Annotated in this window: 35 protein-coding genes, 1 tRNA gene and 6 rRNA genes (2 of these 42 only partly in view); 25 read left to right on the top strand and 17 right to left on the bottom strand. The window is 64.2% G+C overall.

Annotation, left to right across the window (positions count from 1 at the left end; genetic code table 11):
* On the top strand, window positions 1-987 hold the 3' portion of the coding sequence (gene rlmB / locus QNO10_RS02260) for a 23S rRNA (guanosine(2251)-2'-O)-methyltransferase RlmB (RefSeq protein WP_229950871.1). It extends 18 nt beyond the left edge of the window; 987 of the gene's 1,005 nt are visible here — the last part of the coding sequence; its start codon lies off the left edge, out of view; the stop codon is at window positions 985-987.
* A 34-nt stretch (window positions 988-1,021) separates the two neighbouring features.
* The gene (glgX, locus tag QNO10_RS02265) at window positions 1,022-3,151 is read left to right on the top strand and encodes a glycogen debranching protein GlgX (protein WP_229950869.1); all 2,130 of its coding nucleotides are present in this window, start codon (window positions 1,022-1,024) and stop codon (window positions 3,149-3,151) included.
* A 23-nt stretch (window positions 3,152-3,174) separates the two neighbouring features.
* Here glgX and glgP read toward each other — a convergent pair whose 3' ends face one another.
* Entirely contained in the window at window positions 3,175-5,799 is a 2,625-nt protein-coding gene (glgP, locus tag QNO10_RS02270; RefSeq protein WP_229950867.1) for an alpha-glucan family phosphorylase, read from the bottom strand.
* Window positions 5,800-5,968: 169 nt separating this feature from the next.
* Here glgP and QNO10_RS02275 point away from each other — a divergent pair, with 169 nt between their 5' ends.
* From QNO10_RS02275 to QNO10_RS02335, 13 genes are all read left to right on the top strand, one after another.
* Window positions 5,969-8,020: an alpha-1,4-glucan--maltose-1-phosphate maltosyltransferase gene (locus QNO10_RS02275; RefSeq protein ID WP_229950864.1), complete on the top strand. Its 2,052-nt coding sequence runs from the start codon at window positions 5,969-5,971 to the stop codon at window positions 8,018-8,020.
* Window positions 8,020-9,789 (top strand): maltose alpha-D-glucosyltransferase, encoded by a 1,770-nt coding sequence (gene treS / locus QNO10_RS02280; protein ID WP_229950862.1) that lies wholly within the window; start codon window positions 8,020-8,022, stop codon window positions 9,787-9,789. Before QNO10_RS02275 ends, treS begins: the two co-directional genes overlap by 1 nt.
* Window positions 9,786-13,514, top strand: a complete 3,729-nt coding sequence (gene glgB / locus QNO10_RS02285; RefSeq protein ID WP_229950860.1) for a 1,4-alpha-glucan branching protein GlgB — start codon at window positions 9,786-9,788, stop codon at window positions 13,512-13,514. Before treS ends, glgB begins: the two co-directional genes overlap by 4 nt.
* 483 nt (window positions 13,515-13,997) lie before the next feature.
* A 16S ribosomal RNA gene (locus QNO10_RS02290) occupies window positions 13,998-15,524 on the top strand.
* Between the two features lie 518 nt (window positions 15,525-16,042).
* Window positions 16,043-19,177: ribosomal RNA gene (locus QNO10_RS02295) — 23S ribosomal RNA — on the top strand.
* Between the two features lie 257 nt (window positions 19,178-19,434).
* Window positions 19,435-19,551 (top strand): 5S ribosomal RNA (rrf, locus tag QNO10_RS02300).
* The 16S, 23S and 5S rRNA genes sit together here, the layout of an rRNA operon.
* Before the next feature lie 397 nt (window positions 19,552-19,948).
* A complete protein-coding gene (locus QNO10_RS02305) occupies window positions 19,949-21,658 on the top strand; it encodes a thioester domain-containing protein (protein WP_229951376.1) in 1,710 nt (569 codons plus the stop codon).
* 307 nt (window positions 21,659-21,965) lie between these two features.
* The gene (locus QNO10_RS02310; protein WP_229951375.1) at window positions 21,966-23,447 is read left to right on the top strand and encodes a thioester domain-containing protein; all 1,482 of its coding nucleotides are present in this window, start codon (window positions 21,966-21,968) and stop codon (window positions 23,445-23,447) included.
* Between the two features lie 564 nt (window positions 23,448-24,011).
* Window positions 24,012-25,538, top strand: a 16S ribosomal RNA gene (locus QNO10_RS02315).
* A gap of 518 nt (window positions 25,539-26,056) precedes the next feature.
* Window positions 26,057-29,191, top strand: a 23S ribosomal RNA gene (locus QNO10_RS02320).
* Window positions 29,192-29,465: 274 nt separating this feature from the next.
* A 5S ribosomal RNA gene (rrf, locus tag QNO10_RS02325) occupies window positions 29,466-29,582 on the top strand.
* 189 nt (window positions 29,583-29,771) lie between these two features.
* On the top strand, window positions 29,772-30,269 hold the full coding sequence (locus tag QNO10_RS02330) for an SRPBCC family protein (protein ID WP_229949100.1): 498 nt from the start codon (window positions 29,772-29,774) through the stop codon (window positions 30,267-30,269).
* 9 nt (window positions 30,270-30,278) lie between these two features.
* Window positions 30,279-31,652, top strand: a complete 1,374-nt coding sequence (locus QNO10_RS02335) for an FAD-binding oxidoreductase (RefSeq protein WP_229949102.1) — start codon at window positions 30,279-30,281, stop codon at window positions 31,650-31,652.
* A gap of 12 nt (window positions 31,653-31,664) precedes the next feature.
* Here QNO10_RS02335 and QNO10_RS02340 read toward each other — a convergent pair whose 3' ends face one another.
* On the bottom strand, window positions 31,665-33,374 hold the full coding sequence (locus QNO10_RS02340) for a glycoside hydrolase family 13 protein (protein ID WP_229949104.1): 1,710 nt from the start codon (window positions 33,372-33,374) through the stop codon (window positions 31,665-31,667).
* 216 nt (window positions 33,375-33,590) lie between these two features.
* Between QNO10_RS02340 and QNO10_RS02345 the strand changes: the two genes are divergently transcribed.
* On the top strand, window positions 33,591-34,094 hold the full coding sequence (locus tag QNO10_RS02345) for a DUF4190 domain-containing protein (RefSeq protein ID WP_229949106.1): 504 nt from the start codon (window positions 33,591-33,593) through the stop codon (window positions 34,092-34,094).
* Window positions 34,095-34,127: 33 nt separating this feature from the next.
* Here QNO10_RS02345 and QNO10_RS02350 read toward each other — a convergent pair whose 3' ends face one another.
* From QNO10_RS02350 to QNO10_RS02365, 4 genes are all read right to left on the bottom strand, one after another.
* Entirely contained in the window at window positions 34,128-35,489 is a 1,362-nt protein-coding gene (locus QNO10_RS02350; RefSeq protein ID WP_229949109.1) for a DUF4032 domain-containing protein, read from the bottom strand.
* A 106-nt stretch (window positions 35,490-35,595) separates the two neighbouring features.
* Window positions 35,596-36,684 (bottom strand): ABC transporter ATP-binding protein, encoded by a 1,089-nt coding sequence (locus tag QNO10_RS02355; RefSeq protein WP_229949111.1) that lies wholly within the window; start codon window positions 36,682-36,684, stop codon window positions 35,596-35,598.
* 168 nt (window positions 36,685-36,852) lie between these two features.
* On the bottom strand, window positions 36,853-37,635 hold the full coding sequence (gene otsB / locus QNO10_RS02360; RefSeq protein WP_229949113.1) for a trehalose-phosphatase: 783 nt from the start codon (window positions 37,633-37,635) through the stop codon (window positions 36,853-36,855).
* Complete coding sequence (locus tag QNO10_RS02365; protein WP_229949114.1) at window positions 37,632-39,113, bottom strand: alpha,alpha-trehalose-phosphate synthase (UDP-forming); 1,482 nt, start codon at window positions 39,111-39,113, stop codon at window positions 37,632-37,634. Before QNO10_RS02365 ends, otsB begins: the two co-directional genes overlap by 4 nt.
* A gap of 168 nt (window positions 39,114-39,281) precedes the next feature.
* Here QNO10_RS02365 and QNO10_RS02370 point away from each other — a divergent pair, with 168 nt between their 5' ends.
* The 3 genes from QNO10_RS02370 to QNO10_RS02380 all read left to right on the top strand — a co-directional run bounded on the left by QNO10_RS02370 (window position 39,282) and on the right by QNO10_RS02380 (window position 41,357).
* Window positions 39,282-40,151 carry a DsbA family protein gene (locus tag QNO10_RS02370; RefSeq protein ID WP_229949115.1) on the top strand — a complete coding sequence of 290 codons (870 nt, stop codon included), beginning with the start codon at window positions 39,282-39,284 and terminating at the stop codon, window positions 40,149-40,151.
* 159 nt (window positions 40,152-40,310) lie between these two features.
* Window positions 40,311-40,387, top strand: a tRNA-Thr gene (locus QNO10_RS02375).
* A 151-nt stretch (window positions 40,388-40,538) separates the two neighbouring features.
* Window positions 40,539-41,357, top strand: coding sequence for a histidine phosphatase family protein (locus QNO10_RS02380; RefSeq protein ID WP_229949116.1), 819 nt, complete (start codon window positions 40,539-40,541; stop codon window positions 41,355-41,357).
* A 96-nt stretch (window positions 41,358-41,453) separates the two neighbouring features.
* Here the strand turns inward: QNO10_RS02380 and QNO10_RS02385 are convergent, their stop codons facing one another.
* The 7 genes from QNO10_RS02385 to QNO10_RS14600 form a co-directional block, all read right to left on the bottom strand.
* Complete coding sequence (locus tag QNO10_RS02385; RefSeq protein ID WP_229949117.1) at window positions 41,454-42,368, bottom strand: ribokinase; 915 nt, start codon at window positions 42,366-42,368, stop codon at window positions 41,454-41,456.
* Between the two features lie 30 nt (window positions 42,369-42,398).
* Entirely contained in the window at window positions 42,399-43,826 is a 1,428-nt protein-coding gene (uriT, locus tag QNO10_RS02390) for a uridine transporter UriT (protein WP_283995885.1), read from the bottom strand.
* A complete protein-coding gene (uriT, locus tag QNO10_RS02395) occupies window positions 43,823-45,286 on the bottom strand; it encodes a uridine transporter UriT (RefSeq protein WP_283995886.1) in 1,464 nt (487 codons plus the stop codon). The genes uriT (QNO10_RS02390) and uriT (QNO10_RS02395) overlap by 4 nt, the downstream gene beginning before the upstream one ends.
* A complete protein-coding gene (uriH, locus tag QNO10_RS02400) occupies window positions 45,283-46,230 on the bottom strand; it encodes a uridine-preferring nucleoside hydrolase UriH (protein ID WP_229949118.1) in 948 nt (315 codons plus the stop codon). The genes uriT (QNO10_RS02395) and uriH overlap by 4 nt, the downstream gene beginning before the upstream one ends.
* A 373-nt stretch (window positions 46,231-46,603) precedes the next feature.
* Window positions 46,604-46,831: a hypothetical protein gene (locus tag QNO10_RS02405; protein ID WP_229949119.1), complete on the bottom strand. Its 228-nt coding sequence runs from the start codon at window positions 46,829-46,831 to the stop codon at window positions 46,604-46,606.
* A 330-nt stretch (window positions 46,832-47,161) separates the two neighbouring features.
* Window positions 47,162-48,091: an NADP-dependent oxidoreductase gene (locus tag QNO10_RS02410; RefSeq protein WP_229949120.1), complete on the bottom strand. Its 930-nt coding sequence runs from the start codon at window positions 48,089-48,091 to the stop codon at window positions 47,162-47,164.
* Between the two features lie 24 nt (window positions 48,092-48,115).
* Window positions 48,116-49,216: an SDR family oxidoreductase gene (locus QNO10_RS14600; RefSeq protein ID WP_502864969.1), complete on the bottom strand. Its 1,101-nt coding sequence runs from the start codon at window positions 49,214-49,216 to the stop codon at window positions 48,116-48,118.
* Between the two features lie 187 nt (window positions 49,217-49,403).
* On the opposite strand from QNO10_RS14600, the gene cds1 reads away from it, so the two are divergent.
* On the top strand, window positions 49,404-50,495 hold the full coding sequence (gene cds1, locus QNO10_RS02420; protein WP_283995887.1) for an L-cysteine desulfhydrase Cds1: 1,092 nt from the start codon (window positions 49,404-49,406) through the stop codon (window positions 50,493-50,495).
* Here cds1 and QNO10_RS02425 read toward each other — a convergent pair.
* Window positions 50,492-51,031: a GNAT family N-acetyltransferase gene (locus tag QNO10_RS02425; RefSeq protein WP_229949124.1), complete on the bottom strand. Its 540-nt coding sequence runs from the start codon at window positions 51,029-51,031 to the stop codon at window positions 50,492-50,494. The genes cds1 and QNO10_RS02425 overlap by 4 nt on opposite strands.
* Before the next feature lie 209 nt (window positions 51,032-51,240).
* Between QNO10_RS02425 and QNO10_RS02430 the strand changes: the two genes are divergently transcribed.
* From QNO10_RS02430 to QNO10_RS02450, 5 genes are all read left to right on the top strand, one after another.
* Window positions 51,241-51,762 carry a hypothetical protein gene (locus tag QNO10_RS02430; protein WP_229949126.1) on the top strand — a complete coding sequence of 174 codons (522 nt, stop codon included), beginning with the start codon at window positions 51,241-51,243 and terminating at the stop codon, window positions 51,760-51,762.
* On the top strand, window positions 51,762-52,313 hold the full coding sequence (locus tag QNO10_RS02435) for a hypothetical protein (RefSeq protein ID WP_229949129.1): 552 nt from the start codon (window positions 51,762-51,764) through the stop codon (window positions 52,311-52,313). The genes QNO10_RS02430 and QNO10_RS02435 overlap by 1 nt, the downstream gene beginning before the upstream one ends.
* An 82-nt stretch (window positions 52,314-52,395) precedes the next feature.
* Window positions 52,396-52,815 (top strand): hypothetical protein, encoded by a 420-nt coding sequence (locus tag QNO10_RS02440; RefSeq protein WP_229949131.1) that lies wholly within the window; start codon window positions 52,396-52,398, stop codon window positions 52,813-52,815.
* A 54-nt stretch (window positions 52,816-52,869) separates the two neighbouring features.
* Window positions 52,870-53,535, top strand: a complete 666-nt coding sequence (locus tag QNO10_RS02445) for a peptidyl-tRNA hydrolase (protein ID WP_229949133.1) — start codon at window positions 52,870-52,872, stop codon at window positions 53,533-53,535.
* A gap of 42 nt (window positions 53,536-53,577) precedes the next feature.
* On the top strand, window positions 53,578-54,825 hold the full coding sequence (locus QNO10_RS02450; RefSeq protein ID WP_229949146.1) for an MFS transporter: 1,248 nt from the start codon (window positions 53,578-53,580) through the stop codon (window positions 54,823-54,825).
* 14 nt (window positions 54,826-54,839) lie between these two features.
* Here QNO10_RS02450 and QNO10_RS02455 read toward each other — a convergent pair whose 3' ends face one another.
* The 3 genes in view from QNO10_RS02455 to QNO10_RS02465 are tightly spaced (at most 39 nt apart) and all read right to left on the bottom strand, a layout consistent with a single transcriptional unit that may run on beyond the window.
* Window positions 54,840-55,595 carry an SDR family NAD(P)-dependent oxidoreductase gene (locus tag QNO10_RS02455; RefSeq protein ID WP_229949149.1) on the bottom strand — a complete coding sequence of 252 codons (756 nt, stop codon included), beginning with the start codon at window positions 55,593-55,595 and terminating at the stop codon, window positions 54,840-54,842.
* Between the two features lie 39 nt (window positions 55,596-55,634).
* The gene (gene nhaA, locus QNO10_RS02460; protein ID WP_229949153.1) at window positions 55,635-57,461 is read right to left on the bottom strand and encodes a Na+/H+ antiporter NhaA; all 1,827 of its coding nucleotides are present in this window, start codon (window positions 57,459-57,461) and stop codon (window positions 55,635-55,637) included.
* A 2-nt stretch (window positions 57,462-57,463) separates the two neighbouring features.
* On the bottom strand, window positions 57,464-57,671 hold the end of the coding sequence (locus QNO10_RS02465) for a tyrosine-protein phosphatase (RefSeq protein ID WP_229949157.1). The gene runs 560 nt beyond the window's last position; the window shows 208 of its 768 coding nt (coding positions 561-768); its start codon lies off the right edge, out of view — the gene reads right to left on this strand; its stop codon occupies window positions 57,464-57,466.

Below are 57,671 nucleotides of genomic sequence, written 5' to 3' on the forward strand. Positions count from 1 at the left end.
CCCGGCGCAATGCGCAAAGCCAAGAAGGGCCCCAGCGGCGGTACCGGAGGGCTCGGCCGCAAGGCCCTCGAGGGCAAGGGCCCCACACCCAAGGCTGAAGAGCGCCCGTACCACAAGGCGTTTAAGAACAAGCAGCTCGCCGAGCGCTCCGCGGCCAAACGCGGCGACGCCAAGCGCGGCGATGCCCGGGCCGGCGGCCGCAGCGGCACCAACGTCCGCGGCAAGGTGGCCGAGGAAGTCGTCACCGGCCGTAACTCCGTCGTGGAGGCACTGCGCGCCGGCATCCCGGCCAAGGCACTGCACGTTGCCGTCCGCATCGACATGGATGACCGGGTCCGTGAATCGCTGAAGATTGCGGCCGAGCGTGGCCTGCCGGTGATGGAAACGCACAAGCCGGAACTGGACCGCATGACCAACGAGGCCGTGCACCAGGGCCTGGTCCTGCAGATCCCGCCGTACGAGTACGCCGATCCCACGGATCTGGCCTCCGAGACCCTTGAGGCCTGGAAAAAGGGCCACATCCGCAACGCGCCGCTCTTCGTCGCCCTCGACGGGATCACCGATCCGCGCAACCTCGGCGCCATTATCCGGTCCGCCTCGGCCTTCAGCGCACACGGCGTGATTGTGCCGGAACGCCGCGCCGTAGGCGTCACCGCTTCGGCCTGGAAGACCAGCGCCGGCGCTGCTGTGCGCGTCCCGGTCGCCCGGGCAGGCAACCTGAACAACACGCTGAAAACGTTCAAGAAGATGGGCATCTTTGTCCTCGGGCTGGACGGCGACGGCGATGTCTCGCTTCCCTCGATCGTGCTGGCCAAGGAACCGATCTGCATTGTGGTCGGCTCCGAGGGCAAGGGGCTGTCCCGCCTGGTCCGTGAGAACTGCGACCAGATTGTCTCCATCCCGATCGACTCGGCCATGGAGTCCCTGAACGCCTCCATGGCCGTGGGCATCACCCTGTACGAAATCTCCCGGCAGCGCTCCTCCTAGTCCGGACCGGGGCTCCCGGCAGCAAAGGGCGTACATGGCACACGTGATCACCGGAACCACCGCGGGCAGCACCTCGAAGCGGGACTCGCGGCCCCTGCCCCTGGGCGTCCGGCGCACCGTCCCCGGTGTGCCGGAGGTCCCGGATGCGGTCAACGTGTCCGTGTACGCCCCGGGGCTGCCCGGCGTGGACGTGTATTACGAAGCCGCACCCGGCAGCTGGTCCGTGGCTCCGCTCACGGACACCGTCCTGGGCATCCACCATGCCCGGGTGTACGGGCTGCGGCACGGGTGCCGCTACGGTTTCTGGCCGCGGGGCCGGGAGCTCTCCGCGGAGCCGGGCAGCTTCCAGCTGCTGTTGGACCCGTATGGGCGCGGCATCGAACAGGCTGATGGTCCGGACGGCAGCCCGGTCTATTTTTCCGTGTACACGGGCCGGGACTTTGACTGGGGCAACGTGCGCCGCCCGCACATCCCCTGGCGGGACACCGTCATTTACGAGGCCCATGTCCGGGGTCAGACCATGCTGCACCCCGGTATCCCCGAGGAACTGCGCGGAACCTATGCGGGGATGGGCCACCCGGCCATGGTCCAGTACCTGCTGGAGCTGGGGATCACCGCCGTCGAACTGCTGCCGGTGCACTTCCACGCCGACGAAGCGCACCTGCAGGAACTGGGGCTGGCAAACTACTGGGGCTACAACACCCTCGGGTTCTTCGCACCGCAGGACACCTACGCCACCCGCGCCTCCCGCGAAGCCGGAGCCCAGGCGGTGCAGGATGAACTCAAGGGGATGGTGAAGTCCCTTCACGCGGCCGGCATCGAAGTCCTGCTGGACGTGGTGTACAACCACACGGCCGAGGGCAAGTCCGACCAGCCCGCGCTGAGCTGGCGGGGCCTGGGGGATGAGACTTACTACCGCCACGGACCGGACGGCGCCTACGAAGACACCACCGGCTGCGGCAACAGTCTCGATTTCAGCGAACCCCGGGTCATCCAGCTGGCCCTGGACTCGCTGCGCTACTGGGTGCAGGAATACCAGGTGGACGGTTTCCGCTTCGATCTGGCTCCCACGCTCTGCCGTGATGCGGACGGGCGGTTCAACCCACGGCACCCCTTCCTCGTGGCCGTGGCAGCGGACGCGGTCCTCCAGGACGTGAAACTGATCGCTGAACCCTGGGATGTGGGACCGGACGGCTGGCAGACCGGCCGCTTCCCGCAGGGCTGGGCCGACTGGAACGACCACTTCCGGGACATTGTGCGGGACTTCTGGCTCCGCGGCCAGGCCGACGCCGCGGCAGGACGGGAGGGCGGGTCGCTGGCCCGGCTCGCCGGCGCCCTGGCCGGTTCCGCCGAACTGTTCGCCGGCTCCGGCCGGACACCGCTGGCTTCAATCAACTTCATCACTGCCCATGACGGCTTCACGCTCGCCGACCTGACGATGTTCGAACGCAAGCACAACGAGGCCAACGGTGAAGAAAACCGGGACGGCACCGGAGAGAACCGCAGCTACAACCACGGTGTGGAGGGTCCCACGGAGGACGGACGGGTCGGCGCTGCACGGGCCCTGACCGCACGGAACCTGATGGCCACCCTCACCATGTCGCTGGGCGTGCCGATGCTCACGGCCGGCGACGAGATAGGCCGCACCCAGCGCGGCAACAACAACGCGTACTGCCAGGACAGCGAACTCTCCTGGCTGCACTGGGACCTAGACGACGACGCCCGGCGGATGCTCTCCACCACACGCGAACTGCTGCGCCTGCGCCGCGAATACCTGGCCAGCCAGCCCTACCGCTTCCCGGCCGACCGCCGGCATTCCTTCCTCCTCTGGTTCGATCCGGACGGAAAGCCCATGACCCCCGAGCAGTGGAGCGACCCGGGCAACCGGCTCGTGCAGGTGCTGGTCGGTTCCGGCGACGGCTCCCTGAACGGGCTGATCGTCCTGAACGGAGGCCTGTCCGACGTCGAGATCCGGCTTCCCGACGCGGCGGCAGTCCGCAGTGCTGATTATGCTAACGAGTTCACCTCCGTGCCGGGTGCATCCTCGGGTTATGAACTCGTCTTCTCCACTGCTGAGGGCATGGAGGACCACCGGGGACTGCTGCGTGCTGCGGGGGACACCGCTACCGCTCCGGCCAACTCCATCAGCCTCTACCGCGCCTGAGCGGTAACGCCCCGGCGCGGCCCTCACGCGTTGGCGATGAGCCCCAACTCCGCCTTCGACGCCAGCCCCGGGTGGTTCGGCAGTACCCGGACGGTGTAGCCGAACGGTCCGGCCTGCTCGATGCGGATGGTTCCGCGGAACAGGTGCCGTCCGGACCCCAGGTCCTCCGCGGGTGTCAGCTCCTGGATGCGGGGCTCGCTGATCCGGTCATTCTCCGTCACCATGCCGTACGCAGCCTCCACGCTCACGTCACCTGGCCGCAGGGAACCGAGGGACACATAGGCCTGGACAGTGAGGGTGTCGCCGATCTGCGGGTTCTCGCTTACGCCCACGGAGTCCACGTTTTCCACCTGCACGGTGGACCAGCCGTCCCGCACCCGTGTGATCCACAGGGCGAGCTCCCTCGCGGCTGTGTACCCGTCCGCGGACATGGCCCGGCCGGAGGAGCTGGCGGGCCGGTACAGCCGGTTCACGTAATCCTTGAGCATCCGTGAGGCGGAGACGTTCGGCCCCAGATCCGCGAGGGTGTGCTTGACCATTTCCAGCCATTCGTGCGGCAGGGCATCCGCCGGCGGTGCGGACGGTCCGGCCGCCCCGGCATCGGCCGGTGGTTCGGTGCCGTAGAACAGCGGTGCAACCGCGTTCTCCAGCAGGTCATACAGCGCCGCTGCCTCAATGTCGTCCCGCTGGTCGGCGTTGTAGACCTCGCGCGTGCGGGTGCCCTTGCTCGGATTGGCGGAGGGAATGGCCCAGCCGTTGTTGCCGTCGTACATCTCATCCCACCACCCGTCGAGGATGGAGAGGTTGAGCCCGCCGTTAATGGCGGACTTCATGCCGGAGGTACCCGAGGCTTCCAGCGGACGCAGCGGATTGTTCAGCCACACGTCGCAGCCGGGGAACAGGGTGCGCGCCATCGCAATGTCGTAGTTGGGCAGGAACACGATGCGGTGGCGGACGGCCGGGTCATCCGTGAAGCGGACCAGGTCCTGGATCATCTTCTTGCCCTGCTCATCCGCGGGGTGCGACTTTCCAGCCACCACCACCTGGATGGGCCGGGTGGGATGCAGCAGCAGCGCCTTGAGCCGGTCCGGGTCGCGCAGCATCAGGGTCAGCCGCTTATAGGTGGGCACCCGGCGGGCAAACCCGATGGTCAGGACATCCGGATCCAGCACATTCTCGGTCCAGGCCAGCTCCGCATCAGAGGCGCCGCGCCGGCGCCAGGCACGCTTCACGCGGCGCCGGACGTCCTTCACCAGATTGCTGCGCAGCCTCCGCCGCAGGTCCCACAGATCCTTGTCGTCAATCTCATAGGCCCTGCCCCAGTCGCGGTCATGCACGGTGGCCAGACCGAACTTCTCGCTGGCAAGAGCAGTGACCTCCGGGTCGATCCACGTGGGGACATGGACACCGTTGGTCACCGAGGTAATGGGTACCTCGGACACATCGAAGCCCGGCCACAGGCCGGAGAACATTTCCCGGGAGACTTCGCCGTGCAGCTTGGCCACGCCGTTGGCCCGCTGGGCAAGCCGCAGTCCCATGACGGCCATATTGAACTTGTCCGGGTCGCCGCCTTCGTAGTTCTCCGCGCCGAGGGCCAGGATCTTGTCGGTGGGGACGGACTGGGCCAGGCCGGCAGTAAAGAAATGCCGGATCTGCGTCTGCTCGAAACGGTCAATACCGGCCGGTACCGGGGTGTGCGTCGTGAACACCGTCGAGGCGCGGGAAACAGTCAGCGCTTCCTCCCAGGTCATCCCCTGGTCCATCAGTTCACGGATCCGCTCCACGCCCAGGAACCCGGCGTGCCCTTCGTTGCTGTGGAAGACCTCCGCCGCGGGCGCCCCGGTCAGCCGCTGGTGGACCCGCAGCGCCTTGACGCCGCCCATGCCCAGCAGCAGTTCCTGCTGCAGCCGGTGGTCCCCTCCTCCGCCGTACAACCGGTCCGTGATGCCGCGGGCGGCGTCGTCGTTCCCCATCACGTCCGAATCCAGCAGGAGCAACGGGACGCGCCCGACGTCGGCGCGCCAGATGTGTGCCGAGAGCTGGCGGTTGTCCGGAAGCGGCAGAGTGATTTTCGCCGGTGTGCCGTCTTCCTCACGCAGCAGGGTCAGCGGCAGCCCGTTGGGGTCCAGCACGGGGTAGGTCTCCAGCTGCCAACCATCGCGGGACAGGGCCTGCTTGAAGTAGCCGGCCTTGTAGAGCAGTCCCACCGCCACGAGGGGAATGCCCAGATCGGAAGCCGCCTTGAGGTGGTCGCCGGCGAGGATGCCCAGACCGCCGGAGTACTGCGGCAGGACGGCGCTGATGCCGTACTCGGGGGAGAAGTAGGCAATCGCTGCCGGTGCGTCCTCTCCCTGGCGCTGGTACCAGCGGGGTTCGTTGAGGTACCGGTCCAGATCGGCACCCAGGTCGGAGATCACGGAGACCAGGTGCTCATCCTGGGCTATGCGCTCGAGCTTGTCCCGGCTCACGCTGCCCAGCAGCTTTACCGGGTCTCCACCGCTGGACCGCCAGGCTGCAGGGTCGAGGCTCTCGAACAACCTGAGGGTCGGCTGGTGCCAGGACCAGCGCAGATTGGCTGCCAGGCGTCCCAGAGGGGCGATGCTGGGCGGGAGGACAGTGCGGACGGTGAACCTGCGGATTGCCTTCACCCCGGTCACGCTAGCGCACTCAGGAGCGGCGTAAACCGAAATGGCAGACAAATATGCAGGTAATCGGCGAAGAGCTTGAAAACAGGGCCAAACGGTTGCGGACCTGCGCCGATACCGTAAAAGTACGTTGCCTTAGCATTCTGTCCGAATTCTCGATAACGTCTAGTCTGTGACCATATCCAGCGCGTTGACACCAGAAGACCTGCCCTCGAAGGATCTCCGGTTTGGCCGGATCCCGATCACCAATGTGTCCCCCGTCGTGGAGTACGGGCGATTCCCTGCAAAAGCCGTCCCCGGCGAAGACGTCGTAATCGGGGCCACGGTATTCCGTGAGGGGCATGACCTGGTCGGCGCCAGTGCCGTCCTCTACGACCCCGAAGGCAACGTTGTCACCCGCAGCCGGATGCATCCGGTGGGTATGGGGCTGGACCGCTGGGAGGGCATGCTGCGTCCCGAGGCCACGGGGAACTGGAGCTTCGCCGTGGAGGGATGGGCGGACGTTTATGCCACCTGGCACCACAACGCCGAAGTGAAGATTGCCGCCGGCGTCGACGTCGAGCTGATGCTCACCGAAGGCATCGAACTGTTCGCCGCTGCTGCTGCCGCGCGCACCGGTGCTGACGCCGACGTGTTCCGCGCCGCTGCGGCAGCCCTCGCAGACGCCGGGCTGTCCGTGGATGAGCGACTGGCCGCTGCCGGAACCGAGGCCATCACCGCGGTCCTGGACCGCGATCCCATCCGCGACCTGGTGACCAGCTCGGACCGCTTCCCCCTCCTCGTGGAGCGGGAGCTCGCAGGCCGCGGCGCCTGGTACGAATTCTTCCCCCGCTCCGAGGGCGCGGAATTCAATCCCGCCACGCGGGAATGGACCTCCGGAACGTTCCGCACTGCCGCCCGCAGCCTGCAGCGCGTTGCCGACATGAAATTCGACGTCATCTACCTTCCGCCGGTGCATCCGATCGGGACCACGCACCGTAAGGGCCCGAACAACACCCTGGTCGCCGGGCCGCAGGATCCCGGCTCGCCGTGGGCCATCGGCGCCCCCGAAGGCGGCCACGACGCGATCCACCCGGATCTGGGCACCTTCGAGGACTTTGACGCGTTCGTGGACACCGCCCGGGAGCTGGGGCTGGAGGTCGCCATCGACCTTGCCCTGCAGGCCTCCCCGGACCACCCGTGGGTAACGAGCCATCCGGAATGGTTCACCACCCGTGTGGACGGTTCGATTGCCTACGCGGAGAACCCCCCGAAGAAGTACCAGGACATCTATCCCCTGAACTTCGACAACGACTACGCGGGCCTGTCACAGGAGATCCTGCGGATTGTGCGGCTGTGGATCAGCCACGGCGTCCGGATCTTCCGGGTCGACAACCCGCACACCAAGCCGCTGCGGTTCTGGGAATGGCTGATCGGCACGGTCAACGAAGAGCACCCGGACGTGATCTTCCTCGCTGAGGCGTTCACCCGGCCGCCCATGATGCACGCGTTGGCCAAGGCGGGATTCCAGCAGTCCTACAGCTACTTCACCTGGCGGAACACCCGGGAGGAGATCGAGGAATACTTCACAGAGGTATCGGGGGAGTCTTCGGCCTTCTTCCGTCCGAACTTCTTTGTGAACACCCCGGACATCCTTACGGAGTTCCTGCAGTACGGCGGCCCCGGTGCCTTCAAGATCCGTTCCGTGCTGGCAGCGACCGGCAGCCCGCTGTGGGGCGTCTACGCCGGCTTCGAACTGTTCGAGCACGTCGCCCGCCCGGGCGCCGAAGAGTACATCGACAACGAGAAGTTCGAGTACAAGCAGCGGGACTTCGCCGCTGCGGAAGCCGAAGGCCGCAGCCTCGCTCCCTACATCACGCGGCTGAATGAAATCCGCCGCATGCACCCCGCCTTGGGGGACCTGGAAAACCTCACGGTGCACTCCAGCACCGATGGGTCAACCGTGGTCTACTCCAAGCACAAACAGACCCGCCCCGGCGATCCGTCCAGCAAGGACACACTCATTATTGTGGTTAACGTGGACCCCCACAGCGCCCGCGAATCCACTGTCACTCTCGACCTCGATGCGCTTCACCTCGCCCCGCAGGATTTGAACGAAGACGGCACCTTCTGGGTGGATGACCTGATCAGCGGCCAAAGCTGGCGCTGGGGAACCCACAACTACGTCCGCCTGGACGCCCACTTTGAACCCGCGCACATCCTGTCAGTTCGGAGGAACTCCTAGTGCCCAACCCGTTTCAACTGCACGCACCCGGCTTGACCAATGATCCGCATTGGTACCGCAAAGCCGTTTTCTATGAGGTACTCGTCCGCGGCTTCGCAGACGCCAACGGAGACGGATCGGGTGACTTCAGCGGCCTGATCGAGAAGCTGGACTACCTGCAGTGGCTGGGCATTGACTGCCTGTGGCTGCCGCCGTTCTTCAAGTCGCCCCTGCGCGACGGCGGCTATGACATCTCGGACTACTACGACGTCCTGGACGAATTCGGCACCATCAGCGACTTCAAGCGCTTGGTCGCCGAAGCACACGCCCGCGGACTGCGCGTCATTATCGACCTTCCCCTGAACCACACCTCGGACAAGCACCCGTGGTTCGAGGAATCCCGCAGCGACCCGGACGGCCCCTACGGCGACTTCTACGTCTGGTCGGACACCGACCAGAAGTACGAAGACGCACGGATCATCTTCGTGGACACTGAAGAATCCAACTGGTCCTTCGACCCCGTCCGCCGGCAGTTCTTCTGGCACCGGTTCTTCAGCCACCAGCCGGACCTCAACTTTGAGAACCCCAAGGTCGTCGAGGCGATCTTCGACGTCGTCCGCTTCTGGCTGGACCAGGGCATTGACGGCTTCCGGGCCGACGCCATTCCGTACCTCTTTGAAGAGGACGGCACCAACTGCGAGAACCTGCCCGCCACGCACCGGTTCCTCAAGGACCTGCGCACCATGGTCGACGAGAACTACCCGGGCCGCGTCATCGTCGCCGAGGCGAACCAGATGCCGCACGAAGTGGTCGAGTACTTCGGTGACGAGACCGGCGACGAATGCCACATGTGCTTCCACTTCCCGATCATGCCCCGGCTGTTCTACGCACTGCGGGACCAGAAGGCCGCACCGATCATCCAGACCATGGAAGAGACTCCGGAAATTCCGCCGGGCGCGCAGTGGGGAACCTTCCTGCGCAACCATGACGAGCTGACGCTGGAAATGGTCACCAACGAGGAACGCCAGGCCATGCTCGGCTGGTACGCCCCGGATTCGCGCATGCGCGCCAACGTCGGTATCCGCCGCCGGCTGGCTCCGCTGCTGGATAACTCCCGGTCCGAAATCGAACTGATCCACGCCATGCTGCTGGCCCTGCCGGGCAGCCCGTTCCTCTATTACGGGGACGAGCTGGGCATGGGTGACAACATCTGGCTGGAGGACCGGGATTCCTCCCGTACGCCCATGCAGTGGAACCCGGACCGCAACGCCGGGTTCTCCACCGCTGATCCGGGCAAGCTGTACCTGCCCGTGGTGCAGTCGCTGGTTTACCACTACAACCACGTCAACGTGGAAGCGCAGCTGGCCAGCTCCAGCTCGCTGCTGCACTGGATCCGGCAGATGATCATGGTCCGCCGTGCCCACCCGGCCTTCGGCCTGGGTTCCTACCGCAATGTGCCCACCGACGCCGAGGCCGCACTGGCCTTCGTGCGGGAACTGCCGGACAACAACCCGGAGGGTGAGGTGGGTGAGACGGTGCTGTGTATCTTCAACCTCTCGCAGCACCCGATCTCCGCGTCCATGAAACTGCCGGAGTTCGCTAACCGCGGGCTGCGGGACGCCTTCGGCGGCACGCTCTTCCCCACCATCGGAGAAGACGGCTCCCTGACGCTGACCCTGGGCAGCCACGACTTCTACTGGCTGCGCCTGCGGTCCGCGAAGTCGGATACCTCATCACCGCAGACCGAGGCCATCCCGATGATCCCGATCTCGGAAGCCGTGCGGAAATGAGCCAGCTGACTCCGTCGCTGCCGGACATCCTCACCGCCTGGCTTCCCGGCCAGCGCTGGTTCCCGGCGAAGGGCCGTGAAGTCGTGCTGGAAAGGGTCGGCGGGATCCGGCTCGAGGACCCGGCCGGCGAGGTTGGGCTGGAGGTCCACCTCATTGCCGTCGTCTCGGGGGAGCGCCGGGACGTCATCAGCGTTCCGGTCAGTTACCGCACCGAACCGGCACCCGAACTGGAGGCCGCTTTGCTGGGCCGCGCGCAGGACGGCGACCTGGGGGAGAGGTGGCTCTATGACGCCACCGCCGACCCGGTGTTCGTCACTGCCTGGCTGGAACTGATGCGGTCACAGGCTTCGTCCCTGGACGGGCATACGCACGGCTTCGCGCTGGACGGCTTCGCCGACTGGAAGCCGTTCCTCGCGCCGCTGCCCACCAAGGTACTCAAGGGTGAGCAGTCCAACACTTCAGTGATTGTGCAGGCACCGGAAGCACCGCTGATCGTGAAGTTCTACCGGGTGGTTGCCGCCGGCGAGAGCCCCGACGTCGAGGTCAGCGCACGGCTGACCGAAGTGGGGTCGGTTGACGTTCCCGCCACGTACGGCTGGGTCACCGGCAGCTGGACGGACCCCGCGTCCGGGGGGCAGCTGCTGACCGGACACCTGTCAGTGCTGCGCGAATTCTTCCCCGGCAGTGAAGACGCCTGGCGGACCGCGTCCGCGGCCGCACTGGAAGGCCGGGACTTCACGGCGGAGGCCGAGGAACTCGGTGCCGCCACCGGCCGCATCCACCAGCAGCTGGCGGCCGCGTTCGGCAGCAGGGCTCCCAGCCCGGCGGAACGCACCGAATTCCTGGACTCGCTCACCTCGAGGATCCGGTGGGCGTGGTCCGAAGCGCGGGACACCGTCGGCGGGTCCGACGACGCCGTGGAGTACCTGCTCGAGCAGGTCAACAACCTCCAGACCCTTCCCAACCTGCAGCGCATCCATGCCGACTACCACCTCGGCCAGGTGCTGCGCGTACCGGACCGGGGCTGGATCGTCCTCGACTTCGAGGGTGAGCCGCTGCGCCCCGCCGCGGAACGAAGCGTTCCGGATGCGCCGCTGCGCGACGTCGTCGGCATGCTCCGCTCAATCGACTACGCCGCCGGCGTCGCGCTGATCGACGGCGCCGACGCTGCGGAGGACTCAGAGGACGACTCGGAGGAGGCACGCGGGCAGCGGAACGAAGCGGCCTACAAGTGGGCCGCGTCCGCTGCGGACGCCTTTCTCCGTGGCTACGAAAAGGAAACCGGTACTGCGATTAACCGCAGCGACCCCCTGTTCCTGGCCCTGTGGCTGGACAAGGCGCTGTATGAAGTTGTCTACGAGATTCGAAACCGTCCGCGCTGGATCAGCGTGCCAGCTGCTGCCGCCCGCCACATCCTGGCCAAGGCAGAGCAGGCACGCCGCGCGGACGACAGCCAGGAAGAGAGCACAGTGAATAAGCACCGCAAGTCGCCGGCAGTATCCGCCGCCGCAGAGCCCAAGGTGCCCGTCGAACGCGTCTCCACCGATCCGGTCCCGGTTCCCCAGGATGTGCTGCAGGCCGTGTCGGAAGGCACGTACTACCAGCCCCACTCCGTCCTCGGCGCCCACCTGGATGATGCCGGAACGGTCACCATCCGCACGCTGCGCCCGCTGGCACGCGAAGTTGTGGCAGTAACGCCCGCAGGCCGGGTGCCGCTGCGGCACGAGTACAACGGCATCTGGGTGGGCACCCTGCCGGCCCAGACCCCCGGCGCGGTTCCGGATTACCGGGTGGAGGTAACCTACGACGGCGGGGAGCCCCAGCTGTTCGATGATCCGTACCGGTTCCTGCCCTCACTGGGCGAGATCGATCTGTACCTGATCGGTGAAGGCAGGCACGAAAACCTGTGGACCGTCCTCGGCGCCAATCTGCACCACTACGACTCGGTGCTGGGGAACATCTCCGGCGTCAGCTTTGCCGTGTGGGCCCCCAACGCCCAGGCCGTCCGCGTGATGGGTGACTTCAACGCCTGGAACGGCACCATCAACGCGATGCGTTCCCTCGGCGGGTCAGGCGTCTGGGAACTGTTCATTCCCGGCGTGGAGCCCGGTGCCCGCTACAAGTTCGAAATCCTCGGCAGCGACGGCGTGTGGCGCGAGAAGGCCGACCCCATGGCCAAGGGCACCGAGGTGCCCCCGCTGACCGGCTCACGCGTGGTCGAGTCGACCTACGAATTCGGCGACAGCGAGTGGATGGAAGCCCGGGCCGCCCGGGATCCGCACAACGCTCCGATGAGCGTGTACGAGGTACACCTGGGTTCCTGGCGGCTGGGACTGAACTACCGCGAGATGGCTGACCAGCTGGCCGAGTACGTCCAGTGGCAGGGATTCACCCACGTGGAACTGATGCCCGTGGCCGAGCATCCCTTCGGCGGGTCCTGGGGCTATCAGGTCACCTCCTACTTCGCGCCCACCGCCCGGTTCGGACATCCGGACGAATTCCGTTACCTCGTGGACCGGCTGCACCAGGCCGGCATCGGCGTGATTCTGGACTGGGTTCCGGCCCACTTCCCCAAGGACCCCTGGGCCCTGGCGGAGTTCGACGGCCAGACGCTCTACGAGCACGGCGACCCGCTCCGCGGAGAGCAGCTTGACTGGGGAACGCTGGTCTTCGATTTTGGCCGCCGTGAAGTACGCAACTTCCTCGTCGCCAACGCCGTCTACTGGCTGGAGGAGTTCCACGTTGACGGGCTCCGGGTGGACGCCGTGGCGTCCATGCTTTACCTCGACTACTCGCGGCCCGAAGGCCAGTGGCGCCCCAATATCTACGGGGGCCGCGAAAACCTGGAAGCCATCTCCTTCCTGCAGGAAGTCAACGCGACCGCCTACAAGCGGGTCCCCGGCATCGTGATGATCGCCGAGGAATCCACCGCTTTCCCGGGCGTCACGCGTCCGACCAGCTCGGGTGGGCTGGGGTTCGGGCTCAAATGGAACATGGGCTGGATGCACGACACCCTCCAGTACATGTCCGAAGACCCGATCAACCGCGTCTACCACCACGCCCAGCTGACCTTCTCCCTGGTCTACGCGTACACGGAGAACTTCCTGCTGCCCATCAGCCACGACGAAGTAGTGCACGGCAAGGGCTCCCTGCTGCGCAAGATGCCGGGCGACCGGTGGCAGCAGCTGGCGAACCTGCGTGCCTACCTTGCGTTCCAGTGGGCGCACCCGGGCAAGCAGCTGATCTTCATGGGCACCGAGTTCGGCCAGGAAGCGGAATGGTCCGAGCAGTACGGACTGGACTGGTACCTGACGGACACCCCGCAGCATAAGGGTGTCCAGCTGATGGTGAAGCAGCTCAACGAGATCTACCGCAGCACTCCGGCACTGTCCGCCCGGGACAACGAGCCGGCGGGCTTCCAGTGGATCAATGAGAACGACGGCGCCCGCAACATCCTCTCGTTCATCCGGTGGGACCACCAGGGCAACCCGGTCGTGTGTGTCGCAAACTTCGCGGGAGCGCCGCACCAGGACTTCCGGCTCGGAATGCCGTGGGCCGGTGAATGGGTGGAAGCCCTGAACACCGATGCTGCCGAGTTCGGCGGTTCCGGGGTAGGGAACCTGGGTGGAGTGCAGGCGGTCGAAGGTGCCTGCAACGGCCAGCCGGCGTCTGCAACCCTCACCGTTCCTCCGCTTGGCGTGCTGTACCTGGTCCCCAAGCCGTAACGTGTCCGGCCCGGGCTCCTTGGAGCCCGGGCCGCGCAGGGTGCACACCTCCGGCAAAACCGTGCTAGAGTTAATACCCGCGCTGATCGAGGGAATCGAGCTTCTGGACATTGGACCAGGAGACCGGATCCCCGGGTTTCAACCTTCAGCCGTGAGTCCGGGAACCACGTTCCCGCCGGTCCGCCGGAAGGGCAAACGGCCAAATTGACACCCACCGGCCAGCGTGGCTAAGATAGAAAAGTTGCTCCGGAGCGACGCAGAGCTTGATCCCCTGAGGATCGCCTGCTGGTGCCGGAAGCAGTCTGTTGTTTGAGAACTCAATAGTGTGCCAAGTTTATTGATACCAATTTATTTATATTGATTGGTTGAACAGGCCGTTTCCGCCCACCCCGTGGGTATGGGACGGTTTTTTTAGCCGGTTTCGAATTTAGTGCAGGACGGACGACCAATTTTCCTTGGTCCCCGGCCTGTGTCTGTAACACATTTACGGAGAGTTTGATCCTGGCTCAGGATGAACGCTGGCGGCGTGCTTAACACATGCAAGTCGAACGATGACTTCTGTGCTTGCACAGAATGATTAGTGGCGAACGGGTGAGTAACACGTGAGTAACCTGCCCCTGACTTCGGGATAAGCCTGGGAAACCGGGTCTAATACCGGATACAACGGACCACCGCATGGCGGTCCGTGGAAAGCTTTATGCGGTTTTGGATGGACTCGCGGCCTATCAGCTTGTTGGTTGGGGTAATGGCCCACCAAGGCGACGACGGGTAGCCGGCCTGAGAGGGTGACCGGCCACACTGGGACTGAGACACGGCCCAGACTCCTACGGGAGGCAGCAGTGGGGAATATTGCACAATGGGCGGAAGCCTGATGCAGCGACGCCGCGTGAGGGACGAATGCCTTCGGGTTGTAAACCTCTTTCAGCAGGGAAGAAGCGAAAGTGACGGTACCTGCAGAAGAAGCGCCGGCTAACTACGTGCCAGCAGCCGCGGTAATACGTAGGGCGCAAGCGTTATCCGGAATTATTGGGCGTAAAGAGCTCGTAGGCGGTTTGTCGCGTCTGCTGTGAAAGCCCGGGGCTCAACCCCGGGTCTGCAGTGGGTACGGGCAGACTAGAGTGATGTAGGGGAGACTGGAATTCCTGGTGTAGCGGTGAAATGCGCAGATATCAGGAGGAACACCGATGGCGAAGGCAGGTCTCTGGGCATTAACTGACGCTGAGGAGCGAAAGCATGGGGAGCGAACAGGATTAGATACCCTGGTAGTCCATGCCGTAAACGTTGGGCACTAGGTGTGGGGGACATTCCACGTTTTCCGCGCCGTAGCTAACGCATTAAGTGCCCCGCCTGGGGAGTACGGCCGCAAGGCTAAAACTCAAAGGAATTGACGGGGGCCCGCACAAGCGGCGGAGCATGCGGATTAATTCGATGCAACGCGAAGAACCTTACCAAGGCTTGACATGAACCGGAAAGGCCTGGAAACAGGTCCCCCACTTGTGGCCGGTTTACAGGTGGTGCATGGTTGTCGTCAGCTCGTGTCGTGAGATGTTGGGTTAAGTCCCGCAACGAGCGCAACCCTCGTTCTATGTTGCCAGCGCGTTATGGCGGGGACTCATAGGAGACTGCCGGGGTCAACTCGGAGGAAGGTGGGGACGACGTCAAATCATCATGCCCCTTATGTCTTGGGCTTCACGCATGCTACAATGGCCGGTACAAAGGGTTGCGATACTGTGAGGTGGAGCTAATCCCAAAAAGCCGGTCTCAGTTCGGATTGAGGTCTGCAACTCGACCTCATGAAGTTGGAGTCGCTAGTAATCGCAGATCAGCAACGCTGCGGTGAATACGTTCCCGGGCCTTGTACACACCGCCCGTCAAGTCACGAAAGTTGGTAACACCCGAAGCCGGTGGCCTAACCCCTTGGGGAGGGAGCCGTCGAAGGTGGGACCGGCGATTGGGACTAAGTCGTAACAAGGTAGCCGTACCGGAAGGTGCGGCTGGATCACCTCCTTTCTAAGGAGCACCTCAGGGTGGCATTGCCTTCCACAGTGTGGGTGGTGTGCCCTGCAGGAGATGCCCATATCGGAGACATATGTTCTCCGGTGGGTGCTCAAGGGTGGAATATCAATGGATAGGCGCCGGCATGCCGGTTTCAGAGGCCAGTACGTTCCCTTCGGGGTTCCTGGAAAACCTCCTGTTACCGTGTGGGTCCGGTTAGTCGTTTGGCACACTGTTGGGTCCTGAAGCAACAGGCACCCGCATGTCCTTCCCTTCGGGGCGGGGGTTGCGGGTAACCTGGTTTGTTTCTGTTTGTTCCTGCGCAGGCCGGAACCGTATCACTGACACCCTTTGCGGGGTTGTCCGGTGCGGGGACGGGTGTGACGGGGTTGTTGTTTGAGAACTACATAGTGGACGCGAGCATCTTAAAATATTAAGTGCAATTTCAGAAAAACCTGGTAGATCCGGGTGCCCTTCGCGGGTGCCTGGTGAGACCGTGGTTTTCTCGATAGCGATAATAAATTGATCTTAGTGGTCAAGTTTTTAAGGGCACACGGTGGATGCCTTGGCATCAGGAGCCGAAGAAGGACGTAGGAATCTGCGATAAGCCTGGGGGAGTTGATAACCGAACTTTGATCCCAGGATGTCCGAATGGGGAAACCCCGCCCGGCGCGCGAGTGACCGGGTGACCCGCATCTGAACACATAGGGTGCGTGGAGGGAACGTGGGGAAGTGAAACATCTCAGTACCCACAGGAAGAGAAAACAACAGTGATTCCGTTAGTAGTGGCGAGCGAACGCGGAAGAGGCTAAACCAGTGGTGTGTGATAGCCGGCGGGCGTTGCATCACTGGGGTTGCGGGACTTTCCGTACCGATTCTGCCGGATCGGTGAAGTGAGTGCAGGTGCATAGGTGAACTGGTTTGAAAGCCAGGCCGTAGAGGGTGTTAGCCCCGTAACCGGAATGTATGCTGCCGCTTGGAGAGGATCCCAAGTAGCACGGGGCCCGAGAAATCCCGTGCGAATCTGCCAGGACCACCTGGTAAGCCTAAATACTCCCTGATGACCGATAGCGGACAAGTACCGTGAGGGAAAGGTGAAAAGTACCCCGGGAGGGGAGTGAAATAGTACCTGAAACCGTGTGCCTACAAACCGTTGGAGCAGCCTTGTAGCTGTGACAGCGTGCCTTTTGAAGAATGAGCCTGCGAGTTAGTGTTACGTCGCGAGGTTAACCCGTGAGGGGAAGCCGTAGCGAAAGCGAGTCTGAATAGGGCGATGCAGTGGCGTGATCTAGACCCGAAGCGGAGTGATCTACCCATGGCCAGGTTGAAGCGACGGTAAGACGTCGTGGAGGACCGAACCCACTTCAGTTGAAAATGGAGGGGATGAGCTGTGGGTAGGGGTGAAAGGCCAATCAAACTCCGTGATAGCTGGTTCTCCCCGAAATGCATTTAGGTGCAGCGTTGCGTGTTTCTTACCGGAGGTAGAGCTACTGGATGGCTAATGGGCCCTACAAGGTTACTGACGTCAGCCAAACTCCGAATGCCGGTAAGTGAGAGCGCAGCAGTGAGACTGTGGGGGATAAGCTTCATAGTCGAGAGGGAAACAGCCCAGACCACCAACTAAGGCCCCTAAGCGTGTGCTAAGTGGGAAAGGATGTGGAGTTGCCCAGACAACCAGGAGGTTGGCTTAGAAGCAGCCACCCTTGAAAGAGTGCGTAATAGCTCACTGGTCAAGTGATTCCGCGCCGACAATGTAGCGGGGCTCAAGTACACCGCCGAAGTTGTGGATTTCAGATATTAGATAAGCCTTCGTGGTTCAGTCGTCTGGAGTGGTAGGGGAGCGTCGTGTGGGCAGTGAAGCCGCGGTGGAAACCAGCGGTGGAGCCTACACGAGTGAGAATGCAGGCATGAGTAGCGAAAGACGGGTGAGAAACCCGTCCGCCGAATGATCAAGGGTTCCAGGGTCAAGCTAATCTGCCCTGGGTAAGTCGGGACCTAAGGCGAGGCCGACAGGCGTAGTCGATGGACAACGGGTTGATATTCCCGTACCGGCGAAGAACCGCCCATACCAAGCAGGGGACACTAACCGTCCGGAGCCTGCCCGATCACCCTTGTGGTGTGAGGGTTTTGGCCGAGCACGGGACCTGATCCTGGGAGGTAAGCGTATTAACAGGTGTGACGCAGGAAGGTAGCCGGGCCAGGCGATGGTAGACCTGGTCTAAGGACGTAGGGTCCGTGATAGGTAAATCCGTCACGGTGTCTTGGATGACGAACCTGAGATCCGACGGGACCCCCTCACGGGGGGATCCGGTGATCCTATGCTGCCTAGAAAAGCATCGGCGCGAGGTTCCAGCCGCCCGTACCCCAAACCGACACAGGTGATCAGGTAGAGAATACTAAGGCGATCGAGAGAATTATGGTTAAGGAACTCGGCAAAATGCCCCCGTAACTTCGGGAGAAGGGGGGCCCCAACCTTGATGGACACTTGCTGTCCGGAGGGGATCGGGGCCGCAGAGACCAGGGGGAAGCGACTGTTTACTAAAAACACAGGTCCGTGCGAAGTCGCAAGACGATGTATACGGACTGACTCCTGCCCGGTGCTGGAAGGTTAAGAGGACCGGTTAGCCCTTACGGGCGAAGCTGGGAATTTAAGCCCCAGTAAACGGCGGTGGTAACTATAACCATCCTAAGGTAGCGAAATTCCTTGTCGGGTAAGTTCCGACCTGCACGAATGGAGTAACGACTTCCCCGCTGTCTCAACCATAAACTCGGCGAAATTGCAGTACGAGTAAAGATGCTCGTTACGCGCAGCAGGACGGAAAGACCCCGAGACCTTTACTATAGTTTGGTATTGGTGTTCGGTGTGGCTTGTGTAGGATAGGTGGGAGACTGTGAGACCCGGACGCCAGTTCGGGTGGAGTCATCGTTGAAATACCACTCTGGTCATACTGGATATCTAACTTCGGCCCGTAATCCGGGTCAGGGACAGTGCCTGATGGGTAGTTTAACTGGGGCGGTTGCCTCCTAAAGAGTAACGGAGGCGCCCAAAGGTTCCCTCAGCCTGGTTGGCAATCAGGTGTCGAGTGTAAGTGCACAAGGGAGCTTGACTGTGAGAGAGACATCTCGAGCAGGGACGAAAGTCGGGACTAGTGATCCGGCGGTACATTGTGGAATGGCCGTCGCTCAACGGATAAAAGGTACCTCGGGGATAACAGGCTGATCTTGCCCAAGAGTCCATATCGACGGCATGGTTTGGCACCTCGATGTCGGCTCGTCGCATCCTGGGGCTGGAGTAGGTCCCAAGGGTTGGGCTGTTCGCCCATTAAAGCGGTACGCGAGCTGGGTTTAGAACGTCGTGAGACAGTTCGGTCCCTATCCGCTGCGCGCGCAGGAAATTTGAGAAGGGCTGTCCTTAGTACGAGAGGACCGGGACGGACGAACCTCTGGTGTGTCAGTTGTACTGCCAAGTGCACCGCTGATTAGCTACGTTCGGATGGGATAACCGCTGAAAGCATCTAAGCGGGAAGCCCGCTTCGAGATGAGATTTCCATACACCTTGTGTGTGAGAGGCCCCCAGCCAGACCACTGGGTTGATAGGCCGGATGTGGAAGCGGGGACTAAAGACCCGTGAAGCTGACCGGTACTAATAGGCCGATAACTTACACCACAACAACACCTGGACGGACACGACTTCAAACGGTCCGTCAAAGTATAAAGGGTGTTGAAGATCATGCTGCTTGCGTCCACTATGTGGTTCCCGGACAACAACCCGTGTTGTTGCCGTAGGAACCGAACCCACCCTCTTGTCCGGGGGTTGGTTCACCTTTTTTACCGCACTGCCGGCACCCTTTTTACGGGGGGTTCCGGGACGTGCTGTAACCAGAGATTTCCCCACCCCGCTTTGCGGGGGTGCGGGTAGCAGGGTTACGGCGGTCATAGCGTGGGGGAAACGCCCGGTCCCATTCCGAACCCGGAAGCTAAGACCCACAGCGCCGATGGTACTGCATCCGGGAGGATGTGGGAGAGTAGGTCACCGCCGGACAATATTTGAATAACAGGATGAGCCCGTACCAGTGCTGGTACGGGCTCTTCCTCTTTAACCCGCCAGGACCTGCGCTGGACCGCCTGAGGACCAGGCGGCGCATCCCGTTAGGCGTGCAGCCGGTCTGTCCACCCCAAGACTCCTACATCACTCTTTTGGGCGCTAACCGCTCTGGATCCACACACTTACCCTTACAAGTGTGTACGCCTGCATATACCGTCGCGACTTCGGGGCGAGCGGTTGCCGGCTTTGAGCTGGTCTCTACTGCAGCTGCCCCTCTCAGTAAGCCAGCGAGAGAAGGCAGGACCTTATGGGTCGGAGTGGAGCACTTGCACAGTCTGGGGGGAACCGCGGGAGGGGCAGAAAGCAGCGCGGGTATCTGAGGTCATTGTTTGGTTTGGTCGGTGTACTGCTGGCCGCGTTGTTGGTGCTGGCGTTGCCTGCGCAGGCCGTTTTTTCGGGGACGCCGCCGGGCACCACTAATCCGGCTGCCGACGTTGAAGTCACCATGACGGGCACGGCGGAAGGAACCTCGGTCGCCGGGGGGCTCCCGCCCGCAGGGGCAGGTTTTGATATTTCCGCGTACCCTGCCGAAGTCCCGCCGGGATATGAGGACAGCGACGCTTCCTTCGCTGGAATCATCACCACCACCGATGCCGATGGGAGTACCGAGTCCATGTATTGCATCGACATCCGGACCTCTACCTATTCGGGGCTCGGATACGAGGGGGGTACGTGGAGCGAATCGGAGGTCCCGAATGTCGGCTATGTGAACCGCATTCTTAATAACTATTACCCCTCCGTGCCTACCGCACCTCCTGCGCCGACGGCGGACGAGCAGGCCGCCGCAGTCCAGGCAGCCATCTGGTTCTTCAGCGACGGTTTTGTACTGGATGCGGGGGATCCCATCCGCGATTACACCGTCCCCATCATCGAGGAAGCCATCGCGGCCGGCCCATTACCGGAGCCCCCCGCCCCCGCCGTGGCCATCGACCCGCCCCTTGCTGCAGGACCCGTTGACGGTGTCACCGGACCCTTCACAGTGACGACCGGAGACGGCGAGCTGCTGACCGTCGAGGTCGCCACAGGGTTTACTCTCTACACCGATCCAGCTGGAACGGTCCCCTTGATTGGACCGGTACCGTCAGGAACCCAGGTCTGGGTGCGTAGCACCGCGCAGACTACCGCCCCCGCGGTAGTTACAGCCCGGGCGGTGGTGCCTGTGCAAACGGGGAACGTCTACCTTTACGTAGGCAACAATCCCGACGTGAGCGACGCACAACGGCTCATCTTGGCGGTCAGCACCGAAATCGAGTCCGTTGCCGAGGCGACTGCGGAGTTCTTTGTACCGGGTGATCTCGTGGTGAACAAAACGTTTGCGGGGGAAGCGGTAGGCAGCCAAGGCGCGATTGCGCTGACTGTCGATTGTGGTGCGGCGGGGCTGTTTAGCTTTGAGATCCCCGCAGGAACCGCTGCACCGGTCAGCGAAACGATCGTGGATCTTCCGGTGGGTACGGTGTGCTCCCTCACCGAACCGGTTACGGGATCCACTACCGAGGTGACGGTGACGCCGACAGTGTCGGATCCGGTGACGATCACCGAGGGGGAGAATGTCCTCGCCGTGACGAATACGGTGGAGTTCAACCCGGGCAGCCTTGTGGTCGCCAAGACCATCAGCGGCTCCGGCGCCGGCCTGCAGGATGACATTGTGCTCCACGTGCAGTGCGGGGACGGGCTCGTAGATGAGATTTTCGTTATCCCTGAGGGGACCACCGCGGACACCTTCACGCAGCTGTACCAGGGAATCCCGGCGGGTGTGCTGTGCCGGGTTTCAGAGCCGGCATCCGGGGCTAACGAAGATGTCACTGTGGAATCGACCGGCACAGCTGAAGTAACCATCCTGCCGGGACAGTCCCAAACCGTCGAGGTGGTCAATGTGTATGCGCCTGTGCCGGTTACCGAGCGGCTCCCGCGCACCGGGGCCGACGGCCCCACGTACGGCGTCGCTATTGCCGGCGGTGGGGCACTGCTCGCCGGATCATTGTTGGTCCTGGGATCAACGCGCCGGCGCCACAACAGCTTCACTCGCGAGTCATCCCAGGGATAGAAGCAGGAGACCCCCAATGAGCCATTATTACTTTCCATCCGGCCCGCGGCGTCGGCCGGGGCCCGAGCGCGGGTTACGCAGGTCTCTTTTCGGCATGGCGGCCGCTGCAGTGCTGCTGCTGGCACCGTTCGCGGCACCCGCGAATGCTTCGTGGGCAGAGCCTGACCCGAATGAACCGGCGCCTATAGCCGGCACCAATGCGGAAGTCGTGACTACCGACCTCGGGCCCGCTCAAAGGGTACAAGCGTTCGTGGCTGACAATCCCACCCCGCCAGACCCCTTGGCACCGTATCCGGAGGAGAACCCAGTGGGAGTGCCTGTGACCGGCCGGTTCGCGGGCATCATTCTGACGGAGGACGCCGATGGCGGGATTGGGCAGATGTACTGCATCGACACAGCGGTGGAGACCATGGTCGGCATCGGCTACGTTCAGGGGGCCTGGGACGAATCCAACGTAGCCAACATCGGCTACGTAAATTACATCCTGAACAACTACTATCCTGCGAATCCCGCAGCCCCTGCGGGCTTAAGCGCCGATCAGCAGGCTGCGGCGGTGCAGGGTGCGATCTGGTACTTCACCGACGGATACCTGGTCAATACCACGGAGACGGTCATCAGACCCGTGGTTGAGGCGATCGTCGCCGACGCACAGGCCAACGGGCCCCTCGTGGAACCGCCCCCACCGAATGTCACCGTCACCCCACCGGTTGCTGCGGGTCCGGCGGGAGGCGTGGCGGGCCCGTTCACGGTCGCGTCGGAAGGAGCCGCGGAGGTTACGGTTTCCGTGCCAACCGGATACACCATGTACTCCGACGCTGCGGGGACCGTCCCCATCCCGACCGGAAGCACAGTCCCTTCGGGGACCCAGATCTGGGTGGCCGGCCCGCCGGCATCAACCGACCCGGGAGTCATTAGCGCACGCGCTTCCGTCACGGTCCAGACCGGCAACGTCTACCTCTACGACCAGGGCGATCCACTATTGGACAACGCGCAGCCCCTCATCCTCGCCGCGACCACGGTGTTGGAAGCCACGGCCGAGGCAACGGCGGAGTTCTTCGTGCCGGGTGATCTCGTGGTGAACAAAACCTTTGCGGGAGAAGCGGTAGGCAGCCAAGGCGCGATTGCGCTGACTGTCGACTGTGGTGCAGCGGGCCTGTTTAGCTTTGAAATCCCCGCAGGAACAGCAGCGGCGGTCAGCGAAACGATCGTTGATCTTCCGGTGGGAACGGTGTGCTCTGTCACCGAACCGGACACGGGATCCACTACCGAGGTGACGGTGACGCCGACCGTCACGGAGCCGGTGACGATCACCGAGGGCGAGAATGTCCTCGCCGTGACCAACACGGTGGAGTTCAACCCCGGCAGCCTTGTGGTCGCCAAGACCGTCAGCGGCTCCGGCGCCGGCCTGCAGGATGACATTGTGCTCCACGTGCAGTGCGGGGACGGGCTCGTAGACGAGATTTTCGTTATCCCTGAGGGGACCACCGCGGACACCTTCACGCAGCTGTACCAGGGAATCCCGGCGGGTGTGCTGTGCCGGGTTTCGGAGCCGGCATCCGGGGCTAACGAAGATGTCACTGTGGAATCGACCGGCACAGTTGAAGTAACCATCCTGCCGGGACAGTCCCAAACCGTCGAGGTGGTCAATGTGTATGCGCCTGTGCCGGTTACCGAGCGGCTCCCGCGCACCGGGGCCGACGGCGCTACGGTGCTGGGCGCTGTGGCCGGCGCTGCAGTACTCGCCGGATCGGTCCTGGTTCTGGGGACCTCACGACGGCGGCGCAGCTAGTTAGCGCTGGCAATTGCCGCTGAAGTTCGGCTGAAGCCGGCCCTGGCGAGGGGGTCGGCTCCAGCGCTTCGGTGGCGATTTGCAGGTGGGTGGATTCGTGTGTAAAGTTTTAGAAGTCGCCGCGGCCGGGACGCTGGAAAAGCGCCCGAGCATGGCGGCCAAACCCCATCACAAAACAGAGTCCAACCAGTGCGCCCTTCACGGGGACGGTGGAAAAGACTCCGGTAAGTGCTGGGTCCGGAACGGCGGAAACGCTTTTCACGGTGGTCCGGATCACGGATACCGCGAATTGCGGAAAACGCCGGAATGGAATAAGATATATAAACATTGCAGCGAAGAAGAAAAGGAAAACATTTGTTTTCCCGAGTATTTTCGGATTGCGTCTGTTGTTTGAGAACTCAATAGTGTGCCAAGTTTATTGATACCAATTTATTTATATTGATTGGTTGAACAGGCCGTTTCCGCCCACCCCGTGGGTATGGGACGGTTTTTTTAGCCGGTTTCGAATTTAGTGCAGGACGGACGACCAATTTTCCTTGGTCCCCGGACTGTGTCTGTAACACATTTACGGAGAGTTTGATCCTGGCTCAGGATGAACGCTGGCGGCGTGCTTAACACATGCAAGTCGAACGATGACTTCTGTGCTTGCACAGAATGATTAGTGGCGAACGGGTGAGTAACACGTGAGTAACCTGCCCCTGACTTCGGGATAAGCCTGGGAAACCGGGTCTAATACCGGATACAACGGACCACCGCATGGCGGTCCGTGGAAAGCTTTATGCGGTTTTGGATGGACTCGCGGCCTATCAGCTTGTTGGTTGGGGTAATGGCCCACCAAGGCGACGACGGGTAGCCGGCCTGAGAGGGTGACCGGCCACACTGGGACTGAGACACGGCCCAGACTCCTACGGGAGGCAGCAGTGGGGAATATTGCACAATGGGCGGAAGCCTGATGCAGCGACGCCGCGTGAGGGACGAATGCCTTCGGGTTGTAAACCTCTTTCAGCAGGGAAGAAGCGAAAGTGACGGTACCTGCAGAAGAAGCGCCGGCTAACTACGTGCCAGCAGCCGCGGTAATACGTAGGGCGCAAGCGTTATCCGGAATTATTGGGCGTAAAGAGCTCGTAGGCGGTTTGTCGCGTCTGCTGTGAAAGCCCGGGGCTCAACCCCGGGTCTGCAGTGGGTACGGGCAGACTAGAGTGATGTAGGGGAGACTGGAATTCCTGGTGTAGCGGTGAAATGCGCAGATATCAGGAGGAACACCGATGGCGAAGGCAGGTCTCTGGGCATTAACTGACGCTGAGGAGCGAAAGCATGGGGAGCGAACAGGATTAGATACCCTGGTAGTCCATGCCGTAAACGTTGGGCACTAGGTGTGGGGGACATTCCACGTTTTCCGCGCCGTAGCTAACGCATTAAGTGCCCCGCCTGGGGAGTACGGCCGCAAGGCTAAAACTCAAAGGAATTGACGGGGGCCCGCACAAGCGGCGGAGCATGCGGATTAATTCGATGCAACGCGAAGAACCTTACCAAGGCTTGACATGAACCGGAAAGGCCTGGAAACAGGTCCCCCACTTGTGGCCGGTTTACAGGTGGTGCATGGTTGTCGTCAGCTCGTGTCGTGAGATGTTGGGTTAAGTCCCGCAACGAGCGCAACCCTCGTTCTATGTTGCCAGCGCGTTATGGCGGGGACTCATAGGAGACTGCCGGGGTCAACTCGGAGGAAGGTGGGGACGACGTCAAATCATCATGCCCCTTATGTCTTGGGCTTCACGCATGCTACAATGGCCGGTACAAAGGGTTGCGATACTGTGAGGTGGAGCTAATCCCAAAAAGCCGGTCTCAGTTCGGATTGAGGTCTGCAACTCGACCTCATGAAGTTGGAGTCGCTAGTAATCGCAGATCAGCAACGCTGCGGTGAATACGTTCCCGGGCCTTGTACACACCGCCCGTCAAGTCACGAAAGTTGGTAACACCCGAAGCCGGTGGCCTAACCCCTTGGGGAGGGAGCCGTCGAAGGTGGGACCGGCGATTGGGACTAAGTCGTAACAAGGTAGCCGTACCGGAAGGTGCGGCTGGATCACCTCCTTTCTAAGGAGCACCTCAGGGTGGCATTGCCTTCCACAGTGTGGGTGGTGTGCCCTGCAGGAGATGCCCATATCGGAGACATATGTTCTCCGGTGGGTGCTCAAGGGTGGAATATCAATGGATAGGCGCCGGCATGCCGGTTTCAGAGGCCAGTACGTTCCCTTCGGGGTTCCTGGAAAACCTCCTGTTACCGTGTGGGTCCGGTTAGTCGTTTGGCACACTGTTGGGTCCTGAAGCAACAGGCACCCGCATGTCCTTCCCTTCGGGGCGGGGGTTGCGGGTAACCTGGTTTGTTTCTGTTTGTTCCTGCGCAGGCCGGAACCGTATCACTGACACCCTTTGCGGGGTTGTCCGGTGCGGGGACGGGTGTGACGGGGTTGTTGTTTGAGAACTACATAGTGGACGCGAGCATCTTAAAATATTAAGTGCAATTTCAGAAAAACCTGGTAGATCCGGGTGCCCTTCGCGGGTGCCTGGTGAGACCGTGGTTTTCTCGATAGCGATAATAAATTGATCTTAGTGGTCAAGTTTTTAAGGGCACACGGTGGATGCCTTGGCATCAGGAGCCGAAGAAGGACGTAGGAATCTGCGATAAGCCTGGGGGAGTTGATAACCGAACTTTGATCCCAGGATGTCCGAATGGGGAAACCCCGCCCGGCGCGCGAGTGACCGGGTGACCCGCATCTGAACACATAGGGTGCGTGGAGGGAACGTGGGGAAGTGAAACATCTCAGTACCCACAGGAAGAGAAAACAACAGTGATTCCGTTAGTAGTGGCGAGCGAACGCGGAAGAGGCTAAACCAGTGGTGTGTGATAGCCGGCGGGCGTTGCATCACTGGGGTTGCGGGACTTTCCGTACCGATTCTGCCGGATCGGTGAAGTGAGTGCAGGTGCATAGGTGAACTGGTTTGAAAGCCAGGCCGTAGAGGGTGTTAGCCCCGTAACCGGAATGTATGCTGCCGCTTGGAGAGGATCCCAAGTAGCACGGGGCCCGAGAAATCCCGTGCGAATCTGCCAGGACCACCTGGTAAGCCTAAATACTCCCTGATGACCGATAGCGGACAAGTACCGTGAGGGAAAGGTGAAAAGTACCCCGGGAGGGGAGTGAAATAGTACCTGAAACCGTGTGCCTACAAACCGTTGGAGCAGCCTTGTAGCTGTGACAGCGTGCCTTTTGAAGAATGAGCCTGCGAGTTAGTGTTACGTCGCGAGGTTAACCCGTGAGGGGAAGCCGTAGCGAAAGCGAGTCTGAATAGGGCGATGCAGTGGCGTGATCTAGACCCGAAGCGGAGTGATCTACCCATGGCCAGGTTGAAGCGACGGTAAGACGTCGTGGAGGACCGAACCCACTTCAGTTGAAAATGGAGGGGATGAGCTGTGGGTAGGGGTGAAAGGCCAATCAAACTCCGTGATAGCTGGTTCTCCCCGAAATGCATTTAGGTGCAGCGTTGCGTGTTTCTTACCGGAGGTAGAGCTACTGGATGGCTAATGGGCCCTACAAGGTTACTGACGTCAGCCAAACTCCGAATGCCGGTAAGTGAGAGCGCAGCAGTGAGACTGTGGGGGATAAGCTTCATAGTCGAGAGGGAAACAGCCCAGACCACCAACTAAGGCCCCTAAGCGTGTGCTAAGTGGGAAAGGATGTGGAGTTGCCCAGACAACCAGGAGGTTGGCTTAGAAGCAGCCACCCTTGAAAGAGTGCGTAATAGCTCACTGGTCAAGTGATTCCGCGCCGACAATGTAGCGGGGCTCAAGTACACCGCCGAAGTTGTGGATTTCAGATATTAGATAAGCCTTCGTGGTTCAGTCGTCTGGAGTGGTAGGGGAGCGTCGTGTGGGCAGTGAAGCCGCGGTGGAAACCAGCGGTGGAGCCTACACGAGTGAGAATGCAGGCATGAGTAGCGAAAGACGGGTGAGAAACCCGTCCGCCGAATGATCAAGGGTTCCAGGGTCAAGCTAATCTGCCCTGGGTAAGTCGGGACCTAAGGCGAGGCCGACAGGCGTAGTCGATGGACAACGGGTTGATATTCCCGTACCGGCGAAGAACCGCCCATACCAAGCAGGGGACACTAACCGTCCGGAGCCTGCCCGATCACCCTTGTGGTGTGAGGGTTTTGGCCGAGCACGGGACCTGATCCTGGGAGGTAAGCGTATTAACAGGTGTGACGCAGGAAGGTAGCCGGGCCAGGCGATGGTAGACCTGGTCTAAGGACGTAGGGTCCGTGATAGGTAAATCCGTCACGGTGTCTTGGATGACGAACCTGAGATCCGACGGGACCCCCTCACGGGGGGATCCGGTGATCCTATGCTGCCTAGAAAAGCATCGGCGCGAGGTTCCAGCCGCCCGTACCCCAAACCGACACAGGTGATCAGGTAGAGAATACTAAGGCGATCGAGAGAATTATGGTTAAGGAACTCGGCAAAATGCCCCCGTAACTTCGGGAGAAGGGGGGCCCCAACCTTGATGGACACTTGCTGTCCGGAGGGGATCGGGGCCGCAGAGACCAGGGGGAAGCGACTGTTTACTAAAAACACAGGTCCGTGCGAAGTCGCAAGACGATGTATACGGACTGACTCCTGCCCGGTGCTGGAAGGTTAAGAGGACCGGTTAGCCCTTACGGGCGAAGCTGGGAATTTAAGCCCCAGTAAACGGCGGTGGTAACTATAACCATCCTAAGGTAGCGAAATTCCTTGTCGGGTAAGTTCCGACCTGCACGAATGGAGTAACGACTTCCCCGCTGTCTCAACCATAAACTCGGCGAAATTGCAGTACGAGTAAAGATGCTCGTTACGCGCAGCAGGACGGAAAGACCCCGAGACCTTTACTATAGTTTGGTATTGGTGTTCGGTGTGGCTTGTGTAGGATAGGTGGGAGACTGTGAGACCCGGACGCCAGTTCGGGTGGAGTCATCGTTGAAATACCACTCTGGTCATACTGGATATCTAACTTCGGCCCGTAATCCGGGTCAGGGACAGTGCCTGATGGGTAGTTTAACTGGGGCGGTTGCCTCCTAAAGAGTAACGGAGGCGCCCAAAGGTTCCCTCAGCCTGGTTGGCAATCAGGTGTCGAGTGTAAGTGCACAAGGGAGCTTGACTGTGAGAGAGACATCTCGAGCAGGGACGAAAGTCGGGACTAGTGATCCGGCGGTACATTGTGGAATGGCCGTCGCTCAACGGATAAAAGGTACCTCGGGGATAACAGGCTGATCTTGCCCAAGAGTCCATATCGACGGCATGGTTTGGCACCTCGATGTCGGCTCGTCGCATCCTGGGGCTGGAGTAGGTCCCAAGGGTTGGGCTGTTCGCCCATTAAAGCGGTACGCGAGCTGGGTTTAGAACGTCGTGAGACAGTTCGGTCCCTATCCGCTGCGCGCGCAGGAAATTTGAGAAGGGCTGTCCTTAGTACGAGAGGACCGGGACGGACGAACCTCTGGTGTGTCAGTTGTACTGCCAAGTGCACCGCTGATTAGCTACGTTCGGATGGGATAACCGCTGAAAGCATCTAAGCGGGAAGCCCGCTTCGAGATGAGATTTCCATACACCTTGTGTGTGAGAGGCCCCCAGCCAGACCACTGGGTTGATAGGCCGGATGTGGAAGCGGGGACTAAAGACCCGTGAAGCTGACCGGTACTAATAGGCCGATAACTTACACCACAACAACACCTGGACGGACACGACTTCAAACGGTCCGTCAAAGTATAAAGGGTGTTGAAGATCATGCTGCTTGCGTCCACTATGTGGTTCCCGGACAACAACCTTTGGTTGCTGTGCCTGGAACACGAACCCACCCTCTTGTCCGGGGGTTGGTTCACCTTTTTTACCGCACTGCCGGCACCCTTGCAGCGTCTTTTTGGCGTGATAGGGGTTCCGGGACGTGTTGTAACCAGAGATTTCCCCACCCCGCTTTGCGGGGGTGCGGGTAGCAGGGTTACGGCGGTCATAGCGTGGGGGAAACGCCCGGTCCCATTCCGAACCCGGAAGCTAAGACCCACAGCGCCGATGGTACTGCATCCGGGAGGATGTGGGAGAGTAGGTCACCGCCGGACAATATTTGAATAACAGGATGAGCCCGTACCAGTGCTGGTACGGGCTCTTCCTCTTTAACCCGCCAGGCCTAACCCGGGCGGTCCTGACCTTCGGGGAGCTGCCGGCGGGTTCCTTTGGCCGCCGTCGGGGACTGGCGCGTCCTGCATCTAGGCGGCACCAGCCCGACGGCAGCCGGTAGGCTGGACTGCATGAGCGCTTCCCTGTTTTCCCACCCGGCCGACCCGGACCCGGAAGGCACGGACCCCGGACAGCCGGCCTCTGTCCCGGACGTTGTCGCGGTGCGGCAGGTCCCCCGCGACGCGGAGGAAGCCTTCAACGGATTCACCGATTACCTTCACTTATGGTGGCCGGAGGAACTGACTGACTTTGGTGAAGGAACCCACGCGGAGTTCGAGGGCGGGGTCCTCACCGAAACGGGACCGGACGGGGAAACGGCAGTGTGGGCCACGGTACGAACCCGGGAACCGGACACGCTGCTTGAACTGGACTGGGTAGCCGGACATAGCCCGCGGAACCCCACCGATGTACGCGTCGAATTCACGCCGGCGGAGGACGGGTCCACACTGGTCACGCTCCGGCACGGTGGGCTGGACCGGCTGCCGGATGGCGCCGGTGAATACAGCCGTCTCCAGGAGGAATGGTCGGAGATCCTCGACCGCTACGCACGGTTTATGGGGGCACGGTAGTCTGCTGGCATGTCCCTAGATGCACTCCGCGGGCTTAGCCTCAGCGGGGCGGACCTGCAGGTCGATACCGCGCCGGAGGTCCTGGCCGCCTACGCGATCGATCAGGGACCCGTGCGCGCGTACGCCGAACCCCGGGCGGTCGTCTGGCCCGCCAATGTGCAGGCCGTCCAGGACGTGATGCGCTGGGCCACGGCAACGGGGACTGCGGTGGTTCCGCGTGGTGCGGGAACCGGTGTTTCCGGCGGGGCGCATGCAACGGACGGATGCATCGTCCTCTGCCTGGACCGGATGAACCGGATCCTCGAAATCAATGCGCAGGATGAGGTGGCCGTCGTCGAACCTGGCGTGGTCAACGCGGACCTGAACGCGGCCGCAGCGTCCCACGGGTTGATGTACGCGCCGGATCCGGCCAGCTACCTGACCTCCACCATCGGCGGGAATGTGGCCACCAATGCCGGTGGCCTGCGCTGCGCCAAATATGGAGTGACCCGTGACTCCGTACTGGCCCTCGACGTTGTCCTCGCGGACGGCACCCTTATCAGCACCGGTCAGCGTACCTTCAAGGGGGTCGCGGGATATGACCTCACGGGGCTTTTCACCGGGTCCGAAGGCACCTTGGGCATCATCGTCGGCATCACTGTCCGTCTGCGGTACCTGCCGGTGGAGATCCGTACGATCGCCGCGTTCTTCCCCGATTTCCCGACGGCGGCTGCCGGCGTTTTAGCCGTAGGTGCGGCCCGCGTACAGCCAGCCATCATGGAGCTGTTGGACGGTGCCACCCTGAGCGCCCTGGACGAAACGCACGGCAGTAACCTGCGCTCGAGGGGAAACGCCCTGCTGCTGATTCAAACCGACGGTTTCGGTGCCGGGGCCGAAGCCGACATGGTGCGGAGCGTACTCACAGAACATGCATCCGCCGTTACCAGTGAAGGGTCGGCCGAAGCCGTACGCCTGGTGGAGCTGCGCCGGCACAGCCGGGGAGACGGCGATGTAAACCAATCACGGGTAGGGGAGGACGTGGCCGTGCCGCGCTCGGCGCTGGTGCGGTACGTTGCGGACTTGGAGCGGATGGCGGCGCAGCATCGAGTGAACCTCAAGGTGGTGGCCCACGCGGGGGACGGCAACCTGCACCCGACCTTTTGGGTGCAGGCTGCCGACAAAAGTGGAGCAGCGCGGCTGGATGCGGCGCTGGATGAGTCCATATCCGTCGCCCTGTCATCCGGCGGAACCATCACCGGCGAACACGGTGTGGGACAGTTCAAGCTCCGGTGGCTGCCGCAGGAGCAGCAGGCCGAGGTGCTGGAGCTTCAACGCAGAATCAAAAGCGTGTTTGACCCTGCAGGCATCCTGAATCCCGGAAAGGCAATTGCCGGTTCGGGCTAAGGACCTTAGGAACTACTCCAGCCGCAGCCACACCGTACGGTTAGGCCGCAGACGCTTCCCTTCGAGAGCATCCGGAGCGCTGCCCAGCAGCAACGGCAGGTCCGGAAGCTCCACCGGCACGTCCCCCATATTCATGGCCACCAGGATGGTGCCGTTGACGAAAGCGACAAGTCCCTCGCCGTCGTGCTCCGGCCACCAGGCCAGGGAACCGTGGCCCAGGCGCAGCTGCCGGCGCAGTGCGAGGGCACTACGGTACAGGTTCAACGTCGAATCGGGGTTACGCTGCTCGATATCCCGGGAATGCCTGCCCCAGATAGGGGGCTGCGGCAGCCAGCTCTCGCCAGTGGAACTGAAGCCGTAGCTGGGGAGGTTCGCCTTCCAGGGCAGCGGCACGCGGTTGCCGTCCCGTCCGACGCGGACACCGGCGGTGCGGTGGAACGTCGGATCCTGCCGGAACTCGTCCGGGAGCAGTGTATGGTCCGGCAGCCCGAGTTCCTCCCCCTGATAGAGGTAAACACCGCCGGGCAGTGCCAGCATCAGCAGCGTGGCAGCACGGGCACGGGCAATACCGAGTTCGAGGTTCGGCTGTTCGTCCCGCGGCCCGAGGCCGTCTCCGCTGCGGGGGCCGGCGCCGGTCAGGCCGAAGCGGCTGGTGTGCCGGACGACGTCGTGGTTGGAGAGCACCCACGTGGTGGGTGCCCCGACCCGGTCGAACGCCTGCAGGGAAGACTCGATGACTTCCCGCAGCGCGGGGGCGTGCCAGGGGTGGTGCAGGTAGGCGAAGTTGAACGTCTGGTGCATTTCGTCCGGGCGCACCCAGTCGCTGAGGCGTTCGATGGGGTCGATGGTCGCTTCGGCGCAGAGCACCCGGTCGCCGTCGTAGGAGTCCAGGATCTTCCGCCAGGACCGGTAGATGTCGTGGATGCCGGGCTGGCCGAACATCGGGGCCGCATGGCCGGGGAACCCTTCGGAGGAGGACCCGTCGGCGCGTCCGCCCCAGTCCGGGAGCCCGGATTTCTTGATCAGTGCGTGGGCGACGTCGACGCGGAACCCGCCGACGCCGCGGTCCAGCCAGAACCGCAGGATCTTCTCGAACTCGGCGTGCACGGCGGGGCTGTCCCAGTTGAAGTCCGGCTGGGAGGTGTCGAACAGGTGCAGGTACCACTGTCCGGGGGTGCCGTCGGGTTCCGTAACGCGGGTCCAGGCCGGGCCGCCGAAGTGCGACTGCCAGTTGTTCGGAGGGTTTTCCCCGTGTTCGCCGGTGCCGTCGCGGAAGATGAACAGGTCCCGGGCCGGGGAGCCGGCGGGGGAGGTGAGGGCAGCCTGGAAGAGGGGGTGCTGGTCGGAGCAGTGGTTGGGGACCAGGTCCACAATGATGCGGATGTTATGGCGGGAGGCTTCGGCGACGAGGGCGTCGAAGTCGTCCAGGGTGCCGAAGAGGGGGTCCACGGAGCAGTAGTCGGCGACGTCGTAGCCGGCGTCCTTCTGGGGTGAGCGGTAGAAGGGGGAGAGCCAGATGGCGTCGATGTCGAGTTCGGCCAGGGTGGGGATCTCGGCGGTGATGCCGGGCAGGTCTCCGACTCCGTCTCCGCGCAGGTCACGGAACGAGCGCGGGTAGATCTGGTAGATCACCGAGGACCGCCACCATTCACGGCCGGTGGACGGCTCATGCACGGGGACCAGCCTGGAGACGGCTGAAGCGGTAGTCAGCTGTTCAACCATTCAGGGCGTCTTCCTTCCGCAGGTTATATGGACTAACACTTCCATTTAACGTCCGGGATTCCTCCGGAGATGCGAACTGCAGCCGGAATCACACGAGAGGTTTGCCACGCATTTATGAGACGGTGGGCACACCTCGGGCAGACCTATAAGCTGGGGACAGACCACATCGGCGGCCGGTCCCGGTGCCGGCATGTCTACTTACCCAAGGGGAACAACGTGTCTGAAAACCGCCCAGACGGGCAGCCCGGCGCCAACCCGGGAGCCAATAACGAGAATGCTTCGGACGACGGCCAGTACGGTCCTCCGTCCCCGCAGCCAGGCTATCCCGGAGTGCCCGACCCGACGGACAGTACCGCATATCCGTCCTACGGACAGCAGGACAGCTACCCCGGAGGTGGCCAGCAGACGCCGGCCTACAGCCAGCAGCAGGGTTACCCCGGCTACGGCGAACAGCCGGCGTACCCGGCCTACGGCCAGGCCGGTTACCCGGTGCCGCGTCCGAACCCCGGACAAGCCATGGGCATCGCCGGCCTTGTCACATCCTTCTTCTTTTCCGTACTCGGTCTGGTGCTGAGCATCGTGGGCCTGACCCAGTCCCGCAAGGCAGGGATGGGTAACACCCCCGCCGTCATAGGCATCGTCGTCGGCAGCCTGGGAACCATCTTCGGGGTGCTGATGTTCATCTTCATCGTCCTCGCGGCCACGGCCAGCCGGTATTAACCGGGAACCGCCGCCAGCCGCAGGAGCACCTGCTTAGGCCGGCGCTCCTCCGGCATCCAGGATTTCCATCGTCCGGGTATCGGTGCTGAGCAGGATGGCGGCTTCATCCCGGCGGTGCCGGAGGATGGTGTCCATGTAGGACTGCACCGCTTCCGCCATCGGCACATTGCGGTTGGCCTTTTCGGACATGTACCACCGGTGCTCCAGGACTTCATGCACCACTTCGGCGGCTTCCAGCTTGCTGCCCAGGTCGCGGGGGACGGCTTTGACGATTGGTTCGAACACCTGGGTGACCCACAGGTGCGCACTGAGCTCTTCATCGAGTTCCGGATGACTGGTCACCCGGTAGGAGTCCAGGTCATTGAGGAGCCTGCGGGCCTGGTTTTCCTGGGCATCGATTCCGGTCAGGCGCAGCAGCCGGCGCTGGTGATGGCCGGCGTCGACCACCTTAGGCTGCAACTGGACCTGCGTCCCGTCGGGGGTGGTGCTGATGCTGAGCTCGTCGACGTCGAATCCCAGGTCATTGAGGCGGCGGATGCGTGCATCCACGCGCCACCGGTCAGCCATCCCGAAGGATTCCCGCTCCGTCAGCTCCGCCCAGAGCCGGCGGTAACTGTCCATGATCCGTTCGCTGGTGGCCAGCGGATCCACGGATTCCTCAATCAGGCCGCCCTCCGCGAGGTCCATCAGTTCTCCGGCGATGTTGACCCGGGCGATTTCCAGGTCGTATTCACGCTGGCCGTTGGAAAGCTCCGGGTAGAGTTCACCGGTTTCGGCGTCCACGAGGTACGCCGCGAAGGCGCCGGCGTCGCGGCGGAAGAGGGTGTTGGACAGGGACACGTCGCCCCAGTAAAAGCCCGCCAGATGCAGGCGGACCAGCAGCAGCGCCTGCGCGTCGATCAGGCGGGTCAGGGTCACCTCGCGCAGGGTCTGGGAGAAGACGGCACGGTAGGGCAGGGAAAAGCGCAGATGCCGGGTGACCAGGACCGGCTGCAGCTCTTCGCCCGCGGAATCCATGCGCCCGGTGATCACGGCCACGGGCGCCACCGCGGGAACATTCAGCCGGCGGAGCTTGCGCAGCATGTGGTATTCCTGCCGGGCCACGTGTTCGCTGGTTTCCTTAATGGCAATCAGCGAATCGCCCAGACGGGCGAAGCGGACAACGTGGCGGGAGATGCCGCGGGGGAGGGCGGCCAGGTTCTCCTTGGGCCATTCCTCGAGCGGAATGTGCCAGGGCAGGTCCAGCAGTGCCGGGTCCATGGAAGCGGCCGTGATGTTCAACGACCCAAGTGTGTTGATCCGTTGGGTCGAGGACCGTGTGGTGCGGGGCAGCTTGCCGGCCTGCTCCCAGTCGGTGGGTTCATTCTGCCAACTGGCAGGTGCAGCGTCTGTCATAGGCGAAAGCCCTTACATCTCAAGCATGCGTTAAGGAAAAAGCGGTGGCTCCCCATCTCAGAGTTTAGTTGAGCAGGGAAGCCACCGCATGCTGTTACGGTGCGGGTTAGGCCTGTTCCGCCAGCCGTTCCCCGTTGGAGGTATCGAACAGGTGCACGTGGCCCTTCTGCGGGCGGACGTGGAGCGTGTCGCCCTTCAGCGGAGGACGCCGTCCATCGACCCGGACCACCATGTCGTAATCCTTGCCGTCGATGCTGCTGTGGCCGTATACGTAGGCGTCGGCGCCCAGCTCCTCGACAACGTCGACCTCCACCCGCAGGCCTTCGCCCTCGGGCACCGTTTCCAGGTCCTCGGGACGGACACCCAGGGTCACCGTGTTGCCGGCGGCCGCACCGAGAACGGAACTCTCCACCGGGTAGACGGCACCGCCAAAGGCAACGCCGCCGTCGACCACCGGAAGCTCGAGCAGGTTCATGGCGGGGGAGCCGATGAAGCCGGCAACGAACACGTTCCGGGGGTGGTCGTAGAGGTTCCGCGGGGTGTCGACCTGCTGCAGGATGCCGTCCTTCAGCACCGCGACCCGGTCACCCATGGTCATGGCTTCAACCTGGTCGTGGGTGACGTACACGGTGGTGACCCCGAGGCGGCGGGTCAGCGACGCAATCTGGGTGCGGGTCTGCACACGCAGCTTGGCATCCAGGTTGGACAGGGGCTCATCCATCAGGAAGACCTGCGGGTTACGGACAATGGCCCGGCCCATGGCAACACGCTGGCGCTGGCCACCCGAGAGTGCCTTCGGCTTGCGGTCCAGGAAGTCTTCGAGGTCCAGCAGCTTTGCCGCCTCGCGGACGCGTTCAAGCCGCTCTTCCTTGCCGATGCCGGCAATCTTCAGGGCGAAGCCCATGTTGTCCGCCACGGACATGTGCGGGTACAGCGCATAGTTCTGGAAAACCATGGCGATATCGCGGTCCTTGGGCGGAACGTCGGTGACATCCCGGTCGCCGATCAGGATCCGCCCGGAGTTGACGTCTTCGAGACCGGCGAGCATGCGCAGCGAGGTGGATTTTCCGCAGCCCGACGGGCCGACGAGAACCAGGAATTCGCCGTCGGCGATTTCGAGGCTGAGGTTGTCTACCGCGGGACGTTCGGTCCCCGGGTAGAGGCGTGTGGCCTGGTCAAACGTTACCGTTGCCATGGTGTTTCCCTTCACGGGCAGGTACGTGCCCGACGATCCGTTGTGAATGGAGAGCTATTGAGTTGGATGTAGAGCCGCATGGCACAGGTCTTCTCCGACCTGTGGTGCGGGTCACAGGGTCAGTATGGCACAGGTTGGCAGAAGGCGACCGGGCACCGGCCGCAGGTATCAGCTGGCGGTGGCGTCGGCGCGCAGTCGCGCAAGTTCGACCAGGACGCCGGTGAACGCCTCGGGGGATGCGACCCGGTAGGCCGCGGCAGTGGTTCCCTCGCCCACCTTGATTCCGACGTCGCCGGGGGCAAGGGCCTCGAAGCCGCGTTCGTCGGTGACATCGTCCCCGGCGAAGAGCACCGCCGTCGCGCCGGTCAGCTGGCGCAGGGCCCGGATACCCTCGCCCTTGTTGGTGTGGACCACCGAGGCCTCCAGTACGGACTTGCCGTCGGTGACCTGCACGCCGTCGAGCAGGCTCAGTTCCCGCCGGGCCTCGGCTGTGGCTGCGGCGGCAACCGCCCCGGACACGCTGCGTGTATGCAGGACGACGCCGGCGGGCTTGTCTTCGAGCCGGCAGCCCGGGTGGCGGGCGGTCACGGATTCCACCGCTGTGCGGGCCCGGGCCAGCAGCTCGGCCTGTTCGGCGGTCAGCTGCAGGGGTTCCTGGTTGGGTCCGGTCCAGGTCTCGGCACCGTGGCTGCCGATAAGGAGGGTTTCCGGGTCCGGTGTGGCTACGGTGCGCAGACTGTCCAGCGCGCGTCCGGAAATGAACGCGGTGACGGTCTCCGGGAGGGTGGCCAGGGCGCGGACCGCTGCGGCCGAGCCGTCCAGCGGCCGGGCGTCCTCGGCATGCTCCACCAGCGGGGACAGCACCCCGTCAAAGTCCAGCGCCACGAGCAGTTTCCCGGTCCGGGACAGGGTTTCCAGCGCCTCCTGCAGGCGCGCGTCCTGCACACTCATGACTGGTCCTGATCCTGGGTCTGCTCCCGGTCCTGGTCCTGTTCGAGGGCATCCAGGAAGTTGCGGGACCAGCGTTCGACGTCGTTCTGCAGCACCTGGCGGCGCATCAGGCGCATCCGGCGGCCGGCTTCCCGGGCCGGCATGTTTACCGCGGTGAGGATGGCGGCCTTCAACCCGTCGATGTCGTGCGGGTTGACCAGCACTGCCTGCCGCAGCTGGTCGGCTGCTCCGGTGAACTCGGAAAGGACAAGGGTGCCGGTGTTGCCGGTGCGGGCGGCCACGTATTCCTTGGCCACCAGGTTCATGCCGTCGCGCAGCGCGGTGACCAGCATGACGTCGGCGGCCAGGTAGAGCGCCACCATCTCCTCTACCGGATAACTGTGGTGGAGGTAGCGCAGTGCCGTATTGGAGATGGTGTCGAAAGTGCCGCTGATCCGGCCCACCGTCCCCTCCACCTCCTCGCGCAGCAGCCGGTACTGTTCCACGCGCTCGCGGGATGGGCTGGCGACCTGGATCATGGCTGCGTTTTCCACCGTGATCTTGCCGTCTTCGAGGAGCTCCCCGTACGCCTTGAGCCGGTGGCTGATGCCCTTGGTGTAATCCAGGCGGTCCACGCCGAGCAGCACGGTGTCCGGGTTGCCCAGTTCACGGCGGATCTGCTTGGACCGCTCAATGACATCTTCACGCTGCGCCAGCTCGGTGATCTGGCTGGAATCGATGGAGATGGGGAATGCCTCGGCCCGGGAGACATAGGAGAGTCCATCTTCCGTGGTGACATTTACCTGCTGCTGGCGGATGGTGTACCCGGCGAAGCGGCGCACGCAGCGCAGGAAGTTGCTGGCGTCCGAGGGGCGCTGGAACCCGATCAGGTCCGCCCCGAGCAGGCCCTCGATGATGTTCCGGCGCCAGGGCAGCTGGGCGAAGATTTCCAGCGGAGGGAAGGGAATGTGGTTGAAGAAGCCGATCTTCAGGTCCGGGCGTGCCTGGCGCAGCAGCTGGGGGACCAGCTGCAGCTGGTAGTCCTGGACCCAGACCGTGGCGCCCTTGGCTGCCACTGAGGCGGCGGCGTCGGCGAAGCGGCGGTTCACCGTCCGGTAGGCGTCCCACCAGGTGCGGTGGAATTCCGGGGTGGCGATCACGTCGTGGTAGAGCGGCCACAGCGTCGTGTTGGAGAAGCCCTCGTAATACAGTTCAACTTCATCGGTGCTCAGCGGCACCGGCTTGAGGTGCATGTTGTCATGGTCGAAGGGCTCGACCTCTTCGTCCGGAGATCCCGGCCAGCCCACCCACGCGCCGTCGGCCTTGGCCATCACGGGAGCCAGCGCAGTGACCAGCCCGCCGGGGGACCGGCGCCAGGTTTCGCCGTCGGCTCCGCTGACCCGGTCAACGGGAAGCCGGTTGGAAACGACGATGAAATCGAAGTCGCCATAGCTGTCCGGAGCGTCTTCCTTGGAACTCGGATCCGCCTCAGCGTTCACGAATGGCACCCCTCTGTTGAAAAGTCATATATTGCCACTCTATCGAAGGGCGGAAACTTTGTACCGCCCACAGCCGTTGGCCGAACGGCCGTCGCGGCTGTTCCGCCTACACTGGTGTTGAGCTGAGAGGCCCGGAAACGTGGCCGGCGTTGAGAGACATGAGGAATTATGACTGACCGGAATCCCAAGCCGACCAAGGCTGAGCGCACTGCCGCTGCCCGCGAGCAGGCGCGCGCAATGCGCGAAGCCCAACAGAAGAAGGAGCGGCGCAACCGACTTCTGGCGATCTGGGGGGTGGTGGTGGCCGTAGTTGCCGTCATTGCGATCGTGGCCGTGATTGTGGTCAACAACGCAAACAGCAAGATCCCTTCCGCCGGTGAGTCGCCGGCCAATGCGAACGAATACGGCGGCTTCACCCTGACGTCGACCACCGCGCTGCAGCCGACCGAGAGGTTCGACTTCGACACCGAGGACCTCCCCTCCCCGCCGGAGGAAGCTGCTGAGGACGCTCCCGTTCCCCCGGGCATCACGGCCGGCGAGAAGGGCCAGCCGGTGCCCATCGTGGAATACGTGGACATCAACTGCGTGCACTGTGCCGACTTTGCTGCCACGTACGACGACCAGATCTCCCAGTGGCTTGATGCCGGGGAAATCACCTACGAGTACCGCACCGTGGCCTTCCTGGACCGCAGCTCGGCCACCAACTACTCCTCCCGCGGCGCCAACGCGGCGGCCTGCGTGGCCGATGAAAGCCCCGAGTCCTACTGGGACTTCATGAAGGCCATCTTCGCCCAGCACGCCTCCGGTGAGGTGAACAATGACGGGCTTGTGGACATGGCCGCGTCCGTCGGCGCCGATACTGAGGGCATGGAAGACTGCATCGAGGACGACACCTACCGTCCGTTCGTGAAGTACGCGGACCAGTTGGCCCGCGTGGACGGCATCTCCGGCACCCCCACCGCATACGTCAACGGTGCGGAAGCGGACCTGAACACGTTCGTGGAAACCGTCCAGGGCGCAATCGACGCCAACAAGTAGTCTGCTCCGAGTCCGGGGCCCCCGTTCTGCGCGGAAACCTTCCAGTTTCACGCGGGCGGGCGCTCTGGGCTAACCTTGTGTAGCGCTGTTTGTTCGCACCTGTTTCTTGGGGTGGACGACGGCGGCGCCGCCGGCCTGGTCTTTCCGACCGCCGGCAGCGCCCCCTTAGCTCAGTTGGCCAGAGCACCTGTCTTGTAAACAGGGGGTCGCCGGTTCGAATCCGGCAGGGGGCTCCACGAAACCCCTCCTGATCAGGCGAAACGTCCGATCGGGAGGGGTTTTTCCATGTCCGGGTTCGGCTCCGGTCCGGGAAAACTGCGGGCGCCGGCGCGGCATAGGATTAACGGCGAGAGTTACTGCGCGCGTCTTAGGAGTCTCCAATTGGTTATGCCCCGGAACCTGTTCCTCGTCCGTCACGGACAGAGCGAAGCGAACGTTATGCAGAGGGCGTCCAGGGCAGGGGACCCGAGCCTCTACACCGAAGAGACCATGACCGTCCCGGACCGGTCGTGGCGGCTCACGGAACTCGGCGTCCAGCAGGCCAAGGTCGCAGGAGCCTGGATAGCCGAGCAGAATGTTGAGTTCGACCGGGCCCTGGTGTCCGTTTACACCCGGGCCCGTGAGACGGCTGCACACCTGGGACTGGACGTGCGTTGGGAAGAAAACCGCGTGATCCGTGAGCGTTCGTGGGGTGAGATCGGTCCCATGTCCAAGCAGGATTTTGCGCGGAAGTACGCACAGAACGCGGCGTACCGGAAAAACGATCCGCTGTACTGGGCTCCTCCCGCGGGTGAGTCCATTGCGAATGTCGCGGAGAACCGGGTGCGGAACATCCTCAGCACCCTGCACCGCGAAAACGCCCGGGACAATGTCCTCCTGGTCACCCACGGCGAATTCATGTGGGCGACGCGCCTGGTGCTGGAGCGCTGGAGCGACGAAGAGTTCCTGAAGCGGAATGCGGACAGGGCGGAGATGATCCACAACTGCACAGTCCTGCAGTACACCAGCACCGATCCGAAGGACCAGGACGACGTCCGCGAAAAGCTCAACTGGGTCCGGCGGTGTTGGCCCGTTCAGGTGGACGGGGAGTGGACCATGTTCGTCGGCGAGTGGGAAGAATTCGACCGGAAATACTTCACCGGCGAGGACCTCCTGGAGCGGGCTGAAGCCAACCGGCATTTCCTTGAAGGCTCGTTTGGCAGCTGAGGGCAACCTCGGCCGTGCTTAGGCGATAAAAAGCCGGGACCGGAACAGGCGTAACCACCCGGTCCGGCCCCGGCTCTGAAGACGGGATCTTCCTTCTTACTGCACCATTTCCAGCAGCGCCGAATACGAAGACTGGGCGCCCTCGCGGGTGGCAGCCAGTGCGCCGGCACGGGCCGCAAACTCGGCAGCCTGTGCCAGTGAATCACCGGCGGCGAGCCGGGCAGCCGTAGCGGCCGTGAAGGCGTCGCCGCAGCCGGTGGTGTCCACCGCCGTCACCCGGGTGGGGGCAATGGCAACCACGCGGTCCGCGCTTTCAGCGGTGCCGTCCAGTACGACGGCGCCCTCGCCGCCAAGCGTGATGATCGTGCGGCGCACGCCCAGGCGCGCCAGAGCGGCGATGACCCTTTCCCAGTCCGACGCCGGATCCGCCAGTCCCGTCACCAGCGCCGCTTCGTGGGCGTTGAGCAGCAGGACGTCGGTGAGGGCCAGCAGCCCGGCCGGTACCTCGCGGTACGGCGAGAGGTTCAGCAGTACCTGCGCACCGGCGTCGTGCCCTGCCTGCGCCGCTGCGGTGACCGCTTCGAGCGGCACCTCCAGGCTCAGGCACAGGACCGCGGCGTCCTCAAAGAGGTCCGCCGGAAGCTCGGCGCCGGTCACGGTGCCGTTGGCTCCGGGGGAAACGATGATGGTGTTTTCCCCGGCGGCGTCCACCACGATCATGGCCGTGCCCGTCGCGGTGCCGGTGCGGCGCAGGACGCGGGAAGCGTCCACGCCGGCACCGGCGGCCGCCTTGAGCAGCAGGTCCCCGTGCCCGTCGGCACCCACGGCTCCGAAGAGCCGCACATCGGCGCCCAGCAGGGCGGCGGCGGCGGCCTGGTTGGCACTCTTGCCGCCGGGAACAATGACCAGTTCGGACCCGTTCAAGGTTTCCCCGGGGGAGGGGAAACGATCGGTGCGGACGGTCAGGTCGGCATTAAGCGAACCGACAACTACAACTTTTCCGGCGGACATGCAGGGATTCTCCTAGGGTGGCGGACGGGGTCAGCGGTGGTCGGTCTCGGCGGGCTCAACCTCGGCGGCGACCGGCCTCGGGATGAGGAAGGATGAGGCCAGGGCCAGCGCCAAGATGACCAGACCGGCAATAATACCGGCGTAGTACCCGGTGTCCCCGGCGCCGTCGGCCGGGGTGGCAGCGGTCTTCACCGCGTAGATCACCGCGAAGCTCAGGCCCGCACCCAGGTTGAAGGCGCCGGCATTGAGGCCGGGGAGGAAACCGGGGTTCTCCTTTGGGGAGAGCACGATGCCCAGGCCGTTGAGCATGATGTTGCCGATGCCGGCGTAGGTGATGCCGATCAGCACGGACACGCCCAGCAGGCCCAGCTTCGAGTCGCTGCCAACCACCAGGAGCATCAGTGCCAGGGTGATGACCGAGCCGATCATGCCGATCCGCAGCACCTTGCCGTAGCCCCAGGTCGCCGCCAGGCGGCCGGCGAGCGGACCGAGCAGCAGTCCGGCGAGGGCATAGGGTGTCAGGGTCCACCAGGCGGACTCTTCCGCACCCATGCCGAACCCGACGGCGCCGTCCTGCGCCAGGGCGGGGATGATGCCGTTGATCACCGCGAAGACGCCGGTCATGGTCAGCAGTGTGGTCAGCAGCAGCGCCCAGGTGGAGCGCTGCTTGAGCAGGTAGGTGGCGACCAGCGGCTGTTCAGTGCGGTTCTCCACCTTCCAGAACACCACGAACGCGATCACGCCGATGACGGTCAGGCCAGCCACCAGGAGCCAGTTGGCATCCGACAGTTTGCCTGCCTCGTTGACTGCGGTCAGCAGGGTGCCCACGGAGATGACCAGCGGGACAACGCCCACCCAGTCCATCTTTTCCTTCTTCTCGGCCCGGGATTCGGGGGCCAGGAAGAAGAGCAGGGCCGTGGCGACCGCACCGACAATGGCCATGGCCCAGAAGACCGAAGCGAACCCGTGGTTTTCCGCGAGGTAGCCGCCGGCGACGGCGTCGACCCCGGCAATGCCGCCGTTGACCGCTGTGATGACGCCCATCAGGGTGCCGTACAGCTTGGGGTCGCGGATCTCGACGCGGAGCATGATCAGCGTCAGCGGGACCACCGGGCCGGAAACACCCTGGATCAGGCGGGCAATAAAGAGGACTTCAATGCTCGGTGCCAGGGCGGCCACCACGGAACCGATGGTCAGGACCACCAGCATGCCGGTCAGGACCTTCTTGCGGCCGATGATGTCGCCGAGGCGGGGAAGGAACAGGGAGAACAGTGCGGCCGCGGTGAAGAACGCGGTCTGCGTCAGGCCGACTGCCGCCGAGGTGGTGTCCAGTTCCTCCTCGATGCTGACCAGTGCGGGGGAGAGCATGGAGGCGTTCAGCTGGAACGCCACGCAGGCGGCCAGCAATGCTGCCATCAGGGCGCCGACGTTTACCCGCCGGCGTGCGGTTTCAGTCACCGGGTCACCTCTGCTTTGGGCTTGGTGTCTTCCGGCTCAGCCACGGGGGCGACTGCCTCGGAGCCGGTCTTGGCGGGCTTGGGGATCAGGAACGAGGAGGCCAGGGCAAGGCCCAGAATGATGACGCCGGCAATGATGCCGCCGTAGTAGCCTTCGGTTCCGGACCCGTCCGTAACGGTGGTGGCGGTCTTGGCCGCGTAGATCACGGCGAAGCTCAGGCCGGCACCCAGGTTGAAGGCACCGGCGTTGAGGCCGGGCAGGAAGCCGGGGTTTTCCTTCGGGGAAAGCATGACTCCCAGGCCGCTGAGCATGACATTGCCGATGCCGGCGTAGGTGATGCCCACGAGGATGGAAACGGCCAGCAGGCCTGCCTTGGAGTCGCTGCCGACCACGGGAAGCATGAGCGCCAGCGCGATGACGGACCCGATGGTGCCGATGCGCAGTACCTTGGCGTAACCCCAGCTGCCGGCCAGGCGCCCGGCGAACGGTCCCACGATGAGGCCTGCAATGGCGTACGGGGTGATGGTCCACCAGGCGGACTCTTCGGCGCCCATGCCGAAGCCCACGGCACCGTCCTGCGCCAGGGCCGGAAGGATGCCGTTCATAACGGCGAAAACGCCGGTCATGGTCAGCACGGTGGTCAGCAGCAGGGCCCAGGTGGAGCGCTGCTTCAGGAGGTAGGTGGCGATCAGCGGCTGTTCGGTGCGGTTTTCGACCTTCCAGAAGACCGTGAACGCGACGACGGCGATGACGATCAGGCCGATGACCAGGGGCCAGTTGGCGTCCCCCAGTTTGCCGGCCTCATTGAAGGCAGTGAGCAGGGTGCCCACGGAGATGACCAGGGGAACGACGCCCACCCAGTCCATCTTTTCCTTCTTCTCGGCCCGGGACTCAGGGATGACGGCGATCACGAGGGCGGTGGCAATGATGCCGACGACGGCCATGGACCAGAAGATCGAGGCGAAACCGTGGTTCTGCGCCAGGTAGCCTCCGGCGATGGCGTCGACGCCGGCGATGCCGCCGTTGACGGCGGCAATGACACCCATCAGGGTGCCGTACTTTCGAGGATCGCGGACTTCCACGCGCAGCATGATCATGGACAGCGCCACCGTGGGACCGGAAACACCCTGGATCAGGCGGGCGAGGAAGAGAACCTCAACACTCGGCGCGAGGGCAGCCACGACCGAGCCGATGGTCAGGACCACCAGCATGCCGGTGAGGACCTTCTTGCGGCCGATGATGTCGCCGAGGCGGGGCAGGAACAGGGAGAACAGGGCAGCGGCGGTAAAGAACGCCGTCTGCGTCAGGGCTACGGCAGCCGAGGTGGTGTCCAGCTCCTGTTCGATGGTGAACAGGGCGGGGGAGAGCATGGAGGCGTTCAGCTGGAACGCCACGCAGGCGGCCAGCAGGGCGGCCATCAAGGCGCCGACGTTTACCCGTCGGCGGGCAGTTTCACTCACAGGTCAACCTCGCCAATGCGCTGAAGTGCGTCGACAACCAGGTCCCAGAACTTCTGGTGGTCCAGGTCGACGGCTACGGATGTGTTGCAGTCGGCGGGAGCCGGTGCACGGAAGTCGGCCACGGTCATGCCCAGCGTCAGGGTGCCGGTCAGTTCCACGTCCAGCGGCACGCGCCGGGTGGTCATGACGGAGGGGTCAATGACGTAGGCAACGGCGCAGGGATCGTGCACCGGCGGGAAGTCGAAGCCCTGGGCGTCCTTGTACGCCTCGCCGAAGAAGTCGAGCAGTTCGCCGACGAACCGGGCCGGCTTGGTGCCGACGGCGGCGATGCGCTCGGCCACTTCGTCCGTGGCCAGTGCCTGGTGCGTGAGGTCGAGGCCGACCATGGTCAGCGGCCACTTCTCGTTGAACACAATGTGTGCGGCTTCGGGGTCGATCTTGATGTTGAACTCGGCCACGGCGGACCAGTTGCCTACGTGGTAGCCGCCGCCCATCAGGACAACTTCCTTGACGCGTTCGGCGATGCGCGGTTCCTTGCGGACGGCCAGGGCGATGTTGGTCAGGCCTGCGGTGGGGACGAGGGTGACGGTGTTCGGCTCATGGGCCATGACCGTGTCGATGATCAGGTCCACCGCGTGGCGGGGATCCAGTTCGAGGGTCGGCTCGGGCAGGTCGGGGCCGTCCATGCCGGAGTCGCCGTGGATGTCCGGGGCGTTTTCAATCGTGCGGACCAGGGGCCGGTCGCAGCCGGCGGCGAAGGGAATGCCTGTGATATTTGCAACACGGGCAATTGCCAGTGCGTTACGTGTCACCTTCTCCAGGGTCTGGTTTCCGACGACGGTGGTCACCGCCAGAAGGTCGATCTCCGGGCTGCCGTGTGCCAGCAGCAGGGCGACCGCATCATCATGCCCGGGATCGCAATCCAGGATGATTTTGTGGGGCATTACGTCTCCGCTTCGTTGAGGTTCTAGCTCCGGGACCGCAGTTCCGGCATTGCGGCGCCCGGTTGCGGGACTCCTGCAGCGGCCCGCGGCGGTGCGGACATGGGGGAGCGCCTGCCAGGCGACGTAATTAACGATATAGACGTATTGCGGACCACTCCGCCGGGGGATCTGTTCGGGCCGGACCGGACGCCGGCGCGATTTGCCATCTGCCGGTGCGGAATTTATGCTGTCTGCCGCTCTTTCCGCGTTTGCCCGGCGCGGGACAACCACCTCTCTTCCAGCATGGCGGATCAGTCTGCCGGCGACCAGACAGCAGGTGGAAAACCGCCCCCGCCCCGGGAGGGGCGGAGGCGGTCCGGTATGACGTAGGGCGCTACCACCTGACCTTTCGCTCCCGCGGGCCTTGCTTCGTGTTCGACCGGGTGGGCTTGTGGTCCTTGCCGAGACTCTGCCAGCCGGGCAGGGCGGTCTCGGGAGCGGAGGCGAGCTGTTGGGCGCTCGCCTCGCTCAGCCGGGCTTCGGCCGCGGGAGCGAGATGGATCTCGACGGGCGGCAGTACGGGGTGTTCGGATTTCGGCTTTTTCTCTTTGGGTGCACGCATGGGGTCCTCCAATGGCTCGGGGCCGTTGAGGTGATGTCAGGGACACCGTCCGGGGGCGTGCCAAAAGCACGCCGGTTCTACCGGGAGGAGATTTTCGGGGCAGACGGACGGACTCGGAGGCAGTGCCTCAACAAGCTCTCATAGATGGTTGTCTGCAGCGGGTTTCGAGCGCGCAGCGCTACTCGAATATCAGTATTCCCATGCGGCCGACCATAACAGCGTGTCCGCCCGCCGGATAGCCCTTTACTCAAACTTTGCTGCTTCAAACGGACGACGGCGGCACCTGGGGCCGGTGCCGCCGTCGCGCGCGGGATGAGGAAAGCCGCGGGTTTAGAAGGTCAGCACAATCCGGCCGCGCAGTCCGCCGGCCTCGAGCCGCCGGTGCGCGTCGGCGGCGCGTTCGGCGGGCAGGACGTCGGCGATCCGTGGGCTGAGCAGGTCTGCCTCTGCCAGTGCACGCAGCCGGTCCAGCTTTGCCCCGGAAGAGTATTCCTCACCCACCCGGATCGGATGCACCGTGATTTCTCGGCCGGGATCTCCGTCCCACCCGCGTACGGTGGCGAACCCGCCGCCGTCGCGCACCGCGTCCGCCGCGAGTTCGTTCATCACCGCGGCATCCGCCACGGCGTCGACGCCGTCGGGAAAGAGCTCCCGGATCCGGCCGGCAACGTCGTCGCCACGTTCCACCACATGGTCCGCGCCCAGGGCCGCCACCAGGTCGGCATCCCCTTCGGAGGCATCGGCGACCACGGTCAGGCCCGCCTCTTTGGCGAGCTGGATCAGGTAATTGCCCAGGGTTCCCGCTGCGCCGGTAATGGCCAGGACCGAGCCTTCGGCAAGGTCCAGCTTTTCGAGGATCTGCACCGCGGTGAGGCCGTTCATCGGCAACGTGGAGGCAGCTTCCAACCCGGTTCCGGCAGGGATCCGTGCGATCGAGTCCGACGGCGCCACCAGGTACTCGGTGTAGGCGCCCCGCCGTGCGGCCCGGGGCAGGGCCAGGGCCATGACCTCGTCACCGATCCGCCAGCCGGCGCCGTCACCCACCTCGTCCACCACTCCGGCGGCGTCCATGCCCGGAATATAGGGCGGTTCCAGCCCACCCATGTCCTGGGCGCCGGTGCGCAGCACCGTGTCGGTGGGGCTGACGGCGGCGGCCCGGACGCGGATGCGGACCTCCCCGGGACCGGCGTGCGGTTCGGGTACCTCAAGTACCTCCAGGACCTCGGGCCCGCCAAAGGCGCGGATGCCGACAATCTTCACGACGAACTCCTCTTGCTTATGTGGTTAGGCCGTGGGGCCCGGGATGATGCGCTGCTGGGCCAGGTGGTCAAAGAGCTCCAGGAAACGGTCTTCCGAATCCAGGCAGTCGGCAAAACCGGCCTGCCGGGCCTTGATGGTGGAGGAGACGTTGTCGAACTCCGAGCGGAATATGAAGTCGGCGAATTCCCAGCGGACCAGGTCCTCGTAGGGGATCGGCTCCAGGCCGTACCGTTCGGTCATCTGCTCCCACAGCCTGCCGTACTGCGGCATGGCGTCCGTCAGGGGTACGGGCTGCGGTTCCGCGTACTCCATACCGAAGTACTTGGCGAAGGCCGGCCAGAGCTGGCGCCAGCGGAACTGGTCGCCGTTGGTGATGTTGTAGATTTCCCCTGCCGCAGCCGGTTCCGAACCGGCCCACACGGCGGCACGGGCCAGCAGTTCGGCGTCGGTGACCTGGTACAGGGCGTCGTATGCCGCCACCGTCCCGGGGAAGCGCAGCGGCTGGCCCAGTTCCTTGCTGATGCTCGCGTACACGGCAATGGCCATCAGTAGATTCATCGGGTTGCCGGTGGCGTACCCGATGACGCCCTCGGGCCGCAGGACGGTCAGGGTGAAACCGCGCTCCGCGGCCACCTCGCGCAGCAGGTCTTCCTGGTCGTAGTAGAAGTTGGGTTGGATCAGCCGCGGATCCCGTTCCTTCGCCGGTGCATTGAAGTACCCCAGATGGGCGCCGTACGCTTTTCCGCCCTGGTAGAGCGTGACGTGGCGCAGCGGTGCGCCGGCGGCGTGCAGTCCGTCCAGGGTGTTGCGCAGCAGGGCCGTGTTGACCTCGGATAATTCCGCCGACGTCGGGCGCTCAATGTAGGCGCCGAAGACCAGATGGGTGGTGTCCGACGCCGGTGCCAGGCCCGCGCGGGCCTGGCACCGGCGCCGGGAACCGGCCGGCGGCTGGCGCCGCGGACCTTCCAGCCGCGGCGGGCGTACTCGTCTGCGGCGTGCCGTCCGATGACGCCGCCAGCACCGGCCACGAGGACCGCGCCCGGTGCCGGTGTGCGGGGCCGGGCCGCCGTGCGCGCCTGGTCCTGTTCGATGATGCCGGGCCGCGGGTTGGAACCGGCATGCGATTCAGCGGCCGGTTCCGGGATGGGTTCCTGGGACATTGATCCTCCTGTTGATTCCGTCATACCTGGTCAACGGCCAGTACTTCGAGACTATCGATCATCAGCCTGCTGATGAAAACCGGGAAGGCGAATCCGGCGGACGGATCCGGCCGTGGACGGTGGGGCCGGGCAACCAAACGTAGGCTGGAAACGTGAACACTCTTATGCTTCCGGACCGCAGCTGGGCCGAGACCGCCATCCGCCGCATCGAGGCGGAAGGGGCACGCTCGGCCGATACGCACCTGTTCCAGGTCCCGGTCCCCGCCGGCTGGTCGGTGCAGATCTACCTGAAGGACGAGTCCACGCACCGCACGGGAAGCCTCAAGCACCGGCTGGCGCGCTCCCTGTTCCTCTTCGGCCTGGTCAACGGCTGGATCACCGAGGGCACCACCATCGTGGAGGCCTCCAGCGGCTCCACCGCGGTCTCCGAAGCCTATTTTGCCCAGTTGCTGGGTCTGCCGTTCGTGGCCGTGATGCCGCAGACCACCAGTGCGGAGAAGATCCGGCTGATCGAGCACTACGGTGGACGCTGCCACTTCGTGCAGGAGCCATCCGAGGTGTACGCCGCTGCGGAGGCCGTCGCAGCCAGCACCGGCGGGCATTACATGGACCAGTTCACGTACGCCGAACGCGCCACTGACTGGCGGGGCAACAACAACATTGCCGAATCCATCTTTTCCCAGATGGCACAGGAGGACCACCCGCTGCCGGACTGGATAGTGGTGGGTGCAGGCACCGGCGGGACAAGTGCAACGATCGGCCGCTACATCCGGTATCACCGCTATCCCACCCGGCTGGCGGTGGTGGATCCGGAGAATTCCGCGTTCTTCCCCGCCTGGCGGAACCCGGGGGAGCCTGCCGCCGGGAAACCGTCCCGGATTGAAGGCATCGGCCGGCCGCGGCCCGAACCCAGCTTTGTGCCCGCGGTCATCGACCATATGGTCCAGGTCCCCGACGCTGCGTCGGTAGCAGCCTCGCGGCACCTGCGCCGGCTCACCGGGCTGCACGCCGGGCCTTCCACCGGCACCAACCTCTGGGGTGTCTGGCAGTTGGCGGCGGCCATGGAAGCGGACGGCCGCGCCGGAAGCATCGTCTCGCTGGTGTGCGATTCGGGGGACCGGTACGCCGCGTCCTACGGCGACGACGCCTGGCTGCAGTCCCGCGGACTGGACCCGGCGCCTGCCACGGCCATGCTGGAGGAACTGTTCCGGACCGGACGGTGGCCCGCCGGCACGAGGGATTAGAAGTCGAACATCCCGGACGGCAGCGTTTCCGCCGGCAATGGGAGCGGCGGGAGGTGGCGCTTGAAGCCGATGTGGGAGGCCTCGAAGCCGAGCCGTTTATAGAAGCGGTGCGCGGAGTCCCGCTGGGCGTTGGAGGTGAGCTGGACCAGCCCGGCGCCGTTCCGCCGGCCTTCGGCGACCGCCCAGTCCATCATGGCCGCACCCAGCCCGTTGGACCGGAGATCGGCACGCACATGGACGGCTTCCACCTGTAACCGGGTGGTTCCGCCTAGAGCCAGGCAGGGGATCAGCGTCAGCTGCAGGGTTCCGGCAATCCGCCCGGAGGAGTCTTCGACGGCGGCCAGGAAGTTGGCCGGGTCCGCGGCAATGGCATCGTAGGCGCGCAGATACGGCTCCAGGGCATGGTTCCCTTCCCGGTCGGCCCGTTGCCCCAGCGCATCGGCCATCAGCAGCCCGGAGATCGGCCCGACGTCGTCGCGCGCCGCCCGGCGGACACGGAAGGAACCATTGAGCAAAGAGGCGGGACGGATTTCCATGCCCGCCAGTCTTCCACAGCACCTTAAACTGCCTTCCTCCATTGACCGGGCGGGCCGTGGCCGGGCAGGGTTAATGGGACCGGATAGCCGTTGCCGCCGCTACGAGCCGCATCCCTGGGCCGGCGGCAGACTGTAGAGAGGCAGCTGTGGGTCAAAACCTCAGGCGGGTCCGCAGAATAGCGAAGGTGCAGTTCGGGGCCGCTGAGCCCATGGACAGTTACGCACACACCTGTGCCCGGCTCGATGCGGCGATTGCAGCCACGGCGGCGCGCCAGGATGTGCTGCGGTCCCAGGTCCGCGCGGCATGGGAAGTGATGCGCCACTACAGTGCGGTCACGCGGTCCTACGAGAGCAGGTTGAAGGCGCTGGAAGCCGTTATCGCGGAGGAGCGGCTGGAAGCCGGACAGGCCGTCGCACTCGCCGAAACCGCGCACCGCATGCACGACCTCGCGGTACGCATCGAAGCCACGGCGCGGCACCATTTTGACGTTGTCCGTGCAAAGGAATCCCGGGTGGAGGAATTGATGCAAAGACTGACAAGTTCCAAGTCGCAGTTGAAGCTGGCACGGACGGCAGAGAACCACCGAAACCGGCTGCGGACCCTCGAAGCGGCCAGTGAGCAGGACCCGCTCATCCGGATCCGCAGCCGTGACGACCTCGAGCTGCACGAGGCGGCCCGGCTGGCCCGGGAGGCAGAGGCCCTGGCCGGACTGAAGGGAGGCTGGTCCTGATGCCGGCGCAGATTCAACCCGTACTGGTGACTGTTCCGCTCAGCCCACGGCATCCCTACTCGGTCCGGACCATTGTGGGACTGAGCGTGTCAGCGGTGCTTTTCCTGCTGATGGGCGCCGGAGACCTGACCACGATGATCATTGGATTCGGCCTCCTGATGCATCCGGTCCAAGCTGCGACGGACAAATTGATCCGGTGGCCCCGGCAGGACCGGGCCGACGCCGAAGCCCTCACCCGGGTGGTCCGCGAGTATTTCTACAATGCCCCTGCGGTGGACGTGAAAGCGGTGCGGGAACTCGCCCGGACACGGCAGGTGCAGGTTAATGACGACAGTGGCGGGCAGTTGCGCATTGGGCTCACCGGGAGGCGGAAGCCGACGGCGGCTGGCAGCAGGCCCGAGGCCAGGATCTCCTTCAAATGCGGTGATGTGGGGTTGATGGACTTCGACCGGCTGCTGCAGAACGCCGAAGGCGATCCACAGGTCCGGCGGGCGACAGACCGGCTGCGCGGGACGGGTACCGGAGCGGCGGAGGCCGGTACAGCGGCCTAAAGCGGAAGCACACCACAGCCGTCCCGGGCAGGGTGCCAGGCCTGTGGCAGGCTTTGCGCCCGGGGACTGGGATCATGGAAGTATGCAGACTCTCAGCCTCCAGGAAGCCACCGCCCTCGCACAACAGGCAGCAGCCGTCGCCGCGGACCATATTCCCTACGGCTCCGGACTGGGCGCTCCTGCTTCCTTCACCTTGGCTTGGCTGATGGTGTCCGCCGGGCTGGAGGACGTGCGGGTGGCCAGCGGAAGCTCCGGCATGGGGGATCATTTCTGGGTGGAGACGGACCAGTGGCGCATCGATCCGACCCTGCACCAGTTCGCCCGCTTCAAGGACCGTCCACTGGTGGAACCGGTCAGTGAACCGGGCAACGTCGTCGCCGTCAAGTACCACGCCGTGCCGCGCTCGCGGCAGGAAGCGGTGCGGGAAGTGTCCTACGGCTTCCGCAATGCTGCGGAGACGGAAGCCTTCGTCAACGAGATGGCTGCGGCTATCCGCCTGTAGCCCCGGCCCGGATCCTCCGCCTGGCCCCGGCCGCAGACGTGGAAAACTGGAAGCATGCAGCCGTTCGACAAAGTCCAGCCCATTGTCCTGCTCGTGGATAAGACCGATCCCGCCATGCACCGCGACGCGGTGGCCGCTGCCGCTGTTGCCAGCGTCCGGGCGTACATGGCGACGGGAGACAGCGAAGCGTGGGAGAACTGGCTGTACGGGCGGTTCACGAAAACCGTCCGCCGCGCCAACCCCAGCACGTTCGACCGCCTCGCTGCCCACGCGCCCTCCGGCCCGGTGGCGGTGGGAGAGGCACGGGCAATCGCCTTCCAGCCGGTGACGTACGAGCAGATGCCCAAGAACCTGGCCAAGCTGCAGGTGTCCGGAACCCAGCTGCCGGATGGCGAACCCGCGCCCTGGCCGGAGCAGGCGCCCGTGATCGTGCTGAACGCTGACCTGGAGATGTCCACGGGCAAGGCCTCCGCGCAGGCTGCCCATGCCCTGCTGTCCTGGTACCTGGCGTTGGAGCCTGCCGGACGGCAGGCCTGGCAGGAAGCCGGTGCACCCGCGGGAGTGCGCTTTACTCCGGGGGAGCAGTTCGCTGCGCTCGCTGCCCGGCCCGGGGCCGGCCCGCTGATTGTCGACGCCGGAATGACCGAGATTGCGCCCGACACCGCAACAGCGTTTGTGGCTTCGGCCAGCTTCAGTACCGCCGCCGGCTCGCACGCCTGACGCCAAGGCCACGCGGACCGGGACCGTGATAAAAAGACTCAGGTGAGCGAGACCAAAAAGACCCGGACGCAGACAGCCGGACGCCGCAGCCAGCTGCCTTTCTGGTTGGTCGGCATCGCCGTCGTCCTCGTAGCTGTAAACCTGCGCCCCGGAGTGTCCTCCGTGGGACCGGTCCTGGCCGAACTGCAGGCCGGACTGGGGCTGGATGCCACAGCTGCCGGAGTGCTGACCGCCCTGCCCGGGCTGACGTTCGCGGCGGTGGGGGCGCTCGCCGTCGCCCTCTCGCGCAAAACCGGAATCAACGGGTCGATTGTCCTGGCTCTGGCAGTAGTGGCCGGTGGCCTGCTGATCCGTTCGCTGGTGGATTCGGCCGTGCTGTTCCTGGCCCTGACAGTCCTTGCCTTCGCCGGAATGGCAGTCGGCAACATCCTGGTCCCGGCGTTCATCAAGCGCCACGCGGGCAGGCACCTGCCCGTCTTGAACTCCGTGTACGGCACCACCCTCGCCCTGGGGGCCACCCTGCCGCTGCTGTTCGGGGGTGTGCTGGCCGGTTCCGGTCCGGCGGGCTGGCGGCTGAGCTTGGGGTTCTGGGGTGCCGCGGCACTGGCGGCGTTTGTGCTGTGGGCCCTCCTGGCGCTGCGGGCGGGACGGGACCCGGTGGTTGCCGGAGAACCGGGCCGCCCCAAGCGTGCCCGGATGTGGTCTTCGCCCACCGCCGTCGCCCTCAGCATTTTCTTCGGAGTGCAGTCCATGAACGCATACGTCCAGTTCGGCTGGATGGCACAGATCTACCGCGACGCCGGCCTGGACCAGGGGTCCGCCGGATTGATGGCGGCGATCATTGCCGGTCTCGGCATACCGGGCGGGCTGATCATGCCGGCCCTCGTGGCCCGCTCCCCGAGGCTGCGGTTCTACATCGCCGGCCTGGGCGGTTTTATGCTCGTCGGCTACAGCGGCCTGTTGCTGGGTCCGGACACGCTGCCGTGGCTGTGGGCGCTCTGCCTGGGGATCGGCGGGTTTGCCTTTCCCACCGCACTGGCCCTGATTACCGCCCGGTCCCGCGAGCCCCGGACCACCGCGCAGCTCTCCGGCTTTATTCAGCCCGTGGGCTATTTGCTGGCGGCCCTGGGACCGTTCGCGATTGGCGCCCTACACGACGTCTCGGGCAGCTGGACCCTGCCGCTGGCCATCCTCCTGGCCTCCAGCGTCGTGATGGTGGCGGCGGGGGTCCGCGCCGCCGCACCCCGGTTTGTGGATGACGAGCTGGGGACTGCCCCAACGCCCCGGTGACAGGCCCCGGTGGGTCAGCGCAGGTAGGAGGCGCCGTTGACGTCGATCACCGTGCCGCTGACCCACAGCGGGGCGTCCGTGGCGAGCCAGGCTGCGGTGGCCGCCACTTCCTCCGGCTCCGCGACCCGGTTGAACGGACTCTGCGCCCGGATGGCGGCGCCGCGGGCGCCCTCCAGATCGGGGCGCCCCATCCGGGTGTCCACGAACCCGGGTGCGACGGCGGCGGAAAAGATCCCGTGCGGGGCCAGCGCCACGGCAAGGGACTGGGTGAGGGAGTGCAGTCCTGCCTTGCTGGCACCGTAGGCCGGGTTCTCCGGCTCCCCGCGGTAGGCGCCACGTGATCCCACGTTCACGAGCCGTCCGCCCGCCGGGCCTTCGGGCCGCTGGAGCAGGTGCTCGGCCATCAGCCGGCACAGGTTCGCCGGTGCCATGAGGTTCACGTCAATGGTCTGCCGCCAGGTCGCCTGCCAGTCCTCAAAGGACCCGGACGTCACGGGCTGGGCGCGGAAAATCCCGGCGTTGTTCACCAGGACGTCCAGCCCGCCCAGCTGATCCACGGCATCCGCGAAAACCCGCTCGCACTCGGCAGGGGAGGCCAGATCTCCGACGACGACGTGCCCGGTCCCGGGCAGCGCATCCGCCACTGCCTGGGCGGCCCCGGCGTCGTGCCCGGCGTGGACCGCGACCGTGCAGCCCGCTTCCGCCAGTGCTGCCGCGATTGCCGATCCGATGCCCCGGCCCGCGCCGGTGACCAAAATATTTGTACCCATGGGCCGAGCGTACCCGCCGGGTGCCGTACCCGCAGAGGGCTAGGGGACTGCTTTCCGTGAGGCTTCCAGTGCGCGGATCAGGGTGGCGGTGTCATAGGGTCCGTGGTGCCGGCGGTGCCCAACGAAGAACGTTGGTGTGCCGTGCAGGTCCATGGACTCGGCGTCGAGGGCATCATCCAGTACCCGGTTGCTGACCTTCGCCGAGCGGAGGTCCGCTTCGAACCGGTCCATGTCCAGGCCCAGGCTTTCGGCCGCGGCCAGCAGGTCTTCGGGGAGCAGGTCGTCCTGGTGCTCGAAGAGGTGGGCGCTGTAGTCCCGGAAGTGCCCCTGCCGTCCCGCGGCCTCTGCTGCTTCGGCGGCCGCGACGGCGTGGGGATGGACCCGCGACAGGGGGAGGTGGCGCCAGACATAGCGCAGCTCGGAACCGAAATGCTCGCGCACCTCCAGGATGGTCCCGGTGGCCCGGCTGCAGAAGGGGCACTCATAGTCCCCGTATTCCACCAGGGTCAACGGAGCATCCGGGGGTCCCACAATGTGGTCCCGGGACGGGTCCACGGGCCGGGCCAGCACTTCACCCAGTGGAACGGCAGGGCGCCGCCGCTCCACGATCCGGAAGATGATGGTTCCGGCGGCAAACGCCAGCAGTGACCCGGCCAGAACGGCGACGCGTGCCTCGTTCTGCACCGCGGGGTCGTCAATGGCCAGGCCGATGATGAAGAGGGCGATGGTGAATCCGATACCGGACAGGGCGGCACCGCCGGCAATGCGACCCAGTGTCAGGCCGGGGCCGAATTCGCCGATCCGCAGCCGGCGCAGCATTGCTGCGGCGCCGAAAATCCCGGTGAACTTTCCCAGCACCAGACCGCAGACTATGCCCCAGGCGAGTGGGGAGTGGAGGGCCCGGTCCAGCGTGGCGCCGTCCAGTTTGACCCCCGCGTTGGCCAGGGCGAACAAGGGCAGGATCAGGTAATCCACGTACGGGGTGTACGCGCTGTGCAGCCGGTCGTTGATGGAGATGGACTCCCGAACGCTGTTCACGGCGGCCCGGGCGTACCCGGAATTGGGTGACTGCCGGAAAATCCGGGTGACCTCCAGGGCACGCTCCACGTCCCGCCGGGCGGGTGGAAACACCGGGACCAGCAGGGCAATCCCGACGCCGGCCAGCGTCGGATGCACGCCCGAGGCGTAGAAAGCCAGCCAGACGAGGACCGCCAGCACGGCGTATACGGCTCCACGCCCGTAGGGCAGATACCGGGTCAGTCCCACAGCCGCGAGCCCGGCAAAGGCCAGCAGCAGCGGTACTACTTCCAGATGGTCCGTATAGACCAGGGCAATGATGCTGAGCGCAGCGACGTCGTCGACCACCGCAAGCGTCAGGAGGAAGATCCGCAGCCGGCCGGGTACCCGGGGACCGGCGATCGCCAGCGCACCCAGGAGGAACGCAGTGTCGGTGGAGATGACCACACCCCACGCGCCGGCATCCTCGGTCCCGCCGGTGAACAGCAGGAAGACTGCGGCCGGTACGGCGATTCCCGCTGCCGCAGCCACCACCGGAACCACCGCCCGTGACCGGTTGGTCAGTTCCCCCAGGGCGAATTCCCGCCGCACCTCCAAGCCCACTACAAAAAAGAACACGGCCATGAGTGCGTCGTTGATCAGCTCCCGGGCCGTCAGTTCCAGGATCATGCTGCCGGCACGTACCTCAACGGTGGTTTCCCAGAACTCGTTGTACGAGGCGGCAAACGGCGCGTTGGCCCACAGCACCGCCAGGATGGTGGCCAGCAGCAGCAGGGCGGCAGGACGCTTCTCCCCAGCGCCGTTGGCGGGGGCAGAGGTGGAGGCGATGCGGTGCGGGCGGGCCAGCACCGCTACACCTGTGCGGGTACGGGCTGCACCAGCTTGCCGCGCAGGCGGCCGACCAGTTCGGAGCTAAGCCCGCCCGAACGCAGCACCGCGGCGACGCCGCCCGCCCTGGCATCCAGGGTTGCCAGCATGGACCGAATCGCGTCCGGGTGCGCGGCCAAGAGGGGATGGTCCGCGGCGATGCCGTAACCGCCGCTGAGGTCGGTCAGCCCC

The organism is Arthrobacter sp. zg-Y919 (assembly GCF_030142045.1).
GTDB lineage: Bacteria > Actinomycetota > Actinomycetes > Actinomycetales > Micrococcaceae > Arthrobacter_B.

Excerpts from the sequence above, each read along its gene's own strand:
- glgX (WP_229950869.1), top strand. The coding sequence starts at position 1,022 with ATGGCACACGTGATCACCGGAACCACCGCGGGCAGCACCTCGAAGCGG.
- glgB (WP_229950860.1), top strand. The coding sequence starts at position 9,786 with ATGAGCCAGCTGACTCCGTCGCTGCCGGACATCCTCACCGCCTGGCTT.
- QNO10_RS02330 (WP_229949100.1), top strand. The coding sequence starts at position 29,772 with ATGAGCGCTTCCCTGTTTTCCCACCCGGCCGACCCGGACCCGGAAGGC.
- QNO10_RS02335 (WP_229949102.1), top strand. The coding sequence starts at position 30,279 with ATGTCCCTAGATGCACTCCGCGGGCTTAGCCTCAGCGGGGCGGACCTG.
- QNO10_RS02340 (WP_229949104.1), bottom strand. The coding sequence starts at position 33,374 with ATGGTTGAACAGCTGACTACCGCTTCAGCCGTCTCCAGGCTGGTCCCC.
- QNO10_RS02350 (WP_229949109.1), bottom strand. The coding sequence starts at position 35,489 with ATGACAGACGCTGCACCTGCCAGTTGGCAGAATGAACCCACCGACTGG.
- QNO10_RS02355 (WP_229949111.1), bottom strand. The coding sequence starts at position 36,684 with ATGGCAACGGTAACGTTTGACCAGGCCACACGCCTCTACCCGGGGACC.
- otsB (WP_229949113.1), bottom strand. The coding sequence starts at position 37,635 with ATGAGTGTGCAGGACGCGCGCCTGCAGGAGGCGCTGGAAACCCTGTCC.
- QNO10_RS02370 (WP_229949115.1), top strand. The coding sequence starts at position 39,282 with ATGACTGACCGGAATCCCAAGCCGACCAAGGCTGAGCGCACTGCCGCT.
- QNO10_RS02380 (WP_229949116.1), top strand. The coding sequence starts at position 40,539 with ATGCCCCGGAACCTGTTCCTCGTCCGTCACGGACAGAGCGAAGCGAAC.
- QNO10_RS02385 (WP_229949117.1), bottom strand. The coding sequence starts at position 42,368 with ATGTCCGCCGGAAAAGTTGTAGTTGTCGGTTCGCTTAATGCCGACCTG.
- uriH (WP_229949118.1), bottom strand. The coding sequence starts at position 46,230 with ATGCCCCACAAAATCATCCTGGATTGCGATCCCGGGCATGATGATGCG.
- QNO10_RS02405 (WP_229949119.1), bottom strand. The coding sequence starts at position 46,831 with ATGCGTGCACCCAAAGAGAAAAAGCCGAAATCCGAACACCCCGTACTG.
- QNO10_RS02425 (WP_229949124.1), bottom strand. The coding sequence starts at position 51,031 with ATGGAAATCCGTCCCGCCTCTTTGCTCAATGGTTCCTTCCGTGTCCGC.
- QNO10_RS02430 (WP_229949126.1), top strand. The coding sequence starts at position 51,241 with ATGGACAGTTACGCACACACCTGTGCCCGGCTCGATGCGGCGATTGCA.
- QNO10_RS02435 (WP_229949129.1), top strand. The coding sequence starts at position 51,762 with ATGCCGGCGCAGATTCAACCCGTACTGGTGACTGTTCCGCTCAGCCCA.
- QNO10_RS02440 (WP_229949131.1), top strand. The coding sequence starts at position 52,396 with ATGCAGACTCTCAGCCTCCAGGAAGCCACCGCCCTCGCACAACAGGCA.
- QNO10_RS02445 (WP_229949133.1), top strand. The coding sequence starts at position 52,870 with ATGCAGCCGTTCGACAAAGTCCAGCCCATTGTCCTGCTCGTGGATAAG.
- QNO10_RS02455 (WP_229949149.1), bottom strand. The coding sequence starts at position 55,595 with ATGGGTACAAATATTTTGGTCACCGGCGCGGGCCGGGGCATCGGATCG.